Raw genomic sequence first — 57671 nt, 5'->3', positions numbered from 1 at the left:
AATCTAAACTTAAATTTATACCACTTATACCAGCTTTTTTCAAAACATCTACTTTATTAGATAATAATATGCCATTTGTAGTCAATACTATTTTTTCTATACCTTGTATTGCTTTAAATCTTATTATTAAATCTTCAATATTTGGATATAATAATGGCTCTCCGCCAGTGAGCCTTATTTTTTTTATACCCGTTGAACTGATTAATTCCACTAAATGTATTAAATTTTTTTGCGAAAGCATTTCTTCTGTCTGCTTTATTTTTTGCTCTGGCATACAATACTGGCAACGTAAATTGCAATTACTTGTAAGTGATACACGCAAGTAATCTATATTACGCTTAAAACAATCTTGCATTCAAAATCCTCATCATTTCTATTTTACATAAGCTTAATTTTGATTTTCTATCTCTTTGCGTTCAACTATCAATTCAGCAGTTACTTCATCGCCTACATTTAAACTTGTACCCTTTAATTGATAAATAAAACCGTTATATTTTTGCAACAAAGTAGCTCTTGTTACTCCTTTAGGATTAATTATTTGCGCATGATATTTATCATCTTGTTTAAAAATATGAACTTGCAAGCAAAAATCTGCATTTTTCGGTGCTGTAAAATCAAAATCTACAGTTACGTTTACAGTTTCCAAACTGCTTAATTTTTGATGATAATAAGCTTGCATAATAGCTTTTAAATAAAAACGCATAGCTAATTCTGCACCATTTGGAGGGCCTGCAATACCTAATACTGGTTTTTGGTTAAATTTAGAGAAGCTAGAATGTTTACCTGGTCTACAACCTAATTCATAAACTAAAACTTCGCCTTCTGTTTCTAATAAATCAAGCGTAAAATCCTTTGTTCCTTTAGAAGAACCTGCATTTATTAAAATGATATCTGCTATTTCACTTGCTTTGGTAAGAGCTTCTTTTATTTTTTCTTTATCATCAGGGATTATCGGAAATATAGTTAAGTCTGCTTGATATTGTTTACAAAAAGCAGATAACATCATGCTATTTGACTCTATATTTTTGTCTACTGGATAATCTTCACTTTGCCATGAAACTAATTCATCACCAGTAGGAATAAATGCAATCTTTGGTCTTGCTATAACTTTTACTTCTTTAATACCGCCTGATGCTAATAAACCGACTTGAGGTGCTGTGATTTTTTCATATTTATTTACTAAAACTTCATCTTTACCGATAAGACTTCCTGGTGGGTCGATTAATTGTCCCTTTGTTTCAGGTTTAGCTAAAATTTTTAATTTACCATCTATAAAACGAACATCTTCTATTAAAATAACTGTATCATATGGCTCTGGCACTACACAGCCAGTATTGGCAAAAATATATTCCTTGCCTTCTTGCCAATTCTCAGTATCTGGTATGCCATCTTTAAAATCTGCAAAACAAACACCAATACCGTCCATTTTACTCACTGGCAATTTAGGTAAAATGACTTTTGCCTTCACATCTTCAGCACTGACTTTATCTACAGCATTATATAAATCCACAACTTCAAAATTTCGTTTAAAGTCAATCTGCTCTATGAGAAATTTTTTCATCATTTCTCGAGAAGGCATATAACCCTTTTCTACATATTCACGATAAGCCATAATATCACCTCATAATTATGTTACTTATATTTTTTATTATTTTATCTTTCCCGAAAAGAAATATATAAGTACAGTTAAAACAAGTCCTAAAGCTCCATACAATGGTCCTTTTTCAACAAAAGCATAAATGGTCATCACCAAACAAATAATAACTGCGATTGAAATTTGTTTAGCATTTTCTTTACGGTAAGCAAAAGTTTCATAATCTACGCCTGCTTCTTGTTTAAAACACTCTTGGCAAATAACACGTTTATTGCCATCTTTATCAGTATTGACTAAAGCTACTTTTTCATCAATATGTTTATGACAAATTGAACATTCTACCATCTTTTTACCCACCTTCAATCTTTATTTTCAGATAAAAACAAAAAGACCTGCTCTTATGAGCAGGTCTATTATGCACATATGGCAGAGAGGGTGGGATTCGAACCCACGGTACCTCTCGGTACAATTGATTTCGAGTCAATCACCTTCGACCACTCGGACACCTCTCCACTTATTCATGATATGATTAGAACCACAAAAATTATATCATTGTCAAAATCAAAATACAATACCTAGATTTATTATTCTTCAGTCACTATAGCCTTAGCCATTTTTTCAAATTTTACACGAGGCATCATTACAAAATGACCACAACCATTACATTTTAGACCAAAGTCCATACCCACTCTAAGTATTGTCCATGTATCACTACCACATGGATGCTTTTTTTTCATACGCACTACATCATTTACTTTATATTGAACTTTTTCCACCATCTTTACCTCACTGCTTCAACGTAGTTTTTTTATAACTGAACCATTTTCATCTACTGGTTCTGGGTGAATAGTGATATCAAATCCACCAAATCTATTTCTTATCTTACATTCAATATCATCACAAATATTATGAACTTCTTCTAAGTGCATATCTTTATCAAAAGTAACATGCACATCTAAAAGTCTATCAGAACCAGATTTTCTAGTGCGTAAATGATGATAACCTTTTAAACCTTTATGTGATAAAATTATTTCTCCAATAATCGCTTCATCTTTTTGAGATAAACTGCTATCAGTCAATTCTCTTGCACTATCTACTACCATTTTATAACCAGCACGGAATATAATCAAAGCCACTATAATTGCAATAACAGGGTCTAACCATAAAAAGCCAAAGACTTTCATGCCTACGAGACCTAATAAAACACCTACAGAAGTCCAAACATCTGCTTGAAGATGCAATCCATCGGCTTCTAATGCTTGAGAATCAGTTTTTTTTGCTACAGCAATCAAGCGACGAGAAACAATTATATTTACTACAATAGAAATAAACATGATATAAATACCATATTGCAAAAATTCTGGGTCTAATGGTGTATTAAATTTGTGTATTGCTTCATAAATAATAAAGATAGCAGTGGCTACAATCAATAACGCTTCTACTGCTGAAGATAAATTTTCAAATTTACCATGACCATAATCATGTTCTTTATCTGGTGGTACTACAGCTTTGCGCACAGCCCAAAAAGCAATAAAAGCAGCAATCAAATCCACACCTGAATGAAGTGCTTCTGAGACTAAACTTACTGCGCCTACATATAAACCAACAGCTAGTTTTAAAATAACTAATAAAGTATTCGACATAATCGACAGCCATGCTGTATTACGTTTTAAAGTATTTGCATCTGTCATAAAAATCACCCATCCCCTAAAAATATAAATGCTATTAATTATCATTCAAAAAGTTTTTCATAGCAAAAAATCTGCAACATCTCATTTAGATGTGCAGATTTGACAAAAAATATTATTTATATCCTAACACACGGAAAAATATATGTAAAGTAAAACATATTGTTTAGAATTTCTAAATAATATAAAAATTAACATAAATTTACTAGACAAAAATTAAATTAATGATAAGATAAAATTAGTATTTTATTTAAGCGAATTGAAAGGATTTGATATAATGCTTTACCCATTAAAACTAAATGCAGCTTTTAAAGATTATCTATGGGGCGGTACAAGATTACGCGATGAATTTAATAAACAAACTGATATTGATCCTGTAGCTGAAAGCTGGGAATTATCTTGCCATCATGATGGACAAAGCATTATCAGTAATGGCGAATTTTCTGGTAAAACTTTAGCTCAATATATTGAAACAGTGGGCAAACAAGTAATTGGTACAAAAGCTCCTAAAGATAAAGATTTCCCTATTTTAATTAAATTTATTGATGCTAAACAAAGTTTATCTGTACAAGTTCACCCAGACGATAAATATGCACTTTTACACGAAGGCGAATCTGGTAAAACTGAAATGTGGTATGTAATGGATGCAACTCCAGATGCTACTTTAATCTATGGATTTACTCATGAAATTTCTCACCAAGAATTTGAACGTCGCATCAAAGATAATACTCTTCTTGAAGTTTGCAACCAAGTGCCAATAAAAAAAGGTGATGTATTTTTCATCGAAGCAGGTACACTCCATGCTATTGGTGCAGGAGCATTGATTGCAGAAATTCAACAAAGTTCCAATTCTACTTATCGTGTATACGATTATGGTCGTGTAGGCAAAGATGGTAAACTTCGTGAACTTCATATCGAAAAAGCTCTCGCTGTAACTAAACTTGAACCACCAACTAGAAAACCTGAACCTATTGCCAAACTCACAGCTTTTGCAGATTATGATTTAACAATTCTCGCACAATGTGAATTATTCAATGTAAGTCATTTTGATTTACATGGCAATTGCTCATTAAATGCTAAAAAGGATAGTTTCCATTCTATCTTAGTTTTAGATGGACAAATAGCATTGACTTACGGAAATGATAGCTTCACTATCACCAAAGGCGAAAGTGTATTTATTCCTGCTGATATGGGTGAATATATCTTAAACGGCACAGGTGAATTTATCTTAACTACATTATGATTACAATATAATAAAAACAAAAGGCAAGTAAATTAAATTACTTGCCTTTTTTATATTTCAACATAATAAAATTTATTGTCTTCTTTTTTCCGGAGTTAAATAAACTAATACAATACTTATAACTAATAATATAGCAGTCAATGCTAATGCCATAGTAAGTCCATAACTTTCAGCAAGTGAGCCTGTAAGCATTGTGCCAAAACCACCAAGACCAAAAGATAAACCGAGCATCATACCGGAAGCCATACCTGGATTATCTGGCAATAAATCCTGACCCCAAACTATAGCTCCTGGATTTGCTGCCATGACCAAGCCACCACCAACAAATAAAGCAATATACATCAATATATCTATTTGTTGTGCAAACAAGAAATACATTGTAGGGATTAATGTAAATATTAATGCCCATAAAATTACTTTTTTATAGCCGATTTTATCATTTAACGCTCCACCGATTAAACCACCGATTACAGAACCACATAAATATATTGTTAAAATCCAACCACTTAAAGTATTATCACAGCCTTTTTCTATTGCCCATAAAGGTAAAAATGTAACTAGAGCTGTAAATAACCATGCTCTAAGTCCCATGGATATATTAAGCAACATTAACGGTTTATTTTGCAAAATTTGAGCTAAATTAAAATGCATATTCTTAGCTACTTGTTCATTGACAAAACGCGCTTTGGATAATCCTGAACTATACATCAATACACCTAAAATAATCGCAGGTATAATCAATATAGGTAAATAATCTAAACTATACATCTGCATAAAATAAACTAATAAAATAGGAGCCAAGGCAAAACCAAAACTGCCACCAGCTACAAATATTGAGATACATGTTGATATTTTTCCATCAGGTGCCACTTTGCTGACTAGACCAGCACCCATAGGATGAAACGTAGAAACAGCCAATCCACTAAGTCCAATCAAAACAGCTAATATAATAAAATTACTTGCCCAATTAGTAAGGCAGATAAATACAGCTCCAAAAGGAATAATCAATGGCATAATCTTATTAAAATTATATTTATCCATAAAATAACCAAAAACAGGCTGTAACACATTTGCAGATAAAGACATAACCATAACTAACGCACCACTTAAGGTAAGTGATAAGCCCAATTTAGGTATTAAAATCGGCAATAAGATAGGTAAAAAATTACAATAAAAATCATTAAAAAAATGACCCATCGCTAATAAAATAACTTGCAAATAAGATTTCTTAACTACTACTTCAGTTGACATTATGTATACCTCGAAATTAAATTTATTTATAAAAAAAGCGAAAGCTTATGCCTTCGCTAATAAACAAAAAAGGAAGCTTTCGCTTCCTATAATTTCTAATGGTCGGAGCAGCAGGATTCGAACCTGCGACCCCCTGGTCCCAAGCCAGGTGCTCTACCAAACTGAGCCATGCCCCGTTTCTCACTTGTTCCCCGTGAGAACATGTATTATTATATGACCTTTACGAGGAAATGTCAACACCTTTTTTTTAAAATTTTTATAAAAAATTTAAAAAAAGTTTTTATAGCTGAAAAAACCTTATAAATTAAGGCTTTTTTTCATGCTTAACTATAATCATACAAAAGTTTTTGCATTTTTTCTATATCTTTTTTAATAAATTCATCATTATTTAAAATTTTAAAAGGAAAAATATTTTATTCTATAGAATATATATTTATATACTTAATAATCTAATTATAACCTACATATAACGCTCGTTAATTTATTAAATATTAATATATTTTTTAATATTTCCTTAAATCTACAAAGGAATAATTTCCCATTTTATGTTACAAAAATATTTCTAGGAGATGATTAGTATGCATTTTTATTGTGAAAAATGTAAAAAAGAATATCCATTAAATTCAATTTCTTACCATTGTTCTTGTGGTGGTTTATTTAGATTATATAAAAATAACACTGATCCTATAACACCAGAAGTTTCTATTGGAGAAATTGAAACACCGCTTATACCTATAAAATTTGGTAAACAAGAGTTTTTCTTTAAAATGGAAAACTTAAATCCAACAGGTTCTTTCAAAGCCCGTGGTGCCAAGACAATGATTAGCATACTAAAAAATCTAGGCATAAAACACATAATTGAAGATTCTTCAGGAAATGCAGCTTCTGCTATAGCAGCTTACGCAGCTGCGGCAAATATGAAATGTACTGCTTATGTACCTGAAAATATAGCTGAAGGAAAATTAAAACAAATTGAAACTTTTGGTGCTCAAATTCGCCTTGTTATTGGTAATCGTGATACTGCAGCCAAAACAGCTCAAAAAGAAGCTACAAAATCTAAAACATATTATGCTTCTCATGTCTATAATCCTTTATTCTTTGAAGGAATAAAATCTCTAGCTTATGAAATTTACCATCAATTAAATGACCATGTACCTGAATATATTTTCCTTCCTGTTGGTAATGGTACAATGCTTCTCGGTCTTTATTATGGATTCGAAGAAATTGGTCGTTTACCAAAATTCATCGCTGTTCAAAGTGAAAATTGCTGTCCTTTATATAATGCATTCAAGAAAAAACGTAAAGGTTCCAAAGTTGGTTATACTATAGCTGATTCCATACGTGTAGAAAAACCAATGCGTTTAAAAGAAATGCTCATGGCAATTACTCGTAGCAATGGTGAAGTCCTCACTGTAGATGATGAAGAAATTATCGAAGCTCAACATCAAGTAGGTAGAAAAGGTATCTATATTGAACCAACTGCTGCTGCTTCCGTTGCTGGTGCTTTAAAATATTTCAAAAAAGGAAAACCAGATAATTACCGTGTTATCATTCCAATAACTGGTGCTGGTATCAATACTTCTAGTAATAAAGATTAAAATAAAAGTCAGTTTTAGTAAAAGCTAAAACTGACTTTTTTTATCAACATATCCATCATCATCAAAAATAACTTACTATATATCTTTTATCCCTAAAAATTTATGATAAAATATATTATTAATTAACTCAAATTAAATTTATTTTTAGAAAGGATGTTTTGATGGAAGATATTAATATCTATATGTGTTTATTTCTAATTGTTACTGGATTTATCGCAGCTTTTATCGATACTGTAGTTGGCGGTGGTGGTCTTATTTCTTTACCTGCACTTTTATTTACTGGCATGCCTCCCGTTACAGCTATAGCTACGAATAAAGTGTCTGCTTCTATGGGTGCTACAATTGGTTTTGCCTCTTTTGTTCGCTCTGGTAGAGTAGATTTTTCTACTATAAAATATTTACTACCACTTTCTTTCATTGGCTCAATCTGTGGTGCTAGTATTTTAAAATTAATTCCTTCTGACTTTCTTCGTCCCTTAATTATCATTTTACTTGTAGCTGTAACTATCTATACTTTGACAAAAAAAGAATTTGGTCAAGTCGCTACATTTAATGGTATGAGTCAAAAAATGTGGATACTAAGCGCTATTGCTGCATTTATTTTTGGCTTTTATGATGGATTTTTTGGCCCTGGTACTGGCACATTCTTATTATTTGCCTTCCTTTGGATAGGTTTTGATTTTATCGGTGCTGCTGCTAATGCTCGTGGCTTAAACTTTGCTAGTAATATCGCTGGTGCATTATTTTTCATCAGCTCTGGCATTGTCGATTTTGCCTACGCCATTCCTATGGGACTTGCCATGATGGTTGGAGCCTTCTGCGGAGCTCGCATGGCCATTGCCAAAGGTGCTACATACGTAAAAACCTTATTTATCATCATGTCCATCGTATTAATCGGAAAACAAGTAATTGATTTATTCAAATAAGTTGTTCATTTCTTTGGTGACAAAGAAACGAACCAAAGAAATCACCGCAGATAAATTTTTAGCTTTGAAAATAATTTTCGCTTCATACAACGCTTAGAAACTCGCTTCGCTCAAACATTCATACTAAAACCGTATTCAGCGACAATTATTTTCAATAACCTAAAGGTTACCACTAAAAATTTATAATGCGGAAAATAATATTACGTGTTATTAATATAATACCAAACTTTCCCGCATTAGCAGACTTTTACGGTAGCTGAAAGCTATTGACAAAGATAAAACTATGGATACGGTTTTAGTCCTACTGTTTGAGCGAAGCGAGTTTAGAGCGTTGTAGACATAGTTTTATCTTTGTCAAAGTAAAATCAATATTGCGGGTATATTTTCTTTTTGATTCGTTTTTCTTTTATTTAAAAGAAAAATGAATACTAACTTTTGGGAGGGTATATTTTTATGTTATATGCAGTTATTGACATTGGTTCTACTACTATTCGTATGGCTATTTATGAAATCTTGGATAATAAGTTAAATCTTATTCATAAACGCAAATATACTGTAGGTTTAGCAAGTTATGTCAAGGATAATGTCATGGAACAAGCTGGTATTGATAAAGCTTGCGAGATTTTAAACAGTTTTAAATCCTTCTTGACTTCTTTTAATATTGAAAATGTAAGTGCTTTTACTACAGCTGCACTCCGCAATGCTCAAAATAGTAAAGAATCTGTCGCTGAAATCATTGCTCGCACTGGTATTGATTTGCATATCATCTCTGGTGATGAAGAAGCAACTTATGATTTTATCGCTGCTACACATGAACTTGATTATCATGATGGTTTTATCATTGATATCGGCGGTGCTAGTACAGAACTCATTCGTTTTGCTGACAATAAAATTATCCAAAAAACCAGCTTGCCTATTGGCTCTTTAGCTCTCCATACAAAATATGCGACTGACTTTTTACCTAGCGAAGAAGAAATCGCACAAATGATAAAAGAAGTTCATGCTATTATTGATACAGCACCTGAATTCAAAGATATTTCCCATGCTGAAATCTGTGGTATTGGCGGTACATGTAAAGGAGCTAGAGCTTTATATAACGAAATGTACGCTCAAGATGATATAAATGAAACTATACCTGCTGACAAAATTCCTGAAATGATTTCTCATTTCACACGTGGGCATAAATTAACAGATAAAGATATCACAACTTTATTAAAAACTGTACCTGACCGTTTGCATACTATTATTTCTGGCATGGTCATAGCTAACGAAATCGCTAAACTAATCCATGCTACAGCAATAACTTATAAAGATGCTGGTATGCGTGAAGGATTTTTATATACTCATGTAATCGAAGGTTATTTTTTTATGCAAAAAAATAACGATATTTTACAAATATTATTCTCCTATCAAGATAAAAATTATGCTCAATTTGTACAAAAATTATTGCCTAAAAATATTGATAGAGAAAATATAAAAATTATCGGTATACGTTTACCACAATTGCGAAAAATTGCTAAAGACCTAGTAAAAAATAATTGGCAAGAATTTTTAAATCAAAATACAAATGAATATTTTGAGCAAATCATGCTTGAAGGCTTTGTCATTGCTTATGCTCCTATTGATATAAATGCAAAACAAAAATTAATTCAAAATTTCTTACCTAAGATAAATAATTGGTCTATTTGCGATAGTTTTTGCGCTAGTTTCCAATTAAAAACTAAAGATAAAGATTTATATCTATCTTTTATAAAAAATTATTTAAACAGCCCTAATGAATATGAATTGCGTTTTGCCATCGTGATGTTATTAGACTATTACTTGACAAAAGATTTTGCTGACAATGCACTTCAATTAGTCTATAACACAAAAGATATTTCCTATAGTGTAAATATGGCTAAAGCATGGGCTTTTAGTAAATATTTTACTTTTTATCCAGACAAAGGCTTAAATTTTTTGCAAACAAAATCTCTATCTAAAGATGTTTTTAAAATGACTTGTCAAAAAATAAGAGACTCCCGTAGAGTTTCTTCTCGTTATAAAGAAGCATTAAAAAATTTATAAAAATTTTTATCAGTTGTTTTCTAACATTCATTATTTAACAACTGATTTTTTTATCTAATATAGCCCTAAAGCCTTATATCATAGACTTTTTTCGCTAAAAATGATAAAATATATTAGTTAAGATGATTGTCGTAATTTGTTATTTCGGTCATATTTTGACCGTAGATTAAAATTGAGGTGAGAATGTGACAGAAACTATAAATACAGGAAAAATTCTCCCTGTAAATCTTGAAGATGAAATGAAAAACTCATATATCGATTATGCTATGAGTGTAATTGTTATGCGTGCGTTACCTGATGTACGTGATGGTTTAAAACCAGTTCATCGCCGTATTTTGTATGCTATGCAAGAAGCTGGTATGGGCTCTAATAAACCATATAAAAAATCTGCTCGTATCGTCGGGGAAGTACTAGGTAAATATCATCCACATGGTGATAGTTCCGTTTATGATGCTATTGTTCGTATGGCTCAAGATTTCTCTTGTCGTTATGTATTGGCTGATGGTCATGGAAACTTTGGTTCTATTGATGGCGATTCTGCTGCTGCTATGCGTTATACAGAAGTTCGCATGTCAAAAATTGCAGAATTAATGCTCCAAGATATCGATAAAAAAACAGTGGATTTCACACCAAACTATGATGAATCCCTACAAGAACCATCTGTATTACCATCTAAAATACCAAATCTTTTAGTAAATGGTTCTTCTGGTATTGCCGTTGGTATGGCAACTAATATACCACCACATAATTTAAACGAAGTAATTGATGGCGTTTTACAGATGATTGATAACCCTGAAATTACTGTTGAAGAATTAATGCAAACTATCAAAGGTCCAGATTTCCCTACTGGAGCAATGATTATGGGTCGTGATGGCATTATTTCTGCTTATAAAACAGGTCGCGGTGCAGTAAAAATGCGTGCTTGCACAGAAATTACTACTTTGCCAAATGGTAAACCACGTATCACTGTAACTGAATTACCATATCAAGTAAATAAAGCTCGTCTTGTAGAACGCATTGCTGAACTTGTTCGTGATAAAACAATTGATGGTATTACCGATTTAAATGACGAATCAGACCGCAATGGTATGAGTATTGTAATTGATTTACGCCGTGATGCAAATCCAGAAGTTATTTTAAATCAATTATATCAACATACTCAATTACAAGAAACTTTCGGTGTAATTATGCTTGCTTTAGTTGATGGCAGACCTCGCATTCTCAACTTAAAACAAGTTTTACATTACTATATCAAACATCAAGAAGATGTTATTCGCCGTCGTACACAGTATGAACTCACAAAAGCTCAAGCTCGTGCTCATATCTTAGAAGGCTTAACTATTGCACTTGACCATTTAGACCCAATCATTAAAACTATTCGTGATTCTAAAAATGGCGATAGCGCTAAAGAAGTTTTAATGAGCGACTATACTCTTACTGAAAAACAAGCTCAAGCTATCTTAGATTTGAGATTACAACGTTTAACTGGTCTTGAACGCGAAAAAATCGAAAATGAATATCTTGAAATCTTAGATTATATCTCTGATTTACAAAATATCTTAGCAGATGAACAAAAAATCTTAGATATCATTAAAGAAGAACTTTCTGCTGTTAAAGCTAAATTCGGCGATGCTCGTCGCACTCAAATCACAGATGATAGTTCTGATGTAGATATCGCAGATTTAATTGCTGAAGAAGATGTAGTAATCACTTTAACACATAATAACTATATCAAACGTATCCCTGTAACTACGTACCGCAATCAAAAACGCGGTGGTCGTGGCGTTACTGGCATGGGTACAAAAGAAGAAGATTATGTTGAAAATATGATTATCACATCTACACACAATACAATCTTATTCTTTACTAATAAGGGACTTGTATATCAATTAAAAGGATATGAAATTCCTGAATCCGGTAGGACTGCAAAAGGCACAGCCATTGTAAATCTTTTACCATTAGCAAAAGAAGAAACTATCACAGCTATCATTCCTATTAAGGAATTCTCTAAAGATAGATATTTATTTATGGCTACTCGTCATGGTATCGTTAAAAAGACAGGTCTTAGCGAATTTGATACTAATCGCAAAAAGACAGGTCTTATCGCACTTTCTTTAAAAGAAAATGATGAATTAATCGGTGTAAAACTCACTGATGGCAATCGCCAAATCATCATCGGTACTCGTGATGGTATGTCTATTTGCTTCAATGAACAAGATGTTCGTCCTATGGGTAGAACTGCTCGCGGTGTCATTGGCATAAAATTAAAAGGTGAAGATACAGTAATTGGCATGGACAATATCCGTGATGATTGCGAAGTCTTAACTGTTACTGAACATGGTTTTGGCAAACGTACTGCAACTTCTGAATATCGCACACAAACTCGCGGTGGCATTGGTCTTATCAATATCAAAGTCACTGAAAAAACTGGTTTTGTAATTGGCATTAAAGTTGTAGATAGCCAACAAGAATTCATGCTCATTTCTACTGAAGGTATCGTCATTCGCTCAAATATTGAAGAAGTTTCTGTAATTGGCAGAAATACTCAAGGCGTAAAAATGATGAATATGGATAATAATGATAAAGTAGCTGCTCTTGCTGCTTTTGAAATCAAAGAAGACGATAAATAATTTATAAGACAAAAGGATTTTGCTATGTATGATATGGGAAAAATACTCATCTATATAGGAATTGCTCTTGTTATTATCGGTCTATTAATCCATTTTGGTGGAAAATTATTACCTCTAGGTAAATTACCATTTGATTTTAAATGGGAAGGTAATAATTGGGGCGTTTATTTTCCTTTAGGTAGTTCTATTTTAATTAGTATTATCTTAACATTAATCTTAAATTTATTATTTCGTTAACTAAAAATACCGCAAATAGTTTTTATCCTATTTGCGGTATTTTTTATTTATGATTTACCTGTAGTATTCATATCTATAGCTGGGACATCTCTTGTTGGTGTTTGTGGCACAGGTTCTTTTTGTTTTGTTGTATTATCTTCCACTGGAGTTTCTTCTCTAGTTTCTACTTTTTCTCGATTACTATTTGTTCGTGGACGTTCTTCATCTACTTCAGATTTAAATCGTTTTGTAGATTTTTCTTGTTCTTCACGAAGTCGTTGCAATCTTTCTTCACGTTCCTGTGCAATTTCTCTTTTTATGCGTTCTTTTTCTGTTACTTCTACAGCATTATCAGGAATAGATTCTTCATATTCTATATTATCTTCATGAATAGATGTTGTAATTGATTGATTGATTTTTATGCCTAATGTATTTGCTAAAATCTGTCTTGTCTTACTGATATCTGGTACCCAATAACTAATACCTTCTATATATACTGGTTTACCTGGTAACATTTCTGATTTTAATCCATTATCTTTTGCATCTTGAAGTGTTCCCAAGAAAGATAATATTTCACTAACTGACATATCAGTTTCCACTGAATCAGAAACAGCAGATACAATAGCTGGCAATTTAGGAATAATTGTTGGAGATACTAATTTGTCCATTACTGCTTTCATGAAATTCTGTTGACGTTTGATACGACCAATATCGCCCTCCTCATCACGATAGCGTACATATGTTATCGCAGTCTTGCCGTCCATATGTTGCATACCTGGCTGAAGGTCAATATATAAACCGCCATCATCATCCCATGGGTCTTCATAATACATGCGTTTTTCTACATCAATATCAATACCGCCTAAAGCATCAATAATTTTAGTAAAACCATGTACATTAATTTTTATATAATGATCAATATGTGTATTTAATAAACTTTCAATGGTTTCTTGAGTTAATTTTCTACCACCATAGGCATAAGCTGCATTAATCTTATCAAAGCCATGACCTTTTATTTTTACACGCGTATCACGAGGTACAGATAATAATGCTGCTTGATTTTTATCCGGGTCTAATGTCGCTATCATTAAGGTATCGCTTCTCCCCACATCATCAGCGCGCTCATCTACCCCCATAATCATTACAGTAGCCTTATCGTTTGCAACTAACATACCTTTTTTATCATCTTCATTATAATCTGGTTTATTATCAACTAACGCATTAGCAAAAAAAGCTCCTACCATACCAGATAAAATAAAAACAACTACTAATATCAAGATATATTTTACATAACTGCTTTTATTTTTTTTATCTCCATTTCCCAATTATTATCCCTCACATTATTCAAATTCATTTAAATATTAACTATTCTATTATAAGATTTTATCAATTATTCCGCAATTGTTATTTCTCTATTTTAGTAAACGTATACTAAAAAAACTTTATTTTCATAAAAATAAAAATATTATATAATACTAATATCACATCTTATAAAAAGGAGTATTGTTGTGGATAAGAATAAACAAAAATACAAATATCTTTATTTATTGTCAGAAAAATACCCTAATCGTCAATCTGTTGTAACTGAGCTAATTCGCTTAAAAGCTATTTTAAACTTAGCTCGACCAACAGAACATTTTATGAGTGATTTACATGGTGAATATGAATCTTTCTTCCATATTCTCAATAATTGCTCTGGTGTTATCAAAGAAAAAGTAGATTATTTATTTTCTGAAGAAATGTCCACCTCACAAAAAGCTGAATTTTGTACTTTAATTTATTATCCTAAAGAAAAAATACTCAATTTAAAAAAACAAAAATTAATCACTACTCAATGGTATTCTCAAAATCTCATCTATTTATTGCGTCTATCAAGATTGATGTCTTATAAATATCCTCAATCAGAATTAAAAAATTTACTGCCTAAAGGATATGAAACCATCATTCTTGAATTGCTCACAGCTAGACCAAATGATGATACTTTCCAAGAGGTATATTTCAATACTATCTTAAACACTTTAATCAATATTAATAGTGGTACAGATTTTATCATTGCTTTTACAAAGTTCATCAAAAAACTAGCTGTTGCTCATTTGCATATCGTCGGCGATATTTATGACCGAGGACAACGACCTGACTCTATCATAGATATGCTACGCCAACATCATTCTGTAGATATTCAATGGGGCAATCATGATATCTTATGGATGGGTGCAATGTGTGGTAATGAAGCTTGTATAGCGACAATAGTACGAAACTGTTTATCTTATAATAATACTGCCGTTTTAGAAAAAGGATATGCTATCAGCCTTCGCTCGCTATCTTCATTAGCTAGTAAACTCTATCCTAATAAAACGCTATTAATCGCTATGCAACGCACTATCTCTATAATTTTATTTAAATTAGAAGGACAACTCATCAAACGCAATCCAGATTTTCAAATGGATAGTCGTCTTTTATTAGATAAAATAGATTACTCCTCTAAACATATAAAAATAAATAATATATCTTATCCAATAAAAAGTCCGTCCTTCCCTACAATAAATCCTCAAAATCCTTATGAATTATCTTTAGAAGAAGCTGAAGTCTTATCTGATATAAAATCAGCATTTTTAGATAGTGTACGCTTGCGCAAACATATTGATTTTCTTTACCAAAAAGGTAGCGTCTATAAAGCATATAATAACAATTTACTTTATCACGGTTGTATACCTCTAAATGATGATGGTAGCTTTATGCGTATTCATCTAAATAATAAATATTATTCTGGAAAAAATTATTTAGATTTCGTTGATAAAACTATTCGCCAAGCATATCTTGGTCTATATGAACAAAAAAATATCGACTTAATGTATTATTTCTGGTGTGGCAGATATTCACCATTTTCTGGTAGAGAATTTAAAACATTTGAACGTATGTTTATTGAAGATACGGATACATGGATTGAACCTTCTGATGCATATTATAAATATTGCAATGATGAAAAAATCTGCGATATGATACTTGAAGAATTTTCCTTAAAAACAAAACGTGGACATATAATCAATGGTCATGTTCCTGTAAAAGTAAAAGAAGGAGAAAGTCCTGTAAAAGCAAATGGAAAATTAATTATCATCGATGGTGGTTTTTGTAAAGCTTATCATAAAAAAACAGGAATTGCTGGTTATACGCTAATTTCTAATTCACGTGGTTTACGTCTTTTAGAACATCAATCATGTGCTAATATCAAAGAGTCTTTAAAAGCCAACCAAGACATTGAGTCCGTTTCTTGTACTTTAGAATTACAAAATTATCATTCTTCAACTGCCGATACTGATTTAGGTGAAGAAATCCAATGTCAAATAAATGATATCTACCATTTAATGCTCGCTTATCAAAATGGTTTAATTCCTGAACAAGCTTAATTGTAAAAAAGGCAACTTATTTTATTTAAATAGTAAAAATAAGTTGCCTTTTTTGACATCTTCATAATTATTTGAGATAATTTATATATATAAATATAATGAAAAGGATAGATTATACTTATGACTTTATTTCTTTTAATCAGTGCAATTATCTTAATTGCTTGCGTAATTGGAAGTAAATTATCTACTCGCTTTGGCGTGCCTACACTTTTATTTTTTATTGGTCTTGGTATGCTCTTCGGCTCTGATGGTTTATTTCAAATTCATTTTGAAGATTATTCTCTTGCTGAAAAAATCTGTTCTGCCGCTCTCATTTTCATCATGTTTTACGGTGGCTTTGGTACAAAATGGAAAACTGCTCGTCCTATAGCTAAACAAGCTGTTTTACTGAGTACTTTGGGCGTATTTATCACAGCTGCACTCACTGGTATTTTTTGTCATTTAGTATTAGGTTTACCCCCTCTTGAGGGATTATTAATTGGTGCTGTACTTAGCTCTACTGATGCAGCTTCTGTCTTTTCTATTTTGCGTTCACAAAAATTAAATCTAAAATACAGTACTGCTCCTATGCTAGAAATTGAAAGTGGTAGTAATGACCCTTGTGCTTATATGCTAACCATAATTTTATTAACTAGCATTGGCAGTAGCTTAAACTTCTTTGATATCTCCTATTTAATTTTTGCTCAATTTGCTTATGGAATTATCATCGGTGTCATCTTAGCTTTTATCGCTTCTTGGATATTAAAAAATGTTCAATTCGGCGAAAATGGTTTTGACTCTATATTCTTAGTTGCCATTGCCTTAGCTGCTTATGCTCTCCCATCTCTAGTTGATGGCAATGGTTATTTAAGCACTTATATCGCAGGTATCATCTTAGGCAATCAAAATATCCCGAAAAAGAAAAATCTCGTAAATTTCTTCGATGCTTTTAATGGCATGATGCAAATGCTCATCTTCTTCTTATTAGGTTTATTAGTATTTCCTTCAAAATTACCATATTATTTTGTCCCTGCTTTGTTTATTGCTATTTTCCTTACATTCATCGCTAGACCTATAACCATGGCAATATTATTATCTCCATTTAAAGCTCCTTTAAATCAACAATTAATCATGTCATGGGCTGGTCTTCGCGGAGCTGCCTCCATCGTTTTTGCAATTGTCGCTGTCGTATCACCAAATTATGCTGATGATTCTATTTTCTCCATAGTTTTCTGTGTTGTACTTTTATCTTTATTATTCCAAGGTGCTTTATTACCATCTGCTTCAAAACATCTAAATATGATTGATGAACATGAAAATGTATTAAAAACTTTTAACGATTATACTGATGAAAATAATATCCATTTCACTTGTTTAGAATTAAATAATTCACACCCATGGATTAATAAACAAATTCGCGATATCGGCTCTATTCCAGGTACATTGATTGCTGCTATCTTGAGAAAAGGAGCTACTATAACGCCAAAAGGTGATACATTCTTGCGCGATGGAGACACACTCATCATTTGTGCTAAAACCTATCAGGGCAATGATAATATCACTTTAAATGAAATAAATATTGATTCTAATAATGAATTCATTGGCAAAAAACTTCGTGATATTGATATCAAAAAAGATTCACTTGTTGTTTTAATTCAACGAAACGGCGTAGATATCATACCTGATGGCGATACTATTCTAGAAGAAAAAGATACGCTTGTAGTTTTCTCTCAAAAAAATCTTTTTCATTTAGCTTAAATTAAAATCAAATATAAAATAAAAAGATAGTTATAAGACAAAATTTAGTCCTATAACTATCTTTTTTAATTTAAATTTTATTACATGATAGATTTATAAATTTCTTTAATAGCTTCTACACTTACATCTCTTGGATTTCCTGGTGTACAAGCATCAACAAAAGCAGATTCAGATAAAAATTGAAGGTCTTCTTCTTTTACACCTAATTGAGTCAATTTCTGAGGAATTCCCACATCTACACTCAATTTTTCTACAGCTTCAATACAAGCCTGACGAGCCTGTTCAATACTCATATCTTCTGTATTTTTTACGCCCATAGCTACTGCGATATCACGATATTTATCTGCTGTTGATGGCGCATTAAATTTTAATACTGGTGTTAATAAAATAGCACAAGCTACACCATGTGGAATATCATATACTGCACTCAATGGATGAGCCATAGAATGTACTATACCTAAGCCAACATTAGAAAATCCCATTCCTGCAATATATTGACCTAAAGCCATTTGTGCTCTACCTTCTGGATCACCTTTAACAGAATCTCTTAAAGAACGAGCTATGATTTCAATAGCTTTTATATGCATCATATCTGTTAATTCCCATGCACCTTTAGTGATATAACCTTCGATAGCATGAACAAGTGCGTCCATTCCTGTTGCTGCACAGAGTTTTGGTGGCATAGATGCAGTCATATCTGGATCGATAATTGCCACTACTGGAATATCATGTGGGTCAGCACAAACAAATTTACGATTTTTTTCTTCATCAGTAATTACATAATTGATAGTTACTTCTGCTGCTGTACCAGATGTTGTGGATACGGCAATAATTGGCATTGCTTTATGTTTAGTTGGTGAAGCACCTTCTAGACTTCTAACATCAGCAAATTCTGGATTTTTCATAATGATAGCAATTGCTTTACTTGTATCAATAGCACTACCGCCACCTACAGCAACAATTACATCAGCACCACATTGTTTACAAAAATCCACGCCTTCAGTAACATTTTTGATTGTAGGATTAGCTTTTATTTTATCGTAAATTTCATAATCTATTTTTGCTTCATCTAAAATATCACATACTTTTGTAGCTACTTTGAATTTAAGTAAATCTTTATCTGTAACTAACATAACTTTTTTCAAGCCACGATTAATTACTTCATTTGCAATCTCTTTTATTGCTCCTTTACCAAAATAAGATGTTTCATTTAATATTGTTCTACAAATCATTTAAATGCCTCCATTTATAATATATGATTTAATTGTTCTTTTTTTCACAAAATTTCATTTAAATATACAATAAACAAAAATCAAATTTCTTTTTCTTATTATAAGTCATAAATTAACATAAATCAATATAAAACAACATAAATTTATATAAAAAAAGATATTCTCACTAGAATATCTTTTTCTTACTTATAATCATTTTAATCTATTAAATACATATTTTGCCATGACAACTTGCACGATAAATAAAATCATCAATAAATAAAATACGGATATAATTCCTATTCCTTGAGCGATAAATCCCAAGATAGCAGGCCCTAATATAACGCCTGTATATCCCATGCAAGTTACTGCTGTAACAGCAACATTTATCGGCATATCTTTTTGATATTGCAACAAACTATATAATACAGGCACAATATTTGCAGCACCTAAACCAAGTAAAATAAAACCAACCAACATTAAATAGAAATTATCTATAATAATTATCCATAAAAATCCTAATCCCGCTAAACTACTTCCTAATACTACAGCTTTTTCCTCGCCTAAAAATTGTACTACTTTATCCCCAATTAAACGCATGATAAGCATTGCTACAGAAAAAACAGCATAACCAACACCAGCTAAAGATAATTCTACATCTTTTACCTCAGCTAAAAATACACCGCCCCAATCCATGATTGCACCTTCGCCTAAAAAGCTCACACATGCTAAAATGCCGAATAAAACAACAATTCCTTTAGGAATAGCAATCGCACTTTCACTATTAGCACTTTTATAATCTAAAAAATATCTGCCAAAGAAAATTACAATAGCTAAAATTATTAAACAATGAATGATTGCTATAAAAAATACATCAAGTCCCATCTTAGCTAAAATATTAAATAAACCAGCGCTACAAAAACAACCAACACTCCAAAAACCATGCATACTAGACATCATACGTTTTTGCGATAATTTTTCAACAACAACAGCATTGATATTCATACAAACTTCTGTACAACCCATAATAGCGCCTACTAAAATCAAACAAATAGCATATGACCAAACATTTGGTAAACAAGACAACGCTACTAATACTATCGCAAATAAACTACCTGTAGTAACCATCACTTTTTTACAACCAAATTTTTTACCTAAAAGACCACCAATCGGTATAACAATAAAAGCACTTATACCTATGCACAATAATAATAATCCCAAAATATCTGCTTCAATATGTAAACGTTCTTTAATCATAGGTATCATAGGCGCCCATGTGGAAATGGCAAAACCTGGTATAAAAAAAGCCATTCTAGCTGCATACTGTTCTTTTTTGCCGACCTTAAACTGCATTAACTCTTTATCTTCTAAACTCACAAATAAACCTCTTTTCTTTTTTTATTTTAGATAAATTCCTATATATACATATCATATTATATGAAATTAATAAAAAAAGCTATAATAATAAAACCTTGTATAGCCTAATTTTTTTAGCTATACAAGGTTTATTATTATCATATTTAATTTAAAACTTTAAATACATAAGAAGATACTATTGCTTGCAAAATAAACATTCCAGCTAAGATACAAAATACTGCTACAATACCAATTCCATGAGCAATAAAACCTAATAGCGCAGGGCCAAACATTACTCCTAAATACCCCATACTAGTAACAGCTGTTACTGCTGAATTTATAGGCATTTCTTTTTGTCTGCCCAATAAAGTAAATACTACAGGAACAATATTTGCAGCTCCAAAACCAAGAAGAATAAAACCAAATTGCATCATAAAGAAATTGTCAAAAACAATAGAAATTATATATCCTACACTTGCTACTATTCCACCAAAAATAACAACACGCTGTTCGCCTAATTTTTGTACTACTTTATCACCAATCAAGCGACCAATGAGCATAGCTGCTGAAAATACTGCATAACCAACACCAGCTAAAGATAAATCTACACCTTTAGCTTCTGTCAAAAATACACCACTCCAGTCCATCATACCACCTTCACCTAAAAAGGATATAACAGCTAAAACTCCAAATAAAGTTACAATTCCCTTTGGTATAGCGATAGCTTTACCATTACTAGCACCTTTATACGGTAAGAAATATCTACTGAAAGCAAAAATAATCATGAAAATAATAATACAATGTATAATTGCTATTTGACTAATACCTAAACCTAATTTAGCCAAAATACTAAATAAACCAGCTCCAGCAAAACAACCTACACTCCATAAAGCATGCATACCAGACATCATGCGTTTTTTGGAAAGTTTTTCTACGATTACTGCGTGAATATTCATATTTACATTCAATATACCACCTATAGCACCTAAAACAAATAAAAAGATAGCATACATATAAATATTAGGTAACATGGATAATATTATAATTTCTACACCCATGCACAAACCCATAACACGCAAAACTTTTTTACAGCCAAATTTTTGTGCAAACAATCCAGCTATAGGCATCATCAAAAAAGAACTTACACCAATACATAATAACAATAAACCCAATATATCAGCGCCAATTTGTAAACGTTCCTTTATAATCGGTATCATTGGTGCCCATGTAGATATACCAAAACCTGCAACAAAAAATATTATTCTAGCTGCATATTGTTCTTTTTTCCCCACTTGAAGTAAATTCAAATCCTGTTCTTTTACACTCAAAATATTATCACCTCTTACTAAAAATACTGATATATTATATCTATTACTGATATATTATATCTATACTTCTATTTTCTGTCTAGTAGGATATTTATATTATTTATTGACATTCAATTTATAGCTTTCTATAATATAGTTTGATTTCAAACTATATTGGAGGTAATAAAATGTTATCTGGCGAATTGCATTTTCTTTTATTAAAAAGTTTTCATCACAGTAACAAAAATATTGTCCAAAAGATTTCATCATTAAAGCTTTTACCTGGTCAGCCCAAAATTTTAGAATATCTTTTAGAACATAATGGCTCTATAGCTAAAGATATAAGTAACTATTGCGTCTTAGACAAATCAACTATCACCAGTTTATTAGTTCGCATGGAAAAAGATGGTTTAATTACGCGAAAAGCACATTCTACAGATAAACGTTCTGCTTATATCTATCTGACTGAAAAAGGTCTTCAAACGGCTCATAAAGTAAAAGAAATTTGCTTTAGCATTGATGATAAAGCCTTAAAAAACATTCCACCTCAAGAAAAACAACATCTTTTAAAAACACTTAATACAATAATCAAAAATTTAGAGGAGGAATAATCTTGAAAGTCATATCTCTACGTTATTTTTATTTCTTTTTAGGTATTATTATAAATTCATTTGGCATAGCTTTTATCACCAAAAGTAATTTAGGTACCTCACAAATATCATCTATTCCTTATATTTTTAGCCTTGAATATACCGATTTCAGCTTTGGTTTAACGACCTTCATCTTCAATATAATTTTTATCTTAATTGAAATAGCACTTTTACGCCGTGATTTTGAACCTATACAATTTTTACAAATAGTAGCCAATATCATATTTAGTTTCTTCATTGATGTTAGCATGAATTTACTATCAGCCTTTGAGCCTGAAACCCTTATCGTAAAATTAATATCGCTTTTTATTGGTTGCTTTATTTTAGCAATAGGAATTTCTATTGAAGTCGCTCCTAATGTAATTGTTGTTCCTGGAGAAGGCGTTGTCCGTGCTTTAGCTTTAGTCATTGCTTTGAAAAAGCCACAAATAAAATTTGGTACAGTAAAAATCTACTTTGATATAACTTTGATAGTAATTGCTTGTATATTATCCTTTATCTTCTTTGGCGAATTAAATGGTATCGGCATTGGTACTATTATCTCTGCTTTATTTGTTGGTAAATGCATCAATATCGTAAATAAATATTTTAAATTTCTCACTCATATCCGCAATCTACAATATATAAAATCTTAAGAAACTAATTTTAAACCAACAACAGAAGATAAAATCATTGCTATACAAACAAGTCTTTTCCAATTTGCACTTTCACCATAACGAATAATTCCCACCAAAACACCACCTACTGAACCAATTCCTGACCATACTGCATATGTAATGCTCATTGGTAAAGTTTTCAAGGCTAAATTTAATAATAATAAACTTGTAGCAAAAGCTAATACCATTTTTATAATCAAAATTCCAGATTTTTTTAATCCTAAATGCTTAACTAATTGCCACTTATTCATATAATTTATACTTAAAACTTCTAAAAGTCCTGCAATAACAACATAAATCCATTCCATAATCAATCATCTCATCTTTCTACTTTTTCATTCAATAATTTCAAGCCAATAACACCTAAAATCAAAATAATAATAAATAATAATTGCCAAAAACTAGGAAAAATACCAAAACCTAAAAATTCTACTAAAATAGTACCGATAGCACTCAATCCTACAAATACAGAATATGCTGTTCCAACGGGAAGTGTATTACCTGCTGTAATTAAGCAATAACTAGAACCCAAGATAGCTAAAATTGTTATTGCCCACTCCACAGGTAATACAGCATATTTTAAACCAGTTACCCAGATTAATTCAAAAAAAGTTGCTCCTATAATTTTTATCCAACCAATATTCATAAAAAAACCTCCTAAAACTAAAAATAAAAAGGCTATAGACTGCTGTTTGATTCAGAAACAGCAAAATCTATAGCCTTTTTTCAGACGCTTTCATTTACTTACGGTAGTTTAACAAAATTATTTTTATTTGTCAAATGCCGTTTAATCTAAACTAATTTTTTCACGTCTTTTGGAAAGCTCCTTCAATATATTAAAATAAAAACTTCCGTTTAACTTGTAAAATTTAAGATATAGACACAAAATTACCATAATCAGTAAAGCCGACATTATAAACATCATCACTCTCAAGCCCAAAACCGTTTCCGGCGTCTGAACCGCATTCGGCACATAACCCACCAAGGATAAAACCATCGCCCCGATAAAACCAGCAATAGCCGAACCAAATTTCACGGTAAACGTCTGTACAGAAAACACGACAGCCTCGCTTCTGATACCCGATTTATATTCACCATAATCAACTGTATCTGCTAACATCACTGTAGTTGATACACCAGCCAAAGCATTTCCTAAACAAAATAAACTAGCTACACTGAAAAATAAAACAACACTTGCTTTGTGGTCATCACCAACAAAAAACATACCTAATAAGCCTAAAACTAATAAAATAGCAGATAAAATATAAACTACTTTTCGTGAAAATTTATTTGCTAAAGATGGAAAAGCTATCAAACCTATAGAGCCAACAATAAAATTAACTATGCCAAAAATAGAAAACCATTCTTCATGACAAACTACATATTTGAAAAAATAAATATTCATTCCAGTCCATAAAAATACTGCAATTTGCCCAAAAAGGCACGTCCATCAAGGTATATGTAAGACTCCATAATAGATATGTAACAATACACCAGGCATTTATCAAAATTCCCTGTAAAAAAGTTGCCGGATTTAAATATAATAGAATTAAAACGAAAGAATTTATTATTGTTCCTATTAAAATCCAAGGGCGAAATTTTCCCCATTTAGTTTTTGTATTATCAACAAGCCAGCCCATAAAAGGATTAGTTATAGCATCTACAATGCGAACCACTAAAAATAAAGTACTCACAAAAATTAACGATACACCAACAACATCAGTATAAAAAATCATCAGAAAAGCAGCTATCATATTATAAATAAAATCTTTTCCATAAGCTCCTATTCCATAAGATAATTTCTCTTTCCACAAAAGTTTTTCCATAAATAAATTTGCTCCTCCATTTTTTTAATTTTTATAAAATAAAAAGACTATAACTCCTCTGTTTTATTCAGAAACAGAAAAAGTTATAGTCTAAAATGACGAATTCAATATTTTTCTATGGAAATATTATGCAAAATTTTTAATGAGTTGTCAATAATTATTCATAAAATATAAAGAAAAAAGCACTGAAGTATTCAGTGCTTTTTCTTAACTGGCAACTTCCTATCCTCCCAGCACGTCTCCATGCAAGTACTTTCGGCCTCTAAATGCTTAACTACTGTGTTCGGTATGGGTACAGGTGGAACCATTTAGGCATCGTCACCAGATATTCTCTTTTTTCTTTTTTGAAAGATATTAATCTTTCAAAACCACTCAGAAGATTACTTTGCTCCAAGTCATTTCTTTTTTAAGTTAAGCTCTCGACATATTAGTACCAGTACGCTACATTCATTACTGAACTTCTACTCCTGGCCTATCAACCTCGTCATCTTCAAGGTGTCTTTCAAGCTTTCGCTTCGGGAGACCTCATCTTAAGGCAAGTTTCACGCTTAGATGCTTTCAGCGTTTATCTTTTCCGGACGTAGCTACCCAACTGTACCCCTGGCGGGATAATTGGTACACCATTGGTCCGTCCACTCCGGTCCTCTCGTACTAGGAGCAGCCCCCTTCAAGTCTCTTACGCCCGCGATGGATATGGACCGAACTGTCTCACGACGTTCTGAACCCAGCTCACGTACCACTTTAATGGGCGAACAGCCCAACCCTTGGGACCTGCTCCAGCCCCAGGATGTGATGAGCCGACATCGAGGTGCCAAACCTCCCCGTCGATATGGACTCTTGGGAGAGATTAGCCTGTTATCCCCAGGGTAGCTTTTATCCGTTGAGCGATGGCCCTTCCACTCGGAACCACCGGATCACTAAGCCCTACTTTCGTACCTGCTCGTCGTGTCTGACTCGCAGTCAAGCTCCCTTCTGCCTTTACACTCTTTGCGCGGTTTCCGTTCGCGCTGAGGGAACCTTTGGGCGCCTCCGTTACATTTTGGGAGGCGACCGCCCCAGTCAAACTGCCCGCCTGATACTGTCCTGAGAGTCGTTACTTCTTCAGTTAGAGGTCCAATAAATAAAGGGTGGTATCCCAAGGTTGACTCCATATCAGCTAACGCCAATACTTCTCCGTCTCCCACCTATCCTGTACGTTATTTACCGAACATCAATGTCAGGTTGCAGTAAAGCTCCATGGGGTCTTTCTGTCCAGTCGCGGGTAACCTGCATCTTCACAGGTACTTCAATTTCACCGGGTCCCTCGTTGAGACAGTGCCCAAGTCGTTACACCTTTCGTGCGGGTCGGAACTTACCCGACAAGGAATTTCGCTACCTTAGGACCGTTATAGTTACGGCCGCCGTTTACTGGGGCTTCAATTCAAGCCTTCGAGTTTCCTCTAAGCCCTCCTCTTAACCTTCCAGCACCGGGCAGGTGTCAGCACCTATACGTCAGATTTCTCTTTTGCAGGCACCTGTGTTTGTGCTAAACAGTCGCTTGGGCCTCTCTTGTGCCACCGGCTGACGCTCCAGAAGTAAATCCCTTCACATCCTCCGGCTATCCTTATCCCTAAGTTACGGATACAATTTGCCGAGTTCCTTAACGAGGGTTGTCCCGCGCACCTTAGGATTCTCTCCCCGCCTACCTGTGTCGGTTTCGGTACGGGCGCCTCATCTCTCACTAGAAGCTTTTCTCGACAGCATGGCTCACTTGAATTTGACTTTACCGAAGTATCGTCTATCTATCAGTTCTCGGTCTTATACAGTACGGATTTACCTATACTGCAACCTACCACCTTCGACACGCACATCCATTCGCGTGCTCAAGCTACCTTCTGTGTCACTCCATTGCTCAAACGATTTGAAGCGGTACAGGAATATTAACCTGTTGTCCATCGCCTATGCTTTTTGCCTCGGCTTAGGTCCCGACTTACCCTGAGTCGACGAGCGTTGCTCAGGAAACCTTAGGCTTTCGGTGGAACAGATTCTCACTGTTCTTTTCGCTACTCATACCGGCATTCTCTCTTGTATATCCTCCAGCGCTCCTTCCGGTACACCTTCAGTCGGATATACAACGCTCCCCTACCCAGAATTATATAATCCTGCCGCGACTTCGGTTCTGTACTTGAGCCCCGGACATCTTCGGCGCAAGGCCTCTCGACCAGTGAGCTATTACGCACTCTTTTAATGGTGGCTGCTTCTAAGCCAACATCCTGGTTGTTTATGAAGTCTTACATCCTTTTCCACTTAGTACAGCATTGGGGACCTTAGTCGGCGGTCTGGGCTGTTTCCCTCTTGACTACGGGTCTTATCACTCGCAGTCTGACTCCCAGGGTCTTAATTATAGCCATTCGAAGTTTGACTAGGGTCGGTAGGCTTTACGCCCCCTTGCCAGATCAGTGCTCTACCGTCTATAATCTTCCCTGAGGCTAGCCCTAAAGCTATTTCGGGGAGTACCAGCTATCTCCGCGTTCGATTGGCATTTCACCCCTATCCACGGTTCATCCCAAAGTTTTTCAACACTCACGGGTTCGGTCCTCCACGCATTTTTACCTGCGCTTCAACCTGACCATGGATAGATCACTGCGGTTTCGGGTCTACACCATGTTACTAGTCGCCCTATTAAGACTCGCTTTCGCTTCGGCTCCGTGTCTCCCACTTAACCTCGCAACATAATGTAACTCGCCGGTTCATTCTTCAATAGGCACGCCGTCGCACTCTTAAGGTGCTTCGACTGCTTGTAGACATACGGTTTCAGGTTCTATTTCACTCCCCTCCCGGGGTTCTTTTCACCTTTCCCTCACGGTACTATGCGCTATCGGTCGCCAAGTAGTATTTTGCCTTGGAGGGTGGTCCCCCCTGCTTCCTGCAAGGTTTCACGTGTCTCGCAGTACTCTGGATACCAGCCCGATTGACTTCTTTTCGCCTACAGGTGTTTTACCTTCTGTGCATGGCCTTTCCAAACCATTCGACTAAGAAGTTTCCTCTTTTTGCCGGTCCTCAACCCCACAAAACCGAAGTTTCATGGTTTGGGCTCTTCCCCTTTCGCTCGCCGCTACTTAGGGAATCTCAATTGATTACTTTTCCTCTGGGTACTTAGATGTTTCAGTTCCCCAGGTCTGCCTCTTTCGTACCATCACATGACTGATGGTGGGTTGCCCCATTCGGATATGCATGGATCACTGGATGCTTGCTCCTACCCATGCCTTTTCGCAGCTTACCGCGTCCTTCATCGGCTCTTGGCGCCAAGGCATCCGCCGTATGCCCTTGTTCACTTAACTTACTTAAGGTCATTTGCGTTTGTCTTCGCTAATGTAATTTGTTTAAATCCTAAAATGCTTGGTTCAATCCACTTTAAACTCATAAGAGAAGCTAATTCTTTTAATGAGGTTAGAACTTTTGTTCTAACTATAGTATCTGTAAATGATAAATCATTAACAGCCTACTTATATGGTGAATTTGTTTTTTTGCATTTCTTCTTCTGTGCAGTTTTCAAAGATCAATATCTGAGAGAAATATTCTCTCAAAACCAAACAATGCTCGAATGTGCTCGACACATGCCGTTACCTCGGTAACGCATGCTCCTTAGAAAGGAGGTGATCCAGCCGCACCTTCCGATACGGCTACCTTGTTACGACTTCACCCCAATCATCGCCCCCACCTTAGACGGTCGGTACCATAGGCCCTTAGCCGGCTTCGGGTGTGAATGACTTTCGTGGTGTGACGGGCGGTGTGTACAAGGCCCGGGAACGTATTCACCGCAGTATGCTGACCTGCGATTACTAGCGATTCCGACTTCATGTAGGCGAGTTTCAGCCTACAATCCGAACTGAGAGATGCTTTTAGGGATCCGCTCCACCTCGCGATTTCGCTTCCCTCTGTTCATCCCATTGTAGTACGTGTGTAGCCCAAGACGTAAGGGGCATGATGACTTGACGTCATCCCCGCCTTCCTCCGCGTTGTCCGCGGCAGTCTACTATGAGTTCCCATCCGAAATGCTGGCAACATAGTATAGGGGTTGCGCTCGTTGCGGGACTTAACCCAACATCTCACGACACGAGCTGACGACAGCCATGCACCACCTGTTTTCTTGTTCTCCGAAGAGAAGGAACTTATCTCTAAGTCTTTCAATCAATGTCAAGTCTTGGTAAGGTTCTTCGCGTTGCGTCGAATTAAACCACATACTCCACCGCTTGTGCGGGCCCCCGTCAATTCCTTTGAGTTTCAACCTTGCGGCCGTACTCCCCAGGCGGGATACTTATTGCGTTAACTCCGGCACGGAAGGAGTCGATACCTCCCACACCTAGTATCCATCGTTTACGGCTAGGACTACCGGGGTATCTAATCCCGTTCGCTACCCTAGCTTTCGAGCCTCAGCGTCAGTTACAGTCCAGAAAGCCGCCTTCGCCACTGGTGTTCTTCCCAATATCTACGCATTTCACCGCTACACTGGGAATTCCGCTTTCCTCTCCTGCACTCAAGAAAACCAGTTCGGACCCCATCACGGGGTTGAGCCCCGCACTTTTAAGATCCGCTTAGTTTCCCGCCTGCGCTCCCTTTACGCCCAATAATTCCGGACAACGCTTGCCGCCTACGTATTACCGCGGCTGCTGGCACGTAGTTAGCCGTGGCTTCCTCGTTAGGTACCGTCAAACAAAGACTGTATTATAATCCTTATCCTTCGTCCCTAACAACAGAACTTTACGATCCTAAGACCTTCATCGTTCACGCGGCGTTGCTCCGTCAGGCTTTCGCCCATTGCGGAAGATTCCCCACTGCTGCCTCCCGTAGGAGTCTGGGCCGTGTCTCAGTCCCAATGTGGCCGTTCATCCTCTCAGACCGGCTACTGATCGTCGCCTTGGTGGGCCTTTACCCTCACCAACTAGCTAATCAGACGCAAGCTCATCTTCAAGCGGAAGCTTATGTCAGAGGCCTCCTTTAGTAAGTGTCTCATGCGATACTCTTACATTCATTCGGTATTAGCACCCCTTTCGAAGTGTTGTCCCCATCTTGAAGGTAGATTGCTTACGCGTTACTCACCCGTTCGCCACTTGGTGTTTACCGAAATAAACACCCCGTTCGACTTGCATGTGTTAAGCACGCCGCCAGCGTTCGTCCTGAGCCAGGATCAAACTCTCCAAAAAAATTATTTTTCGAAGAACCGATTGGCTCTTTAATTATCTGTTTAAAAAGAATTTATTAGGTAATCTGCTATAAAAAGCAGATACCGCACATTCGTTTATGTTAGAAAACATATTGTGCATTGTTTAGTTTTCAAAGAACATTTCTTGCTGGCTTCAAAAGTCAGCTTGTATATCTTAACTCAAGAAGTTTATCTTGTCAAGAACTTTTTTTAATTTATTTTTTGTTTTTAACAATTTTCTTCTTTTGAGTTGCCCTCTCGTTGAGTGCTTAATTATTATATCTACTATAAATCACTTTGTCAACACTTTTTTAGAAAAAATATATTTATTTTTGTAAGAAATATTTACCTAAAAATTACGCTCTATTCTGACATACATAAATTCAGATTTATGAGATAATTATAACAAATAAATTTAAACGCTTTAGGAGATGAATACAAATGAAAAAACTATCCAAAAAACTCTTATTGAGTGGACTAGCTGCCTTAACAATTTATAGTGGATTTAATACTATTGATATTTCCACTACTTATGCCAAAGTCAATTATGATGTTTTTGACTTAGAGGCTCATCGTGGAGGTATAGATGTTAGACCTGAAAATACTTTGTATTCTTATGCTTATGCAATAGAGCTAGGTGCTACTTCTATTGAATGTGATATGCAACTTACTAAAGATGGTCAAATAGTAATGAGTCATAATCCTATCTTAAATTCAGATATAACACGTGATAAAAATGGCAATTATATTGAAAATAATAAATATGATATTCGTTTAATGACTGTAGATGAATTAAAGAAATTCGATGTAGGCGTGATGGACCAAAATTGTGGCGAATACTATGATTTACATGGCAAAACACAATTTACTTATGATGCTAAAATTCCTACATTAGAAGAATTAATGCAATTAATTCAATCATATGATGATAAAAATATTGTTTTAAATATAGAAACAAAATCCTATCCAGACCCTGCAAGTGCCGGATATAAAAATAATGCTGACCCTAAGAAATTTGTAGAAGTTTTCAATAATATTGTAAAAAAATATGATATGGAAGATCGAGTTGTTCTCCAATCATTCGACTGGCAAACTTTAATTGAAATGAAAAAATTAAATCCTAATATCTCCACTAGTGCACTTTGGCAAGAACAACCATCATGGGGACGTGATAGTGAATCTTTACGTCGTTATGAAAAGAAAAAATCTCCATGGCTTGGTGGTTTAGATATCAAGGATTATCAAGGAAATCCTGTAAAAGCTGCTCATGCTATTGGTGCTGATATTATTTCTCCATATTATACAGAAATATCCAAACAAGATGTTGATGAAGCTCATTCTTTGGGTATGAAAGTTGTTCCATGGACTGTTAATAATGAAAAAGATATGACTATGTTACTCGATATGGGTGTTGATGGTATTATTTCAGATAAGCCATGGCTCTTAAAACAAGTATTAGAAAAACGCAATATAAAATTGCATACACCAACAGTAAATGTAGATAGTCCATATCATACAGGAACAGATCATAAAGACACAGCCCCTACAAAAGCTGGTAACGGCAATGATGCCGCTTACTAAGCCCTAATCATAAACCCCTTACTACTTTATAAATAAAAATAACCCTACTAATTTAAATTAGTAGGGTTATTTTTATTTATGCTTATTTAAAACAGTTTTCCATTCATCAACTATATTTTCTGGAAGTTCATACACCATTTCTTCTACTTTTATATCATTATCATAAGATTTTTTCTCTAATTTATCTTTTTTCTTATTATAACGATACATATTTTCTTGCGCCTCTGGTAAAACAAGACTTATAGTTTTAGCTTTATTTATTTGTTCTATCTCTTTATTTGTTAAATTGAAGCTTATCCAATATGGATTATCATATTTAACTTTGGCAAAATGAATTTCATATCTATTATTATCATTATCTTGCAATATTAAATATGGAGGATATTCATTATCAAAAATATAATTTCTATCTATATTATGTGATGTTATTGCTAACTCTACATTGTCTTTATATTTGTTATCGTCAGTATAAAATCTATCATTATTGACAAATACTCTAAACAATGCCATTGGTTCTTCTAGTTTTTCATCACTTTTAGTTTGTTCTTTTACTAATTTTTTCTGTTCATAATCTTTCATTTGTTCAGGGTCTTTATATGCATATATAGAACGAATATTTTCCACATTTGATACTTTTGATTGATGTATATTAGCCAAAGCTACAGATTGCATACAAATAAATAAACTTAATAAACATAATACTATTTTTTTCACTTTATCAACCTCTACAATTTTATCTATATTATTTATTATATATCCAAACCCTCTAAATTCAAATAAATTTATCTATAATCTTTCATTTGAAATCTCTTTAAAATTATATGTAATTTTGCTATGCTATATTTGATAAAAATAAAAAGAGGTGTTATTATGCAAGCATTTATCTTTGACATGGACGGCGTTATCATTGATAGCGAACCTATACATAACAAAGTAGTCAAAGAGGTATTACTCGAAAATAATATCGTAGTTGATGATGAAGAATTCAATAAACTCATTGGTATGACATCAACTTCTGTTTTCTCCTATTTTATTGATAAACATCATTTACCATATACTCCTGAAGAAATGACTAATAATCATATGAATTTCTTCAAAAAATATATCGTTGACCATAATCTTAAACCTATTGATGGCATCTGCCCTTTATTAGAACAATTACAAAAAGCAAATATTCCTTTGGCGATAGCATCATCTTCTCCTTTAAACGTAATTGAATTTGTTGTAAAAACATTTAATATTGATAAATACTTTAAATTTTTAATTTCTGGCGAAGATATCCTTCATAGTAAACCTGCTCCAGATATTTATTTAAAAACAGCAAAAAAATTACAAGTTAACCCTAAAGATTGTGTCGTTCTTGAAGACTCTAAAAACGGTAGCATTGCTGCTAAAGATGCTGGCATGTATTGTATCGGTTTTGCCAATCCTAATTCTGGCAATCAAGATTTATCTAGAGCAGATATTATCATTAAACAAATATCCGATATAAATATAACTCAATTACCATAATAAAAAAACTTAGTGAAGATAATCATAGTTTTATTCTATATTACCATTCACTAAGTTTTTATTTTTATTTAAATTGACATTCTAGATATAATACAGATTGCAATACAGTCATCTCTTTAGTATCTGACGTCGCACTAAATCCTCTTATCAAATTACCATTTATATCATAAATATATTTACTTCCATAAATATAATATCTTTTATTGGAAGTACTATCTTTTATTTTATTTGCACTAAACTCATAAAACACTACATATTTAGCATTTAATGCTTTTGCTTTTTGAAATACACTTGAAGATAAGTCATCATCTACAAGGTCAACAAAGCAATCTTCATCTTCTTTTAATAACTTATCTTTCAAAGCTAAATTCATATAATTTATTTCTGATTGTAATTCATTAGGAAAATCATATTTAGGCTTTGCCACATAAGTTTCACATGTTTCAATATCTTCTGTAGCTAAAGCTATATCTTCTTTGCTGTCATAATAATTCTTAATCGCTCTATCAAAATAAAGCAACATATTATGAGCAAATTTATCATTTTCCAATTTAGATACAGTCCATACTTCATTAGTATTAAATTGCACAAAACGCTCATTAGCTATCTGAGCTAAATTTTTTACAATATCACCTTTCATCGTAATACGAGTCAAATTCATTTTAGGTTCATATAAATCTACAAAAGTCTTATTGCCTACAGCAGGTGCACCAAAAGTAATAGTTTCTATTTGATTACTATTTACGCCCATGTCTAATAATCTAGCTGTCAATAATTCCGCTACTGCTCCACCTAAACTATGACCTGTTATATAAATCTTATCTTCTGGGCACTGTTTCAAATGTTCTACTAAATCAAGACCTAAAATCTCGCCTGAACTATTCGCGGAAAAAAATCCATCTTGTACATATTGTAAAAATCCTTTATGCACTAAAGGCTTAGTTTCACTTAAATCTTTATCATTTCTACTTTGCAAAAATTCATCTAAATTATGACCTTGAAATACTGTTGCCTCTACTGCCAAATCCGTTTTTATATCTTGCCAACTGCTAGTACCACTGATAGATAAAAAGAATATATCCTTATCATTTATTTTTTTATCAGCTAATAAATATTTAACATCAGATTTAGCTATTTGTTCATTATAAAAGCGAATATTCCAACCATTACTTTTCAATATATCTCTTGCTAATAAGCTAAATTTATCATTATATACAGCAAGCGATGTCCATGCAGATAAATATTGAATATCTTTTTCACTTAAATTCGTTTCATCAATCTCCAAATTCTGCGCTAATGCTATATTTAAATTTAACATCAATAACATCAGTATAGCTAAGATTTTTTTCATAATAAATCTCCTATTTCTCTATATGCAAAAAACAGGATTTTGCTATGCAAAATCCTGTACCTATCAATTATGGCGGAGAGTGAGGGATTTGAACCCTCGATACGGGGACCCGTATACACGCTTTCCAGGCGTGCTCCTTCAACCACTCGGACAACTCTCCATGTGCTCTCAAACAATATTATATTGTTGCTGACAGAAATATATAATATCAGATAGTTTCATTTTTGTCAACAGTTTTTTATAAAAAAATAGACTACTTCTTATAAACTCATAAAAAGTAGTCTATTATACATAACAATTATGCATTTTAAGCTTCTCCGCGTAAGTGAGCTAACTCCGCTTGTTTTTCACAATAATACCATCTAACAGATTTACCAATAGCGCATCTAACAGCATCTAATCTACCTTGTATAGCTAATTTTTTTAATCTTATAGCATCTAAACCACTTACTGATAAATAGCTTGCGGAGATATATCCTCCTCTCTTTAAATAGTTACGGTAGTTTTGACAATCTCTACGGTCAACTTCAACTTTTTTAATAGCCATTTACTATCACCTCATAAATTTTCTGTGAGAAATGATGTTGCATTTAAAAAATCTAATGCTGTTTCTTATGGAATTTTCTGTTAAGCTCATTATTATTATACAATGACTATGTAAAATTGTATAGTTTCACATAGTCATTGTTTGTAAAATATAAATGAAATTTTTAATAAATATACTAAAGTTACCGTTTATACTGATTTTTTAAATACATAAATATTACTATAAAAATCTTCTTCTATTTTTGGTATCATCAAACCAGCATACATTAATTCACTACCACTAAAAACTTTATCAGTACCAACTAAATTATATAAAGCATTTTCTTGTAGTCCTTTTAATTTCAAAATTAAATTTCTATATATAGGTTCTACTAAAATCTGATGGAAATAACAAATAACAGTATTTTCATCTTTGGAAATAAAATTCCAACTAATATCATTTCCATCAAAAGGACTTTTTATTCTATAGAAAGTCCCTTTTTGTATAACATCTCTATATTGTTTATACCAAGCTACTTGTTTTTTATCTCTTCTTTTTCCTCATCATTTAATTTATTTAAATCTAATTCATAACCTAAATTTCCAGAAGAAGCTACAGCAAAACGAGTTTTAAGTGGTGTTATTCTACCGACTTGGTGGTTTGGCACTATAGAAACGTGTGAACCCATTGTAATTGCAGGGAATAATATACTTGTACCATATTGTATTTTTAAACGACAAATAGCATCTGTATTATCGCTAGCCCATGTTTGTGGCATGTAATAGAGCATTCCTGCATCATATCTACCGCCACCACTAGAACAACTTTCAAATAAAACATTTTTAAAACGCTGTGTTAACTTTTCTAAAATATAATATAAACCTAATACATATCTATGTGATAATTCTTTTTGTTCCTTACTATTTAAATAAGCAGAACCTAAATCTGTCAAATGTCTATTCATATCCCATTTAACATAAGATATCTCTACATTTTCTAATATATTAGATATTTTTTCTACAAGATAATTACAAACTTCTATATTTGATAAATCCAACACATATTGGCATCTGCTCAAAATAGGCTCATAATCCATACTTCTAATCACCCAATCAGGATGATTTTTATATAACTCACTATTTTTAGATATCATTTCTGGCTCAAACCACAAACCAAATAATAATCCTTTTTCCTTAATTTTTTGAGCTAAAGTTTTTAATCCATGTGGGAATTTTTCTTCATCTTCTAGCCAATCGCCCAAACCTTGTGTATCATCACAACGATTTTTAAACCAGCCATCATCTAATACAAATAATTCTATGCCCAATTCACCAGCTTGTCTTACTAAATCCAAGCAATTATCTTCATTGACCTCAAAATGACAAGCTTCCCAACTATTCAACAAAATTGGACGAGCTTTTTCTTTATATAAACCTCGACAAAGTTGATTTCTATACAATTTATGAAAAGTCTGAGACATAGTATTTAAACCTTTATCTGTATAAACTAACACAGCTTCTGGAGAAACAAATTTTTCTTTACCGCTTAAAGTCCAACCAAAAGTCGTAGGGTTCATGCCCATTTGTACTCTAGTAGTCTTATATTGTCCCACTTGTACACTGGCTTGGAAATCACCACTATAAATAAAATTAAATGCCCAAACAGAACCTATATCTTCATTAGTATTTTTGTCCATCAAAGCTATAAATGGTGTTGCCTGTGGACTACTTGTTCCTCGTATGCTTTCTAATACAATAGAGTCAGATTTTATAGCTCTGCGATAAATATTTTTTTCATACAAATGAGCACCGGATAATGTCATCACATCATAATCGCTATCCGCAAAATCCATACTAAAGCTCATTACTTTATCTAAATATATGCTCTTATCATCATGATTTACAATTTCAGTATGTCTGCAAATAACATCATAATCAGCAAAAATTGTGTAATACAAATAAATACTTGCATTCATCACTATATCTTTTAAGATAATACATAACGTCTTAGCTTCATTTTCATTATTTACATAAATAGAAGGCAATCCCTCTAATTTTGGTTTTCCCTCAATGATATTAAAACTATCATAATAAAAGCGATTTACACGCTTGCCATCTTCTGTTTGAATTATATAAGCTGGATTTCTAAAATCCCCTTGATTAAAATCCGGATATTCTTGCAATAAAGTATCTAACGAAAAATTTCTATCTGAAGCTATCGGATTTGAACAAAAACCTCTATCATAAAATAATTGAGCATTACTTCCATTATATGATGATAAATATTTACCAAAATAAATATGTTTTACATAATAATTTTTTTCAATGCCTAAAATATAACTAATTTTGCTGTTAGATAAATTAAATATCTTTTGCTCTTTATCATAATTAATTGCTAACATCTATATTCTCTCCTCTAAATTTATTTTCTACATAATATTTTAAAATATCGTTAGCTATATTAAAATGATAATAAAATGTTATCTACTTTGACATACTCCCCATGCCTAAATGCAGGGGATTCTTGGATACAAACGATACTTGCCTACTAAAATAGCAGGTCTTACTATATCTCTCCAAAGAAGGTTGATGCCCCAACCTTCCATATATTTATAGCAGCATTTCTATCTCTATCGTGGCTGGTTTTGCACTTTGCGCAAATCCACTCACGAACTGCCAAATTTTTAGTTTCAGGATTTTTTGTACCACAAACATGGCAAATTTGCGAACTTGGATAGTATCTATCTATCTTTTGCACTATTGAGCCAATTTCTCTCGCTTTATATTCAAGAATTTTTATAAATTCACTAAATCCATAGTCAGATATTTTTCTACCCCAACGTTTTTGCATTCCTTTTATATTCAAATCTTCTATGCAGATTAAAGCATATTCACTACAAATTTTATTTGCTAATTTAAAATGAAAATCTTTACGTTGATTAGATATTTTCTTATGCAATCTAGCAAGAGCTATTTTTGCTAATCTACGATGATTTGAACCTTTCTTTTTTCTAGATAATATTCTATTAGCTTTTTTTATATCATTAGCATTTTGTTTAAAAAATAAAGGTGCTTTTATATCTTCATTATCCGATGCAGTTAAAAACTGTTTAAGTCCAAAGTCATAGCCGACGCTTTTACCTGTTCTTGCTAAAACTTTATTCTCGTTAGTTTCACAAACAAAATAAAGATATATATCACCTAAAGTATCACGTTTAATTGTTATTGTTTTAACTATTCCTTCAATATCTCTACTTTTAAAATATTTGTATTTTTGTTTATTAATTTCTATAATATTACCCTTTAAAAGCTTCCAACCAGCTTGTTTGAGCGTGAATGATTTATATTTTCGTATCTTTTTAAAAGATGGTGGTGCTGTACGAATTTTATGTTTTAAATTTCTAAAAAACAATTTATAAGCACGGTCTATTCTTTGAGTTATATCTTGAATAGCTTGCGAACCTACTTCTTTAAAATAGCTAAATTTACCTATTTTCTTAAGTTTAGTTAAATGTTTTTGAAGCTTATAGATATTAAGAGATTTTTTAAATAAACGATAATATCTTTTATGCAAAGCAATACAGTGATTGTAGATAATTCCAGCTATATTAATAACTTTATGAAGTTTTTTATTCCTTTTTGCCTTATACAATTTAAAACAATATGTCTTCACTACAATCACCTGCCTTTTTATCATTTATTTATTCTGAACGCTTTTGACTTTCTATATACTGTTTAATAATTGATATTGGTGCTCCACCAACTGTAGATACAAAATATGAATTTGTCCACAATGTTGGTAGCCTTGATTTTAACCATGAAAATTCTTCTCGAAGTATTCTTGAAGATATTCCTTTTATTCGTTTAACAACTTTATGTATACCAAATTGTGGATCAACTTCTAAAAGCAAATGAACATGGTCTGGCATTACTTCCATCTCGATTAAATCGACGTGAAGCTCCTGACAAATATTATTAATCAACTCCTTTAATCGTTCATCAACACCATTGTTCAACACTTTTCTACGATATTTAGGACAAAATACTACATGATACTTACAAGAATATACTATATTATTATTTGATTTATATTTCATAAAAACATTATATAACTATTAAAAATATAATACAATAAAAAACAATGATATCGAATCATTGTTTTTTAGCGAGCTTATATCCTCATAAATAAATTTAGGGGCTTTACGCTCGCATTTGGTAAAGTATTTAAAAATTTAAAAGGTATCACGCCTAATACCTTTAGAAAACAATCTATTCACTATGATACACTACAAACTATTTATGATTTTTCCGCAACTAAAAAAAATACACTTATGTAATCACATAAGTGTATTTTTATATTCGATATAATTATTTACTAAAAGTATATGTTGTAACAGTATGAGTTTCTTGTCCTGCTTTCAATACTGGAGAGGCAAATTTATCACAATTTACAGCATTTGGTACATATTGAGTTTCAATGCAGAAAGCATCACGACGATTGTAAATATGACCTTGTTTACCTGGTTTTCCTTCTAAGAAGTTTGCAGAATAGAACTGTGCACCTGGCATTGTTGTAGCTACGTCCATAATAATACCAGTTTTTTCAGATTTAGCTTGTGCAAAAGTATATAAACCATCATGTTCTGGTAATAATACTGTATGGTCATAACCAGCAGCAATAACTAAACGTTCATCATCTTTGTCTATATCCTGACCGATAGGTTTAGCTTCACTAAAGTCAAATACATCACCTTTTGTAATTGGACGAATTTCACCAGTTGGGATTAATCCTGCATCAGTTGGAATCATTGCTGGGCAATCTAATTTCAATGTTTGATCATAAACACTGCCACTGCCTTCACCAGCTAAATTGAAATAGCTGTGATTTGTTAAGTTAACTACAGTGTCTGCATCAGTTTTAGCTTTATAATCAATGCGTAAGCAAGCATTATCATCAAAAGTATAAATTACTTCTACATCTAAGTTTCCTGGATAATTAGCTTCACCATCTGGAGATGTACGTCTTAAAGATACGCTATTTTCGCCAATTGTGAAATCGCTATAAACTTTTTTATCAAAACCATTAGAGCCACCATGTAAATGATTTGCTCCATTATTTGTTTCTAATTCATAAGTTTTTCCATTTAAAGTAAATTTACCATTAGCTATACGATTACCGCAACGACCAATGAATGCACCATAGAAGAATGTTCCTTCTTCATAGCCTTTTACAGTGTCATAACCTAAAACTACATCATGTAATTTACCATCTTTGCCTTCAACTACAATAGCTTGAATAGTGCAACCATAATTAATAATGCTTACATATTCGCCTTTGGAGTTTTCAATTTTAAATTTATAAACCTGTTCCCCTGTAGAAGCTACACCAAATTCACTTTTTACTACTGCCATTTTTCTTACCTCTTTTATTTATTTGTTTTACAAGGACCTGTAGTATCACGTAAGACTAAAGTATTTTGTAATACAACTTGTCTGCTTGTTTTATTATCACTAGCTATTTTTTCCATTAATAAACTAGCCGCTGTCCATCCTAAAGTCATCATATTTTGGTCCATTGTCGTAAGTTTTGGCTCAATAAAATGACTTAGTGAGACATTATCATATCCCATAATAGATATGTCTTCTGGAATTTTTAAATTTAAACGTCTACAAGCATTGACTGCACCGACACCCATCAAATCATTACAACAAAAAAATGCTGTAACATCTTTTCGATTAGGCAAAAATTCTACAATCTTTTTAGCAGTCAACTCTACTGTATCTATACTATTACCCGCACTAACATTTATGATATTTTCTGGATTATAACAACCCATTTTCTTCATAAATTCAATATATACATCTTCTTTAAACTCATAAGAATCGCTTCGTTCACCACGAACGAAACAAATATTTTGATGACCTAATGATACTAAATGTTCTAAGGCAATTTTGGTACCTATACGTTCATCATTATATACATAAGAAATAGCTGGACGTTTTATATATGAGTTAATAAATACCAGCGGTATCCTAGATGCCATCTGGTCAAAAAAACTACTATCCACACGTTCCGTATTTGGACTAATATTTATTATTCCTGACACATTTCGCATCAGTAATTCATTCATACATTCTTTTTCACAGATAGGGTCATCTTTTGTGTAAGTCAACAATAACGAATAGCCACTACTTGTTGAAAAACTTTCTATTCCACTTACAACTTCAGCAAAAAAAGTATTAAATAGACTAGGCACAATAATTCCAATTATTGAAGAATGTTGTGTATTTAATTCTCTTGCTTGAATGTTTGGAATGTATTCTAAATCTTTTATTGCTTCTAAAACTTTCTTCTTCGTAGCTTCTTTTACTGGATAATTACCATTTACTACACGGGATACCGTTGCTACTGATACTTGTGCCTTTTTGGCTACATCAATTATCGTAGTTGACTTCATTGTCTTCAATCCTTATTAAAATAATATATTAAAATATAATAATATATTATTTCTATATTTTCAATATTTTCTTGATTAAATATATGCCATCTATAAAATTTATAGATGGCATAATTATTAAAATTATAAAGTTGCTACAAATTTATTGAAAGCTTGAATACCTTGTATATTGCGTTTGAATACGCCTGCATGAAGTAATACAACCATAAAGATTTTACCTACTTCTAATTTAAGCATATCTTCAACTTCTTCAGCTTTAATATCTGTGTATTTTGCACGAATTTCTTTGTACCAATCTGCATGTTTAGCGATTTGTTCATCATCACTAATATCTTCTTTACCAGCGATAAAGCATTCTTTTACTTTTGCTAATTCGTCTTTTAAACGAGCTGGAAGTACTGCAAGACCCATTACTTCAATTAAGCCGATATTTTCTTTTTTAATATGATGAACTTCATCATGTGGATGGAAAATACCTAATGGATATTCTTCAGTTGTACGGTTGTTACGTAAAACTAAATCTAATTCATATTTACCATCACGAACGCGAGCAATTGGAGTAATTGTATTATGTGGTTGTCCATCGCTTTCAGCTAAGATATCTACACTTGCGTCAGAATATCCACGCCATGCATCTAATACATGTACAGCAAAATTAATTAAATCCTGTTTATTAGAAGAAGCTGCACGAATTACAGACATAGGCCATTTTACACGACCAACAGTAACATTATCAAAACCTTCGATATTGAAAGTTTCTTCGATTGGAGCTTTTTCCATAGCGAATGTATAATGTCCACCTTGATAATGGTCATGAGATAAAATAGAACCACCAACGATTGGTAAATCTGCATTAGAACCTAAGAAATAGTGTGGTAAATAATCCACAAAGTTTAATAAGTTTTCAAAAGTAGCACGGCAAACTTTCATTGGTACATGCAAGGAATTTAATAAAATGCAGTGTTCATTGTAATAAGTGTATGGGGAATATTGCATAAACCATTGATGACCTTCAAAATCCATAGGAATTAATCTATGTGTTTGACGAGCTGGATGATTTGCATGACCTGCATAACCTTCATTTTCACGACAAAGTAAGCATTTTGGATAAGAAGAAGATTTTACAAGTTTTGCTTTAGCAATATCTCTTGGATCTTTTTCTGGTTTAGATAAGTTAATTGTGATATCTAAATCACCATATTCAGTATTTGCTTTCCAAATAATATTTTTATCAATACGATCTTTACGAATATAATTAGAAGCAATACTTGTTTTATAGAAATAATCAGTAGCTTGAACTTTTGATTTTTCGTATATTTTTTTGAAATTGCCTACAACTTCAGAAGGACGAGGCATTACGCAGTTCATGATACGAGTATCAAATAAATCACGCTGAGTTACAGTATCTTCACAAAGACCTTTTTCTACAGCATAATCTAACATATTTTCTAAAATATCATGAGCTATTGGTAATGTTTCATCTACTTCTACAACTTCAAACTCATCTACACCTAATAAATCTAAAAGTAAGTTTGCACTATAGTATTTATCTTCTGGTGCAATAAGACCTTGTTGTAGAGCAAAGTTTAACAAACGATTTATTTGTAAATTCATATCCATTATTAAAAATCCCCTTTTATTAACTAAACCCCAAAATTAGTCTTCATATCCGTTTGGATGAGCTTGATGCCATTTCCAAGCAGTTTTGATAATTTCTTCCATACTTGTATATTTTGGATGCCAGTTAAGGATTTTTTGAGCTTTTTCACTAGAAGCAATTAAGCGAGCAGGGTCACCAGCACGGCGTTGACCATATTCTACTTTAATTTTTAAGCCTGTAGCTTTTTCAGCAGCATCGATCATTTCTTTTACAGAGAAGCCTTCACCAGTACCTAAATTGAAGATATTGCTTTCATTACCTTCACGTAAATAGTTAAGAGCTTTCATATGTGCATCTGCTAAGTCCATTACATGTACATAGTCACGGATACAAGTACCATCAGCTGTTGGATAATCTGTACCAAATACAGTGATGTGATCGCGTTTACCAAGTGGAACTTGTAAAATGATTGGAATTAAGTGAGTTTCTGTTGTATGAGCTTCACCAATATGACCATCTTCAACAGCACCTGCTACGTTGAAATAACGTAAGGATACATATTTAATACCGTTAGCCATATCTACCCATTTCATCATTTTTTCCATCATGCGTTTGGATTCACCATATGGATTAGTAGGATTTGTTTCATCAGTTTCTAAAATAGGCACACGTTTTGGTTCACCATAAGTTGCAGCAGTGGAAGAGAATACGATTTTCTTAACATCATATTTAACCATAGCTTCAAGAAGAACTTCCATACCGCAAGTGTTGTTGTTGAAATATTTTAAAGGAACTTGCATACTTTCACCAACAAGAGAATTTGCAGCAAAATGAATAATTGCTTCAATGTCATTTTCTGTAAAAACTTTATCAAGGTCTGCCATATTGCGGATATCGCCTTTATAAAATTTTGCTTTTTCATGAACAGAAGCTAAATGACCTGTTTCAAGATTATCGATTACAACAACATCTTCACCATTATTGATAAGTTCATAAACCATATGAGAGCCGATATAACCTGCTCCACCACATACTAAAACTGCCATTTTAAAATCCTCCTAAGAAAATAATATTATTAATATTTTTGATTAATTTTCTATATAACAGTAAACGTTTTCTAATTTCAATTATACATCAATAAAATATATAAATCAATACTTTTTCAAATTATTTTATTTTTAAATTTTACTGAAAACTTATTTTTTATTTTATTGTTTATTGTGATTTTATGTGGTATTATATTTAAAATAATAAAAATAATAAAGATATAAACAAAAATAAAGATTTTCTCATAAGAAAGGATATTTTATGTTAATTACTAATGCTGAATTTATTCAAGGATTTATACGTCTTACTGACGATGCATTCAAAAAAGGCTGGCATGAACGCAATGGTGGCAATCTAAGTTATCGTATAAAACCTGAAGAAATCGAAGAAATAAAATCTGAATTAAAAGCACCTACTAATTGGATTCCAATTGGTGTAAGTGTACCTAATTTAGCTAATGAATATTTCTTAGTTTCTGGAACTGGTCGCTATATGCGCAATATTATCTTAAAACCAGAAGATAATATTTGTATTGCTAAAATTGATGATAAAGGTGAAAATTATGCTATCGTTTGGGGATTAGAAAAGGGTGGTCGTCCAACAAGTGAATTTCCTACGCATCTTATGAACCATAGCATAAAAAAAGACTTAACTAATGGGCAAAATCATGTAATTTATCATGCTCATCCAACTAACATTATTGCTCTTACTTTCGTTTTACCACTAAACGATAAAGAATTTACTCGTGAACTTTGGGAAATGGCAACAGAAGATCCTGTTATTTTCCCTGAGGGTATTGGTGTTGTTCCTTGGATGATTCCAGGTGGTAGCGAAATAGCTAAAGCTACAAGTGAACTTATGAAAAAATATAATATTGTAGTATGGGCTCATCATGGTATGTTTTGCTCTGGTAAAGATTTCGATGAAGCTTTTGGTCTTATGGATACTGCGGAAAAAGCTGCTGAAATCTGTGTAAAAGTCCGTTCAATGGGTGGCAAAAAACAAACTATTACTACTCAAAATTTCCTTGATTTAGCTAGAGATTTTAAAATAAATTTAAATAAAACTTTCTTAAAATAAATATCATAAAAAAGCTGTAACAATTAGAGATATCCTCTTTTGTTACAGCTTTTTTTAGTAAATCAACTTTATATCATTTTCTTTAATATAATCAAACCACTCAATATTAGGTTCTTTGTCCGTTACAATTGTGTCAATTTGAGCTAAATCACATGTTTTAGTAAATGCAGTTTTATCAAATTTCGTACTATCTGCTAATAAAATACTTTTTTGTGCTTGTTCTATCATTTGTCGTTTAATAATACTTTCCGGCTCATTTGATTCCATCAAACCTTTTTTTATATCTAAAGCCTTACAACTAATAAGAACTGTATCTACATAATATTTTTTTATAGTCTCACAAGCAATAGGTCCAACTAAAGCATAAGAATGAGCTCTTAATTCTCCACCAGTTGAAATTATTTTAAAATCACTATTCACAAATTCATTTATAAGTCTTATAGAATTTGTAATTATAGTTAAATCTTTCTTATCTTTTAAATATCGCAATAATGCTAAACATGTAGTGCTTGCATCTACCATTAAGGTATCGCCGTCATTAATCAAGTGTTCAGCTTTTTTAGCTATATAAACCTTATTACTATTATTAATATCTATGCGCTTTAAAAAAGAAATATCTTGACTTGTATGGTCATTTATTACCGCTCCACCATAACAACGTTTAACTAAATTTTGTTGCTCTAATTTTTCTAAATCACGCCTTATTGTTTCATCAGTTACATCAAATAATTTACTCAAATCTTGTACATAAACTTTTTGGTGCTGATTTAATAATTTCATTATTTCCCGACGTCGCTCAATACCTAGCATAAAATCACCCCAAAATCTATAAATATTATTTATAATCTTATAATCATTATAGAATATCCCTATAAAAAATACAAATAAATTGCTCCTAGATAAAGTTTTTGTACCTAATCAATTTGTTCAAATAACTATCTTCACGCAATAATAATTTTTTTATATTACCTTGTTCTATGATTTTTTCTTCTCCACAAATAATAATATCATCAAAAAATCTCAACAAACTTATATCATGAGAAGTTACTATCATCGTTTGTTTTTGATATTTTTCCATAAGTTGACTACATATATTATTTGTCGTTTTTATATCAAGCCCTGCTGTAGGTTCATCTAATAAAATTATATCTTTTTGTTTTGCTAAACAAATAGCTAATTGTAATCTATGCTTTTGCCCACCTGATAATTTATTGCCATCATTGCCCACTATATAATCCAATCCCACTTGCTTTACAAAATCTAATAAATATACATTTTCTAAGGATATATATATTTCTTCATCAATGATATCTTCATAAAGCATTTTAAAATTATCACGTATAGATAAATTAAAAATATGATGTTCTTGAAATGCTACTGCAAAATGTTCACGTATAGATTTTTCAGCTAAATCATCATAATTTTTACCTTGTATAAAGATATTTCCCTTCAATGGATATAATAATCTCATCAATACATAAAATAATGTGGATTTTCCACAACCACTAGTGCCGACAATCAAGGTTTTATTGCCTTTTTTTATAGATAAATTTATATCTTTCAATAAAACTTTATCATATCCATAAGCTAAATCTTTCAACAATAATTGCACATCTTCACATTTCTTATCTTCTTGATTTTCATTTTTTACTTCATTATTTGTATCAGCAATAAATTTTTTCTCTTGCATAAAAATAGCTAAATCTTGCCAACGTTTACTAGCTTCATCAAAATGCTCTATTAATGAAGGCATCATCGCTAACACCTCTAAGACAGCTTGATAAGTCAATATTATTGTAATCGCCATAATGGGATTAAAATCTTGTGTATTCACCAAATAAATACTTATAGCCAGACAAATAACTAAATAAGCTCCCATTATAAATTCACTACATAGATTAACTTTTAATTTTAATTTAAATAAATTTTGCTGATATTGTTGATACTGCTCAATACTATGGCTAATATTTTTCAATCTATATTTGTCATAATTATAGAAAGATAGTTCCCTATTACCTTCATAAAACTCTATAATCTCTTGAGTCAATAAAAATTTATGCTTTTTTAATTTCAAATATCTTCGCCATGTCATATAAGGTATGACTATCATAAATACAAGCCATGAACTAATTAGTAATATCATTAAATCATAACTATATAGAAAAAACCATATAGATAAGATAAATACACTTATCGTAGTTATAATAGGTGGCAAAAAGAAACGCAGAAAACTATCTCTTAAATTATCTACTGCATTTACAATTAAATCAAAAGCATCTCCATTTTCTGTTTGTTGCTTAAATGGCAATGCTTTGATAATTTTTATCAAAACAAATACTCTAAAACTCGTAAATAGAGAAAAACCTACTTTATGTGTAAAATATCGCTCTAAATAACGAAAGACAGCCCTCATTACACCGCAAAAGCGTACACCTACAATAGCAAGTGATAAAACATAAAGTGGCGGTTGCAGGGCAGCACTAGCTATCAACCATGCTGAAAGTCCCATTAAACTTATTGAGCTTAATGTTGAAATAGTACCTACTAATATTGCTAATAATAAACTCCATATTACAGGTCTTATCATATTACTCAATATCTGTACCATTTCAAATACTCCTTTCACCTTCTATTATTTCACTAAAATAATTTATTTTATCCTTAATTTTTTCACTATCCACTAATTTTCCCTGTTGTAAATAAATCAATTCATCAGCATTTTTTAAAGTCTGTAAGCGATGACCAATGATTATTACAGTTACTTTATTTTTTAAATCAGATAAAATTCTTTGTATCAACTTCTCATTATATACATCTAAATTTTCCATAGGTTCATCTAATAATAATAATTTTGGTCTACCAATTAAAGCTCTAGTTAAACCTAAACGACGCTTTTGCCCAGAACTTAAATTCATCGCTGAAGTTATTTCTGTATCATATCCCTGTGGCATTGATTTTATAAATTCATCTAAATTTACCAACTGACAAATATGTTTTATTTCTTTTAAATTAAAATCTCTACCTAAAGTTATATTTTCCCTGATTGTCGCTGAAAAAATATATGGCTCTTGAGCTACCCAGCCAATTTGACTTTGCCACCATTGTTTATCTAAATCAGCTAAATTGTAATCATTGATTAAGATTTCTCCAGATTGGCATCTTTCTATACCTAATAATAATTTAAATAATGTGGATTTCCCTGCCCCATTATCTCCAGTCAAAACAAACTGCTTGCCTTTTTCTATTTTCAAGCTCAAATCATCAATTGCCCATTTATCATTATCTTGATATTTATAATAAACATTTTTTAATTCAATCTGCACCATATCTGCATCATCAAATTTTAAATTTGCCTTACTTTCCTTTATACAGTTTAGTTTATCAATCATAGCATAAATTTCACTAGAAGCTGTAATTCCATTCATGGCATCATGAAAAGCTGAACCAAATTGACGAAAAGGCTGATAAAATTGTGGGGCTATCAATAAGATAAAAAATACAGGTAAAAATTCCACATGTCCATAGATGAGTCTAAGACCAATATTTACAGCAATAATCGCTATACTTAATGTAGAAATAAATTCTAACATAAAAGCTGAAATAAAAGCTATGCGCAAAACTTTTAAAGTCGCCTGACTAAAAAGTTTACCATTTTTATTTATTTCACTTAATTGTCTTTGTGTTTGATTATATGCTTTAACAATCAATAAACCAGGCAATAAATCTGCCATATACATAGTTAATTTTTGAAAAACTTGCCACTGTTTTTTATTTTCCTTATCTGCAATTTTGCCAATTAAAATCATAAAAAATGGTATTAATGGTGCAGTAATCAAAAAAATCAATCCAGATATCCAATCATTGATAAAAGTAAATATCAATAAAATGAGCGGAATTGTACTCAATAAACCTAATTGTGGTATAAATGACGTTAAATAAATATCTAATTTATCAACGCCTTTTGTAATCAAGGCTATCCATTGCCCTTTTGCATATGAACTAGCTAAAAAACTACGCTGAGCCAATACTTCAAATAATTGTTTACGTAAATTGCTTTGTACATTTAATGATATTTTCTCCATTTGATAATGATTAAAATAATTTAGTATTGCCTTTATACAAAAAAAGAAAAACAGCAACACCAATAATGGCGTTGCTGTACTACTTTCTAAGCGAGATAAAAGTAATTTATCTGCTATATAAGCAATAATATATGCTATAGCTACAATCATCATAGCTTGCATAATATTTGATATCATCACCAAAATCAACTGTCGTTTAAAAGGGAAAATATCTTTTAATAAATTTTTATCTATCATTTTTTTATTAATATTCTAAGTCATGATGACTTACACGTTTTCTAAATACCCAATAAGTCCAACCTTGATAAATGAGTACTACTGGTACAAAGCAAACAGCAGCAATTGTCATTATAGTCAAAGTATATTCAGTAGAAGAAGCGTTATAAATTGTTAGACTCCAATCTGGATTTAAAGTGGATATTAAAATACGTGGGAACAATCCTGCAAATACTGCAACTGTTGTAAATACAATAGCTAAAGAAGAACCGATAAAGCCTTTAACATATTGTTGTTTTTTATAAACTAATAAGATAGAAGCTACAAAAGAAACAGCTGCTAGAATAAATAAAATAACAGAAGAAATTGACGCAAACATATCTGTATTCAATGCAGTTAAAATCAAACAAAGCACATAGAAAATAGCTGCTGTACCACCAAGACATACAGACACGATACGCAATCTATCAATCATTTTTGTATCAGCAAGACGAAGTGTTAAAAATACTGTTCCATGATAAGCAAATACCAATAAGAAAGTAATACCACCAACGATAGTATATAAAGATAATAAATCAAAGAAAGTACCTTTATAAATCATTTCACCATTGATAGCGAACCCTTTCATCATATTACTTACAGCAACGCCCCATAAAAATGCAGGTAAGGCACTGCCAAAGAAAATCATATAATCCCATAAGCTTCGCCAATATGTGCAATCGTGTTTACTTCTAAATTCAAAAGCTACACCACGAACAATTAAACCTAAGAGCATCAAAAACAATGCCATATAAAGCATACTAAACATAGTAGCATATACATGAGGGAATGCTGCAAACATAGCACCGCCAGCAGTAATCATCCAAACTTCATTACCATCCCAAACTGGACCTATGGAATTAATGAGCATACGGCGTTCTACATCATTTTTCGCAAAAAATGGTAAAATCGTACCTACGCCATAGTCAAAGCCCTCTAAGAAGAAGAAACCTACAAATAAAACTGTTACAAGTATAAACCATACAATTTGTAAATCCATTATGCCTGCCCTCCTTCATCATCCATCTTATGAGCATCTTTTTTCACGAATTTAAGAGCTATAAAGATAGCAGCTACAGCTAATAAAGCATAAATAAGTGTAAAACCTACCAATGTAATTAAAACTTCTGTGCTAGTGATATTTTGAGATACTGCATCAGATACTTTTTGCAAACCTACTACCATCCATGGCTGACGACCAGCTTCAGTGATTATCCAACCAAAAGTATTTGCTATAAATGGCAATGGCAATAATAATACTAAAATATTTAAGAGCCAACGAGCATTTTCCAAACGTTTTGTATAGAATAAAAAGCCTGCTAAAATCATTGCACCAATCATAGCTACACCGCAAGCTATCATAATTCTAAAGCTCCAGAATAACAAAACTACATTTGGAATGTAATCATCATAACCATATTGTTGAATATATTGTTCTTGCAATTCATTTATGCCTTTTACTTCGCCTTCTGGGCTATCATAAATAAGCATAGATAACATATATGGCACTTCAATAGCATCATGATTTACCTTATTTTCTGTATCAATATTAGCTATTACAGTGAAAGGAGCTGGATTTTCAGTTTCCCATAAAGCTTCCATAGCTGCCATCTTCATTGGTACATTTTTACCGATAAACTGAGCTTGTAAATGTCCACTGCCCATTACTAAGAACAAACCAATTAAACTATAAATAATACCTGATTTTATCGCTGTTTTAAATGTTTCTACATTTTGACCAGACAATAAACGATAAGCACTTACAGCCACTACAATCACACCAGCTGTAACAATACCAGATAATACAGTATGAGCATATTGCCCTACAACATAAGGATTAGTTACTAATGCGAAAAAGTCTGTCATTTCAGCTCTGCCATTAGCAATAGTATAACCTACAGGATGTTGCATAAAAGAATTTGCAACTAAAATCCAAAAAGCAGATAAATTACTACCAAAAGCTACAAGCCAAATAGATAAACAATGTAATTTTTTGGATAAACGACCTTCACCAAAAATCCATACACCTAAAAATACAGACTCTAAGAAAAATGCAGTCAATGCTTCTAGTGCAAGTGGTGCCCCAAAAATATCTCCCATGAAACGAGAGTATTCAGACCAGTTCATACCAAAATGAAATTCCTGTACGATACCAGTTACCACACCCATGGCAAATGAAATGATAAAGAGTTTTCCAAAGAATTTTGCTAAACGCTTATAAACTATATTATCTGTTTTTAAATACATAGTTTGCATAATAGCAATGAAAATGGATAAACCTAATGAAACCGGAACAAATAAAAAATGGTAAATTGTTGTGATTGCAAATTGCAATCTAGATAGAGTTATAACATCCATAATATAAAACCTCCTTTGTAGTGTATATATAAGTTAAGTATACACTAATAACTTATATAGACGCAAGATTTATTATTTATAGATAATTATTATCATAACTCCTCAAAAATAATCTTTATAAAATCATCTAAATAATATATACTCGTTATTATCCAATTTATTATCTTTGGTTTTTATTGCAAATTTTTATTTTTTATCTAGGTGGTTTATGTGAAAAAATTTCTTCATTCTTTATTTATATTTTTTATTGGACTTTTAATCGGTGCTATTTTAACCTTTAATACTTTAGGTTTAATTTTAGGCAATATTTTATATATGGAGCTTAGCAATCCCCAATTAAATATCAATCTCACTAGCATCGTAAATCATTCTCAAGATTTGACGCGAATAAATCAATATCAACAAGAAAATCCTAACGCTCAAAAAGTTGCTCTATACACTCCTTATGGTGATAGCTCTCGTGAATTAGTTGGCACTTTTATCAACAATAATTCCAAATATAAAAAGACAATTATTTTAATTCATGGTCTTTATCAAAATCGTTCCATGTGCTTAAATTATGTCAATATCTATAAACAATTAGGATTTAATGTCTTATTGATTGATTTGCGTGGTCATGGTGAAAGTGATGGCATCATCACTTGGGGACAAACAGAAATCCGTGATATTGATATGTGGTGCGATTATCTTCGCAATACGAAACAACAAGAATTAATTGGCATTCATGGAATTTCTCTAGGTGGTGCATTTGCCCTCTTGCACAGTGGATTATCTGTTCACCCTGCTGATTTTTACATTGAAGATAGTTCTTATAGTGATTTAAAAGGTCTTTATTACAATCATCTACACAGCATGATACAATTACCTAATGATTCCAAAATTCTTGATATCTTGTGGATTTATTCTCAAGTCTGCATGTATTGGCATACAGGTTCAACTTTAGATAAATTAGCTCCATTAAAAGCAGTAGCTCACTCCACAAGCCCTACATTATTTTTACATGGCAGTGCAGATACTTTAATCCCGCCAAATACACTTCAAGAATTATACGATAATTGTCGTGCAACAAAATCTATGCATATGTTCAAAGACTCTACACATGCTCAAGCTATTTCTAATTATCCTAATGAATATTTTAATGTAATAAAAGATTTTCTCGTTAATAATCATTTTACAACTATACAAAATTAAAAATTTTATTGTATCTTGACAATAAAAAATAGTTTTGATATCATGAACACAGATTAATATATTTAAAATCTATGAGCAAGAATAGTAACTATGATAAAAGCTTTACAGAGAATCGACGATGCTGAGAATTCGATAAGCACTTATGATAGCGAATGGACTTGTGAGATGTAGCCTGAGCCATAATATTATGGGGTAAGCACTATCGGCCTTTTCCACCGTTATACGGAAACGAGTATCGGATATAAAAAATCCCGTACTTTGTATTTAGTAAGATAATTTGCTACTTAGTTCAACTAAGGGTGGCACGAGTATAACGCCTCTCGTCCCTTTTTATAGGGATTGAGAGGCTTTTTTATTTGTTTGTTATTTGATTGGAGGATTTATTTATGGAGTTACGTTGGATAACTATTACTACTTTATTATTAGCCATCGGTGTAATTTTACGTATGGTTTCGCCAAATATTGGTGGCATATCTTTAAACTGGAATATTGTAATGTATTGTTTAGCGATATTATTATGTAGACCAACAATAAAACAAGGTTTCGGCATTGGTTTAGTTTCCGGTATCATCGCTATGATGACATCTAAAGCTGCTCTACCTTATGCTAATTTAATAAGTGATCCATTAGCTGCTACTATTTGCGCTTTAATGGTCAATAGCAATCTTTTCAACATTAAAAAATCTAAAATTTCACTAATTCCTTTTATCGTTGTATTTATCACTACTTTTATTAGTGGCGGTACTTTTGTTACTTTGACGAAAATCTTTTTACAACTTCCTATGAATATTTATCTTTATGCTATGCTTCCTGCTGTAGCTTTAGTTGCTCTTTTAGGTGCTGTTGCTGGTCAATTGTTATATTTACCTGCTTTTAAAATTTTCAATGCCAAATTAAATAAAAATGATAAACAATTTTCTTTGCACGATATAAATTTGAATATTCCTCAAGGTTCTTTTTGTGTAATCACAGGTGTAAATGGCAGTGGTAAAACTTCCTTAATCTTAAATATAGCTGGCAGTAAACCTGCATATCTAAGTGAAATCATCACCAGCAAAATAAATATAGCCAATATTGATATCTTGAATACACCACCTAAAAAACTCAATGAATTAATTGGTGTTGTCATGGCTGATTATAATGCTCAACTCGTAACGCAAACAGTTGGCGATGAAATCGCTTTTTCTCTTGAAATATCTGGTCTTAATGCTCAAGAAATCATCAAAAGACGACGCGAACTTTTAGCTAGCGTTGGTCTATCTGATAAAGAAGATATGCCGATTTCAGCTTTATCTGGCGGACAAAAACAACGACTTGCTATTGCCTCTATAATGGCAATGAATACACCTATCATCATTCTTGATGAACCAGTTGCAGCCATTGACCCTGAAGGCGCAAAAGATATCTATAATTTATTAGTCAATCTCAATAAAAGATATAATAAAACAATTATTGTAACTGAACATGATTTGAAATATGTGCTTGATATTGCTGACCAACTTTGTGTAATTGATAATGGTCATTTAGCTTACAGTGGTAATGTAGATGATTGTTTAAAATATATGTATGAAGAAAAAATTTATCCTGAAGTTATTCCTCTTCGCTGGAAAATACGCTATGAAATAGGTGATAATCATGTTAACGCTAAATAATATTTCTTTTAGCTATCAAAAAAATAGATTTATCTTAAAGAACATCTCCACCAATATAGATGATACAAAAATCACAGCTATAGCTGGCAGAAATGGCAGTGGTAAAACAACATTAACTAGACTTGTAATGGGACTTGTACACCCTAATAGAGGCTCTATGACTTTAGATGATGTTGATATCACAAAAAAAGAACCATATGAAATGGCTCAATATATTGGTTATGTATTTCAAAATCCTGACCAACAATTATTCGCTTCCACTGTTTTCGAAGAAGTAGCTTTTGCTCCTAGAAAATTAGGTTGTAATGAACATACTATAAAAAAACGTGTCGAAGAAGCTTTAAAAATAACTAATCTTCAAGATATAATTTGGGAAATGCCTCAAGTTTTAAGCTTAGGGCAAAAACAGCGATTATCTATTGCTTGCGCCTTAGCTGCCAAACCTAAAATCTTAATCTTAGATGAACCTACCTCTGGGCAAGATTGCCGAGAACGCACTATGTTATTGCGCTTGATGCGAAAATTAAATGCTCAAGGTTTAGGTATCATCATGGTAACACATGATATGGATATCTTAGCTGAACATGCTGATAAAGTCATCGTCATCAATCAAGGAGAACTTGCCTTTGACGGTACGCCACTTGATTTATTTTCCCAAAAAGAATTGACGCTAAAGCTCGGTTTAGAATTACCTGAAGCTGTTTGTATCAGCCAGGAATTAGGTCTAGATATTTGCCTTACACCTATGGAAATTTACGCTCATTTACACAAACGAGGTTGATTATAATGTATAAATTAACTGCTTTAACAAAATTAATTTTAGCTATTATGATTTCAATAGCGTCTTTAATTACTAATGATTTATATATCTTAAGTCTATTAGCCTTTATCGAAATTTTTACTTGTTTTTATTTACCTAAGACAAAATTACTTTGGAGTGCTCTTGGTATTTTAATTTTTTTCAGCTTTATTTTATTTCTAATTCAACTTGTTTGCGGTACTGATTTAAATACCTCCATTGCTTCTGCTCTCAAAATGTTCATCATGGCAGTATCTTTATTATTGCTCTTGCAAACCACTTCTGCTAGAGAACTCACAGCTTCATTAGTAAAACAATTGCATTTACCTTATCAATACGCTTTTATGATTACTGCTATTTTGCGTTTTGTTCCTGATATATTAGAAGAAAGCTCTGCTGTTCGTGATGCCCAGAGCTGCCGAGGTTTTAAACCTTCATCAAATCCATTTCGTCGCATTTTTGACTATATGATGGTAATTAAACCCATGGTTTTTCGCTCTATTTCTCGCAGTGAAAATATGGCGCTCAGTCTTCAAATGAGAGGATTTTCTTCTCCTAAGCCAAGAGTATTTATCATTGATACTAAATTAAGAGCTATAGATTATATTTCTATGATTTTATTTCTTCTAATCTTATCTTTATTATTTTATTTCATCTAAAACTAATAAAAAAACTGCTAGCATATTATATCTAGCAGTTTTTTATTTATAACAATTTTATTTTTTTAAAATAACATCAACAAGACCTACTGCATATGGTGTTATCTCATATCTTTGGAACAATACATGTAAATCCATATTTTCATCTAAATAAAATTCTTGAGGAAATGCTGTTACATCTTTATGGAAATCAAATAGATGTTGACCTACCTGTGCTTTTATTTCTTTATTTAAATTATCTATTGTATAAATATTTTTTCCACTTTGCTTATCTATATTAATAACTTGAGAAAATTGTATTAAATTACCTTGTTCATCAAAGCTTAATCCATAAGCATACGTATTTGGATGAGCCGCACCTTTATACATAGTAGAACAATTTATTATCACACTAAAAATTTTATCGCTATTTGCTTTTATTTCATATCCGATAAAACCTGTAAGGTCTCTACCAATATCATTTTCTTGTTGAACATTTTGATTAAAGTCATTTATTATCTTAGTAATCTGTCTATTTATTCTAGATTTCACTAAAATATTATCTGCATTTACTACTGGATATTTCCCCTCTACAAACTCACTGTCCAATGTCTTTTCTTGCACTTCATAATAGCTTGATTGCGCAAATGTAACCGACATTGATAAAAGCATTACCATAAATAAACTCATTAAAATTTTCCACGATTTTTGCATAAGAAACCCTCCCTTAAATGCACTTTTTTTCATTATATCTTAACAATATTAAAAAATTCTTAAAATTACTTGTTATTTACTAAAAATTATATTATTATTAAATTAATCCTTCCTAATTTTAGAAGATATAAGCAAGATAAAAGTCCTACGTTCGGCAATTTCGTAGGACTTTTTATTTTTATCTAATTAAATATTTCTAAATTTATTATTTGCCTTGAAAATTAGGTTGACGTTTTTGTTTAAAAGCCAAAATTCCTTCCTTACAATCTTCTGTTCCTAAACAAAAAGT

The 57671-nt window shown here is 32.2% G+C and carries 49 protein-coding genes, 3 tRNA genes and 3 rRNA genes (2 of these 55 running past the window's edge); 17 read left to right on the top strand and 38 right to left on the bottom strand.

Annotation, left to right across the window (positions count from 1 at the left end; all coding sequences use genetic code 11):
* The 6 genes from moaA to GXM21_RS01300 form a co-directional block, all read right to left on the bottom strand.
* Positions 1-355, bottom strand: partial view of a GTP 3',8-cyclase MoaA gene (gene moaA, locus GXM21_RS01325; protein WP_008539049.1) — the 5' end (the start) only. Its footprint begins 608 nt before the window's first position; only the first 355 of its 963 coding nucleotides appear in the window; its start codon is at positions 353-355; its stop codon lies beyond the left edge, outside the window.
* Positions 356-388: 33 nt separating this feature from the next.
* Complete coding sequence (locus GXM21_RS01320) at positions 389-1612, bottom strand: molybdopterin molybdotransferase MoeA (RefSeq protein WP_008539051.1); 1224 nt, start codon at positions 1610-1612, stop codon at positions 389-391.
* 36 nt (positions 1613-1648) lie between these two features.
* Positions 1649-1939 (bottom strand): hypothetical protein, encoded by a 291-nt coding sequence (locus tag GXM21_RS01315; RefSeq protein WP_008539053.1) that lies wholly within the window; start codon positions 1937-1939, stop codon positions 1649-1651.
* A 79-nt stretch (positions 1940-2018) separates the two neighbouring features.
* Positions 2019-2106, bottom strand: a tRNA-Ser gene (locus GXM21_RS01310).
* 72 nt (positions 2107-2178) lie between these two features.
* Entirely contained in the window at positions 2179-2373 is a 195-nt protein-coding gene (locus GXM21_RS01305; RefSeq protein WP_008539055.1) for a DUF951 domain-containing protein, read from the bottom strand.
* Positions 2374-2388: 15 nt separating this feature from the next.
* Positions 2389-3285: a cation diffusion facilitator family transporter gene (locus GXM21_RS01300; protein WP_008539057.1), complete on the bottom strand. Its 897-nt coding sequence runs from the start codon at positions 3283-3285 to the stop codon at positions 2389-2391.
* Positions 3286-3559: 274 nt separating this feature from the next.
* Here GXM21_RS01300 and GXM21_RS01295 point away from each other — a divergent pair, with 274 nt between their 5' ends.
* The gene (locus GXM21_RS01295; protein WP_008539059.1) at positions 3560-4525 is read left to right on the top strand and encodes a type I phosphomannose isomerase catalytic subunit; all 966 of its coding nucleotides are present in this window, start codon (positions 3560-3562) and stop codon (positions 4523-4525) included.
* 72 nt (positions 4526-4597) lie between these two features.
* On the opposite strand, the gene GXM21_RS01290 is transcribed toward GXM21_RS01295, so the two are convergent.
* On the bottom strand, positions 4598-5776 hold the full coding sequence (locus tag GXM21_RS01290) for an MFS transporter (protein WP_008539061.1): 1179 nt from the start codon (positions 5774-5776) through the stop codon (positions 4598-4600).
* A gap of 99 nt (positions 5777-5875) precedes the next feature.
* Positions 5876-5952 (bottom strand) — tRNA-Pro (locus tag GXM21_RS01285).
* Positions 5953-6354: 402 nt separating this feature from the next.
* Here GXM21_RS01285 and GXM21_RS01280 point away from each other — a divergent pair.
* The 5 genes from GXM21_RS01280 (at position 6355) to GXM21_RS01255 (ending at position 13231) form a co-directional block, all read left to right on the top strand.
* Positions 6355-7374 (top strand): pyridoxal-phosphate dependent enzyme, encoded by a 1020-nt coding sequence (locus GXM21_RS01280; protein WP_008539063.1) that lies wholly within the window; start codon positions 6355-6357, stop codon positions 7372-7374.
* Positions 7375-7535: 161 nt separating this feature from the next.
* Complete coding sequence (locus GXM21_RS01275) at positions 7536-8300, top strand: TSUP family transporter (RefSeq protein WP_008539065.1); 765 nt, start codon at positions 7536-7538, stop codon at positions 8298-8300.
* A gap of 453 nt (positions 8301-8753) precedes the next feature.
* On the top strand, positions 8754-10364 hold the full coding sequence (locus tag GXM21_RS12990; protein ID WP_008539066.1) for a Ppx/GppA phosphatase family protein: 1611 nt from the start codon (positions 8754-8756) through the stop codon (positions 10362-10364).
* Positions 10365-10603: 239 nt separating this feature from the next.
* Complete coding sequence (gene gyrA, locus GXM21_RS01260) at positions 10604-12994, top strand: DNA gyrase subunit A (RefSeq protein WP_050900429.1); 2391 nt, start codon at positions 10604-10606, stop codon at positions 12992-12994.
* Positions 12995-13018: 24 nt separating this feature from the next.
* On the top strand, positions 13019-13231 hold the full coding sequence (locus tag GXM21_RS01255; RefSeq protein ID WP_008539068.1) for a DUF2905 domain-containing protein: 213 nt from the start codon (positions 13019-13021) through the stop codon (positions 13229-13231).
* A 47-nt stretch (positions 13232-13278) separates the two neighbouring features.
* Here the strand turns inward: GXM21_RS01255 and GXM21_RS01250 are convergent, their stop codons facing one another.
* Positions 13279-14535, bottom strand: a complete 1257-nt coding sequence (locus GXM21_RS01250) for an LCP family glycopolymer transferase (RefSeq protein WP_008539069.1) — start codon at positions 14533-14535, stop codon at positions 13279-13281.
* 183 nt (positions 14536-14718) lie between these two features.
* Here GXM21_RS01250 and GXM21_RS01245 point away from each other — a divergent pair, with 183 nt between their 5' ends.
* A complete protein-coding gene (locus tag GXM21_RS01245; RefSeq protein WP_008539070.1) occupies positions 14719-16614 on the top strand; it encodes a fructose-bisphosphatase class III in 1896 nt (631 codons plus the stop codon).
* 120 nt (positions 16615-16734) lie between these two features.
* Positions 16735-18351, top strand: a complete 1617-nt coding sequence (locus tag GXM21_RS01240; protein WP_008539071.1) for a potassium/proton antiporter — start codon at positions 16735-16737, stop codon at positions 18349-18351.
* Positions 18352-18431: 80 nt separating this feature from the next.
* Here GXM21_RS01240 and fucO read toward each other — a convergent pair whose 3' ends face one another.
* The 3 genes from fucO to GXM21_RS01225 all read right to left on the bottom strand — a co-directional run bounded on the left by fucO (position 18432) and on the right by GXM21_RS01225 (position 22246).
* Positions 18432-19583, bottom strand: coding sequence for a lactaldehyde reductase (gene fucO, locus GXM21_RS01235; RefSeq protein ID WP_008539073.1), 1152 nt, complete (start codon positions 19581-19583; stop codon positions 18432-18434).
* A gap of 192 nt (positions 19584-19775) precedes the next feature.
* The gene (locus tag GXM21_RS01230; protein WP_008539076.1) at positions 19776-20939 is read right to left on the bottom strand and encodes an MFS transporter; all 1164 of its coding nucleotides are present in this window, start codon (positions 20937-20939) and stop codon (positions 19776-19778) included.
* Between the two features lie 143 nt (positions 20940-21082).
* On the bottom strand, positions 21083-22246 hold the full coding sequence (locus tag GXM21_RS01225; protein WP_008539077.1) for an MFS transporter: 1164 nt from the start codon (positions 22244-22246) through the stop codon (positions 21083-21085).
* Positions 22247-22413: 167 nt separating this feature from the next.
* Between GXM21_RS01225 and GXM21_RS01220 the strand changes: the two genes are divergently transcribed.
* Together GXM21_RS01220 and GXM21_RS01215 are read left to right on the top strand one after the other, a co-directional pair.
* Positions 22414-22836, top strand: a complete 423-nt coding sequence (locus GXM21_RS01220; protein ID WP_008539078.1) for a MarR family winged helix-turn-helix transcriptional regulator — start codon at positions 22414-22416, stop codon at positions 22834-22836.
* A 2-nt stretch (positions 22837-22838) separates the two neighbouring features.
* Positions 22839-23510, top strand: a complete 672-nt coding sequence (locus tag GXM21_RS01215) for a YczE/YyaS/YitT family protein (protein WP_008539079.1) — start codon at positions 22839-22841, stop codon at positions 23508-23510.
* Here GXM21_RS01215 and GXM21_RS01210 read toward each other — a convergent pair.
* The 7 genes from GXM21_RS01210 to GXM21_RS01180 form a co-directional block, all read right to left on the bottom strand.
* The gene (locus GXM21_RS01210; protein WP_008539080.1) at positions 23507-23839 is read right to left on the bottom strand and encodes a DMT family transporter; all 333 of its coding nucleotides are present in this window, start codon (positions 23837-23839) and stop codon (positions 23507-23509) included. The two genes, GXM21_RS01215 and GXM21_RS01210, sit on opposite strands and share 4 nt — an antisense overlap.
* Before the next feature lie 11 nt (positions 23840-23850).
* Entirely contained in the window at positions 23851-24177 is a 327-nt protein-coding gene (locus GXM21_RS01205; RefSeq protein WP_008539081.1) for a DMT family transporter, read from the bottom strand.
* A 141-nt stretch (positions 24178-24318) separates the two neighbouring features.
* Positions 24319-24936 carry an MFS transporter gene (locus tag GXM21_RS01200; protein WP_008539082.1) on the bottom strand — a complete coding sequence of 206 codons (618 nt, stop codon included), beginning with the start codon at positions 24934-24936 and terminating at the stop codon, positions 24319-24321.
* A complete protein-coding gene (locus tag GXM21_RS01195; RefSeq protein ID WP_008539083.1) occupies positions 24899-25357 on the bottom strand; it encodes an MFS transporter in 459 nt (152 codons plus the stop codon). The genes GXM21_RS01200 and GXM21_RS01195 overlap by 38 nt, the downstream gene beginning before the upstream one ends.
* A gap of 209 nt (positions 25358-25566) precedes the next feature.
* Positions 25567-25683, bottom strand: a 5S ribosomal RNA gene (gene rrf / locus GXM21_RS01190).
* Positions 25684-25764: 81 nt separating this feature from the next.
* Positions 25765-28677 (bottom strand): 23S ribosomal RNA (locus GXM21_RS01185).
* Positions 28678-28985: 308 nt separating this feature from the next.
* Positions 28986-30540 (bottom strand): 16S ribosomal RNA (locus tag GXM21_RS01180).
* The 16S, 23S and 5S rRNA genes sit together here, the layout of an rRNA operon.
* Positions 30541-30980: 440 nt before the next feature.
* Between GXM21_RS01180 and GXM21_RS01175 the strand changes: the two genes are divergently transcribed.
* On the top strand, positions 30981-32120 hold the full coding sequence (locus tag GXM21_RS01175) for a glycerophosphodiester phosphodiesterase (protein WP_008540019.1): 1140 nt from the start codon (positions 30981-30983) through the stop codon (positions 32118-32120).
* A 72-nt stretch (positions 32121-32192) separates the two neighbouring features.
* Here GXM21_RS01175 and GXM21_RS01170 read toward each other — a convergent pair whose 3' ends face one another.
* Positions 32193-32834 carry a hypothetical protein gene (locus tag GXM21_RS01170; protein ID WP_117464346.1) on the bottom strand — a complete coding sequence of 214 codons (642 nt, stop codon included), beginning with the start codon at positions 32832-32834 and terminating at the stop codon, positions 32193-32195.
* Positions 32835-32990: 156 nt separating this feature from the next.
* On the opposite strand from GXM21_RS01170, the gene GXM21_RS01165 reads away from it, so the two are divergent.
* Positions 32991-33632 carry an HAD family hydrolase gene (locus tag GXM21_RS01165; RefSeq protein WP_008540021.1) on the top strand — a complete coding sequence of 214 codons (642 nt, stop codon included), beginning with the start codon at positions 32991-32993 and terminating at the stop codon, positions 33630-33632.
* Positions 33633-33696: 64 nt separating this feature from the next.
* On the opposite strand, the gene GXM21_RS01160 is transcribed toward GXM21_RS01165, so the two are convergent.
* The 11 genes from GXM21_RS01160 to galE form a co-directional block, all read right to left on the bottom strand.
* Positions 33697-34983, bottom strand: coding sequence for a lipase family protein (locus GXM21_RS01160; protein WP_008540022.1), 1287 nt, complete (start codon positions 34981-34983; stop codon positions 33697-33699).
* 70 nt (positions 34984-35053) lie between these two features.
* A tRNA-Ser gene (locus tag GXM21_RS01155) sits at positions 35054-35143 on the bottom strand.
* A 147-nt stretch (positions 35144-35290) separates the two neighbouring features.
* The gene (locus GXM21_RS01150) at positions 35291-35530 is read right to left on the bottom strand and encodes a hypothetical protein (protein ID WP_008540023.1); all 240 of its coding nucleotides are present in this window, start codon (positions 35528-35530) and stop codon (positions 35291-35293) included.
* Positions 35531-35718: 188 nt separating this feature from the next.
* A complete protein-coding gene (locus tag GXM21_RS12985; protein ID WP_244263892.1) occupies positions 35719-35907 on the bottom strand; it encodes a GH36 C-terminal domain-containing protein in 189 nt (62 codons plus the stop codon).
* A 134-nt stretch (positions 35908-36041) separates the two neighbouring features.
* On the bottom strand, positions 36042-37910 hold the full coding sequence (locus tag GXM21_RS01145) for an alpha-galactosidase (protein ID WP_008540024.1): 1869 nt from the start codon (positions 37908-37910) through the stop codon (positions 36042-36044).
* A 164-nt stretch (positions 37911-38074) separates the two neighbouring features.
* Entirely contained in the window at positions 38075-39181 is a 1107-nt protein-coding gene (locus GXM21_RS01140) for an RNA-guided endonuclease InsQ/TnpB family protein (RefSeq protein ID WP_163604664.1), read from the bottom strand.
* A gap of 28 nt (positions 39182-39209) precedes the next feature.
* A complete protein-coding gene (gene tnpA / locus GXM21_RS01135; protein ID WP_075555428.1) occupies positions 39210-39605 on the bottom strand; it encodes an IS200/IS605 family transposase in 396 nt (131 codons plus the stop codon).
* A 271-nt stretch (positions 39606-39876) separates the two neighbouring features.
* The gene (locus tag GXM21_RS01130; protein WP_008540026.1) at positions 39877-40920 is read right to left on the bottom strand and encodes an aldose epimerase family protein; all 1044 of its coding nucleotides are present in this window, start codon (positions 40918-40920) and stop codon (positions 39877-39879) included.
* A gap of 14 nt (positions 40921-40934) precedes the next feature.
* Positions 40935-41966, bottom strand: coding sequence for a LacI family DNA-binding transcriptional regulator (locus tag GXM21_RS01125; protein ID WP_008540027.1), 1032 nt, complete (start codon positions 41964-41966; stop codon positions 40935-40937).
* Positions 41967-42089: 123 nt separating this feature from the next.
* On the bottom strand, positions 42090-43586 hold the full coding sequence (galT, locus tag GXM21_RS01120; protein ID WP_008540029.1) for a UDP-glucose--hexose-1-phosphate uridylyltransferase: 1497 nt from the start codon (positions 43584-43586) through the stop codon (positions 42090-42092).
* A gap of 36 nt (positions 43587-43622) precedes the next feature.
* Complete coding sequence (gene galE / locus GXM21_RS01115; RefSeq protein WP_008540031.1) at positions 43623-44612, bottom strand: UDP-glucose 4-epimerase GalE; 990 nt, start codon at positions 44610-44612, stop codon at positions 43623-43625.
* Between the two features lie 262 nt (positions 44613-44874).
* On the opposite strand from galE, the gene rhaD reads away from it, so the two are divergent.
* Positions 44875-45693, top strand: coding sequence for a rhamnulose-1-phosphate aldolase (gene rhaD, locus GXM21_RS01110; protein WP_008540032.1), 819 nt, complete (start codon positions 44875-44877; stop codon positions 45691-45693).
* Positions 45694-45747: 54 nt separating this feature from the next.
* Here the strand turns inward: rhaD and GXM21_RS01105 are convergent, their stop codons facing one another.
* From GXM21_RS01105 to GXM21_RS01085, 5 genes are all read right to left on the bottom strand, one after another.
* Positions 45748-46503 carry a DeoR/GlpR family DNA-binding transcription regulator gene (locus GXM21_RS01105; RefSeq protein WP_008540033.1) on the bottom strand — a complete coding sequence of 252 codons (756 nt, stop codon included), beginning with the start codon at positions 46501-46503 and terminating at the stop codon, positions 45748-45750.
* 85 nt (positions 46504-46588) lie between these two features.
* Positions 46589-48301 carry an amino acid ABC transporter ATP-binding/permease protein gene (locus tag GXM21_RS01100; RefSeq protein WP_008540034.1) on the bottom strand — a complete coding sequence of 571 codons (1713 nt, stop codon included), beginning with the start codon at positions 48299-48301 and terminating at the stop codon, positions 46589-46591.
* A gap of 1 nt (position 48302) precedes the next feature.
* Positions 48303-50012, bottom strand: a complete 1710-nt coding sequence (gene cydD, locus GXM21_RS01095; RefSeq protein ID WP_008540035.1) for a thiol reductant ABC exporter subunit CydD — start codon at positions 50010-50012, stop codon at positions 48303-48305.
* A gap of 7 nt (positions 50013-50019) precedes the next feature.
* Positions 50020-51030 (bottom strand): cytochrome d ubiquinol oxidase subunit II, encoded by a 1011-nt coding sequence (cydB, locus tag GXM21_RS01090; protein WP_008540036.1) that lies wholly within the window; start codon positions 51028-51030, stop codon positions 50020-50022.
* A complete protein-coding gene (locus tag GXM21_RS01085) occupies positions 51030-52388 on the bottom strand; it encodes a cytochrome ubiquinol oxidase subunit I (RefSeq protein ID WP_008540037.1) in 1359 nt (452 codons plus the stop codon). Before GXM21_RS01085 ends, cydB begins: the two co-directional genes overlap by 1 nt.
* 210 nt (positions 52389-52598) lie before the next feature.
* On the opposite strand from GXM21_RS01085, the gene GXM21_RS01080 reads away from it, so the two are divergent.
* From GXM21_RS01080 to GXM21_RS01065, 4 genes are all read left to right on the top strand, one after another.
* Positions 52599-53579, top strand: a complete 981-nt coding sequence (locus tag GXM21_RS01080; RefSeq protein WP_008540039.1) for an alpha/beta hydrolase — start codon at positions 52599-52601, stop codon at positions 53577-53579.
* A 386-nt stretch (positions 53580-53965) separates the two neighbouring features.
* Positions 53966-55231: an ABC transporter ATP-binding protein gene (locus tag GXM21_RS01075; RefSeq protein WP_008540041.1), complete on the top strand. Its 1266-nt coding sequence runs from the start codon at positions 53966-53968 to the stop codon at positions 55229-55231.
* A complete protein-coding gene (locus GXM21_RS01070; RefSeq protein WP_008540043.1) occupies positions 55215-56012 on the top strand; it encodes an energy-coupling factor ABC transporter ATP-binding protein in 798 nt (265 codons plus the stop codon). The genes GXM21_RS01075 and GXM21_RS01070 overlap by 17 nt, the downstream gene beginning before the upstream one ends.
* Before the next feature lie 5 nt (positions 56013-56017).
* Positions 56018-56689: an energy-coupling factor transporter transmembrane component T family protein gene (locus tag GXM21_RS01065; protein ID WP_008540045.1), complete on the top strand. Its 672-nt coding sequence runs from the start codon at positions 56018-56020 to the stop codon at positions 56687-56689.
* A 57-nt stretch (positions 56690-56746) separates the two neighbouring features.
* Here GXM21_RS01065 and GXM21_RS01060 read toward each other — a convergent pair whose 3' ends face one another.
* The gene (locus tag GXM21_RS01060) at positions 56747-57382 is read right to left on the bottom strand and encodes a PdaC/RsiV family protein (RefSeq protein ID WP_008540046.1); all 636 of its coding nucleotides are present in this window, start codon (positions 57380-57382) and stop codon (positions 56747-56749) included.
* A 205-nt stretch (positions 57383-57587) separates the two neighbouring features.
* Positions 57588-57671, bottom strand: the 3' end of a protein-coding gene (locus GXM21_RS01055) for an enoyl-CoA hydratase/isomerase family protein (RefSeq protein ID WP_008540047.1). It continues 690 nt past the right edge of the window; the window shows 84 of its 774 coding nt (coding positions 691-774); the start codon falls outside the window, past its right edge; it ends in the stop codon at positions 57588-57590.

The sequence above is a fragment of the Megamonas funiformis genome, assembly GCF_010669225.1.
In the GTDB taxonomy this organism is placed as follows: Bacteria; Bacillota; Negativicutes; order Selenomonadales; family Selenomonadaceae; genus Megamonas; species Megamonas funiformis.
Note: the sequence above shows the minus strand (reverse complement) of the source record. Positions and strands in the feature narration are given on the sequence as shown.

Excerpts from the sequence above, each read along its gene's own strand:
- GXM21_RS01075 (WP_008540041.1), top strand. The coding sequence starts at position 53,966 with ATGGAGTTACGTTGGATAACTATTACTACTTTATTATTAGCCATCGGT.
- GXM21_RS01060 (WP_008540046.1), bottom strand. The coding sequence starts at position 57,382 with ATGCAAAAATCGTGGAAAATTTTAATGAGTTTATTTATGGTAATGCTT.
- GXM21_RS01085 (WP_008540037.1), bottom strand. The coding sequence starts at position 52,388 with ATGGATGTTATAACTCTATCTAGATTGCAATTTGCAATCACAACAATT.
- GXM21_RS01100 (WP_008540034.1), bottom strand. The coding sequence starts at position 48,301 with ATGGTACAGATATTGAGTAATATGATAAGACCTGTAATATGGAGTTTA.
- GXM21_RS01280 (WP_008539063.1), top strand. The coding sequence starts at position 6,355 with ATGCATTTTTATTGTGAAAAATGTAAAAAAGAATATCCATTAAATTCA.
- GXM21_RS01275 (WP_008539065.1), top strand. The coding sequence starts at position 7,536 with ATGGAAGATATTAATATCTATATGTGTTTATTTCTAATTGTTACTGGA.
- rhaD (WP_008540032.1), top strand. The coding sequence starts at position 44,875 with ATGTTAATTACTAATGCTGAATTTATTCAAGGATTTATACGTCTTACT.
- GXM21_RS01175 (WP_008540019.1), top strand. The coding sequence starts at position 30,981 with ATGAAAAAACTATCCAAAAAACTCTTATTGAGTGGACTAGCTGCCTTA.
- GXM21_RS01200 (WP_008539082.1), bottom strand. The coding sequence starts at position 24,936 with ATGAATATTTATTTTTTCAAATATGTAGTTTGTCATGAAGAATGGTTT.
- GXM21_RS01160 (WP_008540022.1), bottom strand. The coding sequence starts at position 34,983 with ATGAAAAAAATCTTAGCTATACTGATGTTATTGATGTTAAATTTAAAT.
- GXM21_RS12990 (WP_008539066.1), top strand. The coding sequence starts at position 8,754 with ATGTTATATGCAGTTATTGACATTGGTTCTACTACTATTCGTATGGCT.
- GXM21_RS01295 (WP_008539059.1), top strand. The coding sequence starts at position 3,560 with ATGCTTTACCCATTAAAACTAAATGCAGCTTTTAAAGATTATCTATGG.
- GXM21_RS01300 (WP_008539057.1), bottom strand. The coding sequence starts at position 3,285 with ATGACAGATGCAAATACTTTAAAACGTAATACAGCATGGCTGTCGATT.
- GXM21_RS01220 (WP_008539078.1), top strand. The coding sequence starts at position 22,414 with ATGTTATCTGGCGAATTGCATTTTCTTTTATTAAAAAGTTTTCATCAC.
- GXM21_RS01305 (WP_008539055.1), bottom strand. The coding sequence starts at position 2,373 with ATGGTGGAAAAAGTTCAATATAAAGTAAATGATGTAGTGCGTATGAAA.
- GXM21_RS01205 (WP_008539081.1), bottom strand. The coding sequence starts at position 24,177 with ATGAATATTGGTTGGATAAAAATTATAGGAGCAACTTTTTTTGAATTA.
- gyrA (WP_050900429.1), top strand. The coding sequence starts at position 10,604 with ATGAAAAACTCATATATCGATTATGCTATGAGTGTAATTGTTATGCGT.
- GXM21_RS01150 (WP_008540023.1), bottom strand. The coding sequence starts at position 35,530 with ATGGCTATTAAAAAAGTTGAAGTTGACCGTAGAGATTGTCAAAACTAC.
- GXM21_RS01255 (WP_008539068.1), top strand. The coding sequence starts at position 13,019 with ATGTATGATATGGGAAAAATACTCATCTATATAGGAATTGCTCTTGTT.
- galT (WP_008540029.1), bottom strand. The coding sequence starts at position 43,586 with ATGGATATGAATTTACAAATAAATCGTTTGTTAAACTTTGCTCTACAA.
- GXM21_RS01065 (WP_008540045.1), top strand. The coding sequence starts at position 56,018 with ATGTATAAATTAACTGCTTTAACAAAATTAATTTTAGCTATTATGATT.
- cydD (WP_008540035.1), bottom strand. The coding sequence starts at position 50,012 with ATGATAGATAAAAATTTATTAAAAGATATTTTCCCTTTTAAACGACAG.
- galE (WP_008540031.1), bottom strand. The coding sequence starts at position 44,612 with ATGGCAGTTTTAGTATGTGGTGGAGCAGGTTATATCGGCTCTCATATG.
- GXM21_RS01130 (WP_008540026.1), bottom strand. The coding sequence starts at position 40,920 with ATGGCAGTAGTAAAAAGTGAATTTGGTGTAGCTTCTACAGGGGAACAG.
- GXM21_RS01145 (WP_008540024.1), bottom strand. The coding sequence starts at position 37,910 with ATGTTAGCAATTAATTATGATAAAGAGCAAAAGATATTTAATTTATCT.
- GXM21_RS01320 (WP_008539051.1), bottom strand. The coding sequence starts at position 1,612 with ATGGCTTATCGTGAATATGTAGAAAAGGGTTATATGCCTTCTCGAGAA.
- GXM21_RS01105 (WP_008540033.1), bottom strand. The coding sequence starts at position 46,503 with ATGCTAGGTATTGAGCGACGTCGGGAAATAATGAAATTATTAAATCAG.
- GXM21_RS01125 (WP_008540027.1), bottom strand. The coding sequence starts at position 41,966 with ATGAAGTCAACTACGATAATTGATGTAGCCAAAAAGGCACAAGTATCA.
- GXM21_RS01290 (WP_008539061.1), bottom strand. The coding sequence starts at position 5,776 with ATGTCAACTGAAGTAGTAGTTAAGAAATCTTATTTGCAAGTTATTTTA.
- GXM21_RS01165 (WP_008540021.1), top strand. The coding sequence starts at position 32,991 with ATGCAAGCATTTATCTTTGACATGGACGGCGTTATCATTGATAGCGAA.
- GXM21_RS01070 (WP_008540043.1), top strand. The coding sequence starts at position 55,215 with ATGTTAACGCTAAATAATATTTCTTTTAGCTATCAAAAAAATAGATTT.
- GXM21_RS01210 (WP_008539080.1), bottom strand. The coding sequence starts at position 23,839 with ATGGAATGGATTTATGTTGTTATTGCAGGACTTTTAGAAGTTTTAAGT.
- cydB (WP_008540036.1), bottom strand. The coding sequence starts at position 51,030 with ATGGATTTACAAATTGTATGGTTTATACTTGTAACAGTTTTATTTGTA.
- fucO (WP_008539073.1), bottom strand. The coding sequence starts at position 19,583 with ATGATTTGTAGAACAATATTAAATGAAACATCTTATTTTGGTAAAGGA.
- GXM21_RS01195 (WP_008539083.1), bottom strand. The coding sequence starts at position 25,357 with ATGGAAAAACTTTTGTGGAAAGAGAAATTATCTTATGGAATAGGAGCT.
- tnpA (WP_075555428.1), bottom strand. The coding sequence starts at position 39,605 with ATGAAATATAAATCAAATAATAATATAGTATATTCTTGTAAGTATCAT.
- GXM21_RS01315 (WP_008539053.1), bottom strand. The coding sequence starts at position 1,939 with ATGGTAGAATGTTCAATTTGTCATAAACATATTGATGAAAAAGTAGCT.
- GXM21_RS01240 (WP_008539071.1), top strand. The coding sequence starts at position 16,735 with ATGACTTTATTTCTTTTAATCAGTGCAATTATCTTAATTGCTTGCGTA.